Annotated in this window: 43 protein-coding genes (1 of these 43 running past the window's edge); 15 read left to right on the top strand and 28 right to left on the bottom strand. The window is 69.4% G+C overall.

All coding sequences use genetic code 11. The features are described from left to right. The 3 genes in view from ACZ6SD_RS19650 to ACZ6SD_RS19640 are tightly spaced (at most 22 nt apart) and all read right to left on the bottom strand, a layout consistent with a single transcriptional unit that may run on beyond the window. On the bottom strand, positions 1-317 hold the 5' end (the start) of the coding sequence (locus tag ACZ6SD_RS19650) for a pPIWI_RE_Z domain-containing protein (RefSeq protein ID WP_465318382.1). 2,863 nt of this gene lie to the left of the window's left edge; the window shows 317 of its 3,180 coding nt (coding positions 1-317); its start codon is at positions 315-317; its stop codon lies beyond the left edge, outside the window. 22 nt (positions 318-339) lie between these two features. Beyond that, a complete protein-coding gene (locus tag ACZ6SD_RS19645; RefSeq protein ID WP_465318381.1) occupies positions 340-1,308 on the bottom strand; it encodes a pPIWI_RE_Y domain-containing protein in 969 nt (322 codons plus the stop codon). Then, positions 1,305-2,753, bottom strand: coding sequence for a PD-(D/E)XK nuclease family protein (locus tag ACZ6SD_RS19640; protein WP_465318380.1), 1,449 nt, complete (start codon positions 2,751-2,753; stop codon positions 1,305-1,307). The genes ACZ6SD_RS19645 and ACZ6SD_RS19640 overlap by 4 nt, the downstream gene beginning before the upstream one ends. A gap of 192 nt (positions 2,754-2,945) precedes the next feature. Between ACZ6SD_RS19640 and ACZ6SD_RS19635 the strand changes: the two genes are divergently transcribed. Continuing rightward, positions 2,946-3,830 carry a serine/threonine protein kinase gene (locus ACZ6SD_RS19635; RefSeq protein ID WP_465318379.1) on the top strand — a complete coding sequence of 295 codons (885 nt, stop codon included), beginning with the start codon at positions 2,946-2,948 and terminating at the stop codon, positions 3,828-3,830. Here the strand turns inward: ACZ6SD_RS19635 and ACZ6SD_RS19630 are convergent. Beyond that, the gene (locus ACZ6SD_RS19630; RefSeq protein ID WP_465318378.1) at positions 3,810-6,503 is read right to left on the bottom strand and encodes an NB-ARC domain-containing protein; all 2,694 of its coding nucleotides are present in this window, start codon (positions 6,501-6,503) and stop codon (positions 3,810-3,812) included. The genes ACZ6SD_RS19635 and ACZ6SD_RS19630 overlap by 21 nt on opposite strands. A 391-nt stretch (positions 6,504-6,894) precedes the next feature. Here ACZ6SD_RS19630 and ACZ6SD_RS19625 point away from each other — a divergent pair, with 391 nt between their 5' ends. Next, the gene (locus tag ACZ6SD_RS19625; protein WP_465318377.1) at positions 6,895-7,980 is read left to right on the top strand and encodes a radical SAM protein; all 1,086 of its coding nucleotides are present in this window, start codon (positions 6,895-6,897) and stop codon (positions 7,978-7,980) included. A 127-nt stretch (positions 7,981-8,107) separates the two neighbouring features. On the opposite strand, the gene ACZ6SD_RS19620 is transcribed toward ACZ6SD_RS19625, so the two are convergent. The 5 genes from ACZ6SD_RS19620 to ACZ6SD_RS19600 form a co-directional block, all read right to left on the bottom strand. Next, positions 8,108-8,761, bottom strand: a complete 654-nt coding sequence (locus ACZ6SD_RS19620) for an ABC transporter ATP-binding protein (RefSeq protein WP_465318376.1) — start codon at positions 8,759-8,761, stop codon at positions 8,108-8,110. Positions 8,762-8,763: 2 nt separating this feature from the next. Next, positions 8,764-10,092 carry a hypothetical protein gene (locus ACZ6SD_RS19615; RefSeq protein ID WP_465318375.1) on the bottom strand — a complete coding sequence of 443 codons (1,329 nt, stop codon included), beginning with the start codon at positions 10,090-10,092 and terminating at the stop codon, positions 8,764-8,766. Next, entirely contained in the window at positions 10,089-11,075 is a 987-nt protein-coding gene (locus ACZ6SD_RS19610; protein WP_465318374.1) for a hypothetical protein, read from the bottom strand. The genes ACZ6SD_RS19615 and ACZ6SD_RS19610 overlap by 4 nt, the downstream gene beginning before the upstream one ends. 105 nt (positions 11,076-11,180) lie before the next feature. Then, a complete protein-coding gene (locus ACZ6SD_RS19605) occupies positions 11,181-11,531 on the bottom strand; it encodes a lactococcin 972 family bacteriocin (RefSeq protein WP_465318373.1) in 351 nt (116 codons plus the stop codon). A gap of 345 nt (positions 11,532-11,876) precedes the next feature. Beyond that, on the bottom strand, positions 11,877-12,386 hold the full coding sequence (locus tag ACZ6SD_RS19600; protein WP_465318372.1) for a DinB family protein: 510 nt from the start codon (positions 12,384-12,386) through the stop codon (positions 11,877-11,879). Between the two features lie 197 nt (positions 12,387-12,583). Between ACZ6SD_RS19600 and ACZ6SD_RS19595 the strand changes: the two genes are divergently transcribed. From ACZ6SD_RS19595 to ACZ6SD_RS19585, 3 genes are read left to right on the top strand one after another with little or no spacing between them, the layout of a single operon-like run. After that, positions 12,584-13,525: a ParA family protein gene (locus ACZ6SD_RS19595; protein WP_465318371.1), complete on the top strand. Its 942-nt coding sequence runs from the start codon at positions 12,584-12,586 to the stop codon at positions 13,523-13,525. After that, positions 13,522-14,208: a hypothetical protein gene (locus ACZ6SD_RS19590; protein WP_465318370.1), complete on the top strand. Its 687-nt coding sequence runs from the start codon at positions 13,522-13,524 to the stop codon at positions 14,206-14,208. Before ACZ6SD_RS19595 ends, ACZ6SD_RS19590 begins: the two co-directional genes overlap by 4 nt. 6 nt (positions 14,209-14,214) lie before the next feature. Further along, positions 14,215-15,618 (top strand): restriction system modified-DNA reader domain-containing protein, encoded by a 1,404-nt coding sequence (locus ACZ6SD_RS19585; protein ID WP_465318369.1) that lies wholly within the window; start codon positions 14,215-14,217, stop codon positions 15,616-15,618. Between the two features lie 23 nt (positions 15,619-15,641). On the opposite strand, the gene ACZ6SD_RS19580 is transcribed toward ACZ6SD_RS19585, so the two are convergent. From ACZ6SD_RS19580 to ACZ6SD_RS19545, 8 genes are all read right to left on the bottom strand, one after another. Further along, positions 15,642-16,586, bottom strand: a complete 945-nt coding sequence (locus ACZ6SD_RS19580; RefSeq protein ID WP_465318368.1) for a Leg1-related protein — start codon at positions 16,584-16,586, stop codon at positions 15,642-15,644. Between the two features lie 147 nt (positions 16,587-16,733). Then, entirely contained in the window at positions 16,734-17,792 is a 1,059-nt protein-coding gene (locus tag ACZ6SD_RS19575; protein WP_465318367.1) for a TolB family protein, read from the bottom strand. After that, positions 17,789-19,090, bottom strand: a complete 1,302-nt coding sequence (locus ACZ6SD_RS19570) for an MFS transporter (protein ID WP_465318366.1) — start codon at positions 19,088-19,090, stop codon at positions 17,789-17,791. The genes ACZ6SD_RS19575 and ACZ6SD_RS19570 overlap by 4 nt, the downstream gene beginning before the upstream one ends. A 109-nt stretch (positions 19,091-19,199) precedes the next feature. Continuing rightward, complete coding sequence (locus ACZ6SD_RS19565; protein ID WP_465318365.1) at positions 19,200-20,096, bottom strand: metallophosphoesterase family protein; 897 nt, start codon at positions 20,094-20,096, stop codon at positions 19,200-19,202. A 147-nt stretch (positions 20,097-20,243) separates the two neighbouring features. Next, entirely contained in the window at positions 20,244-21,797 is a 1,554-nt protein-coding gene (locus ACZ6SD_RS19560) for a HupE/UreJ family protein (RefSeq protein WP_465318364.1), read from the bottom strand. A gap of 256 nt (positions 21,798-22,053) precedes the next feature. After that, positions 22,054-23,382: a cation:proton antiporter gene (locus ACZ6SD_RS19555; protein ID WP_465318363.1), complete on the bottom strand. Its 1,329-nt coding sequence runs from the start codon at positions 23,380-23,382 to the stop codon at positions 22,054-22,056. Between the two features lie 614 nt (positions 23,383-23,996). Then, on the bottom strand, positions 23,997-27,209 hold the full coding sequence (locus ACZ6SD_RS19550; RefSeq protein ID WP_465318362.1) for an MFS transporter: 3,213 nt from the start codon (positions 27,207-27,209) through the stop codon (positions 23,997-23,999). A 32-nt stretch (positions 27,210-27,241) separates the two neighbouring features. Continuing rightward, positions 27,242-29,347 (bottom strand): hypothetical protein, encoded by a 2,106-nt coding sequence (locus tag ACZ6SD_RS19545; protein WP_465318361.1) that lies wholly within the window; start codon positions 29,345-29,347, stop codon positions 27,242-27,244. 889 nt (positions 29,348-30,236) lie between these two features. Between ACZ6SD_RS19545 and ACZ6SD_RS19540 the strand changes: the two genes are divergently transcribed. Then, positions 30,237-31,508 carry a DegT/DnrJ/EryC1/StrS aminotransferase family protein gene (locus ACZ6SD_RS19540; protein ID WP_465318360.1) on the top strand — a complete coding sequence of 424 codons (1,272 nt, stop codon included), beginning with the start codon at positions 30,237-30,239 and terminating at the stop codon, positions 31,506-31,508. Further along, complete coding sequence (locus tag ACZ6SD_RS19535) at positions 31,495-32,745, top strand: glycosyltransferase family 4 protein (protein WP_465318359.1); 1,251 nt, start codon at positions 31,495-31,497, stop codon at positions 32,743-32,745. Before ACZ6SD_RS19540 ends, ACZ6SD_RS19535 begins: the two co-directional genes overlap by 14 nt. 34 nt (positions 32,746-32,779) lie before the next feature. On the opposite strand, the gene ACZ6SD_RS19530 is transcribed toward ACZ6SD_RS19535, so the two are convergent. Both ACZ6SD_RS19530 and ACZ6SD_RS19525 read right to left on the bottom strand, forming a co-directional pair. Continuing rightward, positions 32,780-34,309: a GMC oxidoreductase gene (locus ACZ6SD_RS19530; protein ID WP_465318358.1), complete on the bottom strand. Its 1,530-nt coding sequence runs from the start codon at positions 34,307-34,309 to the stop codon at positions 32,780-32,782. A gap of 21 nt (positions 34,310-34,330) precedes the next feature. Then, complete coding sequence (locus ACZ6SD_RS19525) at positions 34,331-36,205, bottom strand: B12-binding domain-containing radical SAM protein (protein WP_465318357.1); 1,875 nt, start codon at positions 36,203-36,205, stop codon at positions 34,331-34,333. A 138-nt stretch (positions 36,206-36,343) separates the two neighbouring features. Between ACZ6SD_RS19525 and ACZ6SD_RS19520 the strand changes: the two genes are divergently transcribed. Together ACZ6SD_RS19520 and ACZ6SD_RS19515 are read left to right on the top strand one after the other, a co-directional pair. Beyond that, positions 36,344-37,525 carry a radical SAM protein gene (locus ACZ6SD_RS19520; protein WP_465318356.1) on the top strand — a complete coding sequence of 394 codons (1,182 nt, stop codon included), beginning with the start codon at positions 36,344-36,346 and terminating at the stop codon, positions 37,523-37,525. Continuing rightward, a complete protein-coding gene (locus tag ACZ6SD_RS19515; protein ID WP_465318355.1) occupies positions 37,525-38,268 on the top strand; it encodes a TylF/MycF/NovP-related O-methyltransferase in 744 nt (247 codons plus the stop codon). The genes ACZ6SD_RS19520 and ACZ6SD_RS19515 overlap by 1 nt, the downstream gene beginning before the upstream one ends. Here the strand turns inward: ACZ6SD_RS19515 and ACZ6SD_RS19510 are convergent. Further along, entirely contained in the window at positions 38,232-39,074 is an 843-nt protein-coding gene (locus ACZ6SD_RS19510) for a PIG-L deacetylase family protein (protein WP_465318354.1), read from the bottom strand. The genes ACZ6SD_RS19515 and ACZ6SD_RS19510 overlap by 37 nt on opposite strands. A gap of 42 nt (positions 39,075-39,116) precedes the next feature. Between ACZ6SD_RS19510 and ACZ6SD_RS19505 the strand changes: the two genes are divergently transcribed. The 3 genes from ACZ6SD_RS19505 to ACZ6SD_RS19495 are packed head-to-tail and all read left to right on the top strand — an operon-like array spanning position 39,117 to position 42,308. After that, positions 39,117-40,151 carry a zinc-dependent alcohol dehydrogenase gene (locus ACZ6SD_RS19505; protein WP_465318353.1) on the top strand — a complete coding sequence of 345 codons (1,035 nt, stop codon included), beginning with the start codon at positions 39,117-39,119 and terminating at the stop codon, positions 40,149-40,151. 11 nt (positions 40,152-40,162) lie between these two features. Continuing rightward, positions 40,163-41,476, top strand: coding sequence for an aminotransferase class III-fold pyridoxal phosphate-dependent enzyme (locus tag ACZ6SD_RS19500; protein ID WP_465318352.1), 1,314 nt, complete (start codon positions 40,163-40,165; stop codon positions 41,474-41,476). Between the two features lie 10 nt (positions 41,477-41,486). Then, positions 41,487-42,308 (top strand): APH(3') family aminoglycoside O-phosphotransferase, encoded by an 822-nt coding sequence (locus ACZ6SD_RS19495; protein ID WP_465318351.1) that lies wholly within the window; start codon positions 41,487-41,489, stop codon positions 42,306-42,308. Here the strand turns inward: ACZ6SD_RS19495 and ACZ6SD_RS19490 are convergent. The 4 genes from ACZ6SD_RS19490 to ACZ6SD_RS19475 all read right to left on the bottom strand — a co-directional run bounded on the left by ACZ6SD_RS19490 (position 42,281) and on the right by ACZ6SD_RS19475 (position 45,566). Beyond that, positions 42,281-43,222, bottom strand: coding sequence for an inositol monophosphatase family protein (locus ACZ6SD_RS19490; RefSeq protein ID WP_465318349.1), 942 nt, complete (start codon positions 43,220-43,222; stop codon positions 42,281-42,283). The genes ACZ6SD_RS19495 and ACZ6SD_RS19490 overlap by 28 nt on opposite strands. 28 nt (positions 43,223-43,250) lie before the next feature. Then, positions 43,251-44,045, bottom strand: a complete 795-nt coding sequence (locus ACZ6SD_RS19485; protein WP_465318348.1) for a class I SAM-dependent methyltransferase — start codon at positions 44,043-44,045, stop codon at positions 43,251-43,253. Continuing rightward, entirely contained in the window at positions 44,042-45,073 is a 1,032-nt protein-coding gene (locus ACZ6SD_RS19480; protein ID WP_465318347.1) for a Gfo/Idh/MocA family protein, read from the bottom strand. Before ACZ6SD_RS19480 ends, ACZ6SD_RS19485 begins: the two co-directional genes overlap by 4 nt. Before the next feature lie 94 nt (positions 45,074-45,167). Continuing rightward, on the bottom strand, positions 45,168-45,566 hold the full coding sequence (locus tag ACZ6SD_RS19475; RefSeq protein WP_465318346.1) for a carboxymuconolactone decarboxylase family protein: 399 nt from the start codon (positions 45,564-45,566) through the stop codon (positions 45,168-45,170). Positions 45,567-45,958: 392 nt separating this feature from the next. Between ACZ6SD_RS19475 and ACZ6SD_RS19470 the strand changes: the two genes are divergently transcribed. After that, complete coding sequence (locus ACZ6SD_RS19470; RefSeq protein ID WP_465318345.1) at positions 45,959-47,113, top strand: epoxide hydrolase family protein; 1,155 nt, start codon at positions 45,959-45,961, stop codon at positions 47,111-47,113. 255 nt (positions 47,114-47,368) lie between these two features. On the opposite strand, the gene ACZ6SD_RS19465 is transcribed toward ACZ6SD_RS19470, so the two are convergent. Beyond that, complete coding sequence (locus ACZ6SD_RS19465; RefSeq protein ID WP_465318344.1) at positions 47,369-47,605, bottom strand: hypothetical protein; 237 nt, start codon at positions 47,603-47,605, stop codon at positions 47,369-47,371. 472 nt (positions 47,606-48,077) lie between these two features. On the opposite strand from ACZ6SD_RS19465, the gene ACZ6SD_RS19460 reads away from it, so the two are divergent. Next, complete coding sequence (locus ACZ6SD_RS19460; protein WP_465318343.1) at positions 48,078-51,233, top strand: S8 family serine peptidase; 3,156 nt, start codon at positions 48,078-48,080, stop codon at positions 51,231-51,233. A gap of 66 nt (positions 51,234-51,299) precedes the next feature. Here the strand turns inward: ACZ6SD_RS19460 and ACZ6SD_RS19455 are convergent, their stop codons facing one another. Next, the gene (locus ACZ6SD_RS19455) at positions 51,300-52,142 is read right to left on the bottom strand and encodes an alpha/beta fold hydrolase (RefSeq protein ID WP_465318342.1); all 843 of its coding nucleotides are present in this window, start codon (positions 52,140-52,142) and stop codon (positions 51,300-51,302) included. 110 nt (positions 52,143-52,252) lie between these two features. Between ACZ6SD_RS19455 and ACZ6SD_RS19450 the strand changes: the two genes are divergently transcribed. Then, complete coding sequence (locus tag ACZ6SD_RS19450; RefSeq protein WP_465318341.1) at positions 52,253-52,828, top strand: TetR/AcrR family transcriptional regulator; 576 nt, start codon at positions 52,253-52,255, stop codon at positions 52,826-52,828. A gap of 16 nt (positions 52,829-52,844) precedes the next feature. On the opposite strand, the gene ACZ6SD_RS19445 is transcribed toward ACZ6SD_RS19450, so the two are convergent. Both ACZ6SD_RS19445 and ACZ6SD_RS19440 read right to left on the bottom strand, forming a co-directional pair. After that, entirely contained in the window at positions 52,845-55,157 is a 2,313-nt protein-coding gene (locus tag ACZ6SD_RS19445) for an ATP-binding protein (RefSeq protein WP_465318340.1), read from the bottom strand. Between the two features lie 66 nt (positions 55,158-55,223). Further along, positions 55,224-57,290 carry an NB-ARC domain-containing protein gene (locus ACZ6SD_RS19440; protein WP_465318413.1) on the bottom strand — a complete coding sequence of 689 codons (2,067 nt, stop codon included), beginning with the start codon at positions 57,288-57,290 and terminating at the stop codon, positions 55,224-55,226. Positions 57,291-57,671: the final 381 nt, after the last annotated feature.

Here is a 57,671-nt window from a genome sequence, read left to right as displayed (position 1 = left end):
GGCTTGTCCATGTGGACCCGGTAGAAGCCACGCAGTTCCGCGGGAAGCCGGTTGTACTCGTCCACAACCGAGCGCCACGTGTCGGCGCCCCGGATGGACCACAACTCATAGCGGGCCACCCGACGGGCTTGCTCTTGGTCGTCGTTGAGCAGACCCCGACCCGCAGCGAACGCGTAGCCGCTGAACAGTGGCCACGCATCGCCCGCCGGATGTCCAGGCAGCGCAGTGCTGACGAGGTATAGACCAAGTTCGGTGACCATGGCCTTGCTCAGCGAATTCGCCGGGATGCCATATGCGGTGACCAGCGGGGCCGTCATGTCCGCGAACAAGGGACGGGAATCACGCATCGCACGCCCCGAGGAGCTCGTCTTCCCGCATCAGCGGCGGGATCGACCTGGAAACCTTGCTGTAAACCTCCCGGTAATCGGGGCGTTCATGCATGCGTCGCGCGGGTACGACCACGACATCAGGTTTGGGCTTGCGTGTGAGCACTGCGCGCGCCAGCAGGATCGGATTGGCGTAATCGCACACCAGCACACTCCGCGTACCACCGTTGGAGCAGGGAAGACGTAAGGCGCCCGCGTCCAAGCCGGGTTCCCTGCCCCGTGCCTGCCAGGCACTCGTCACGACGCGCTCGATCCGGCCCGCACCTGTCGCGAAAACACGGGCGGCAGGGGTGAGAACCAACGCTCCCCGAGCCTCGATTTCCACCGCGCCACCATCCTCGCAGCCATCCGCTTCGCACAGTCCCGCTCGTGAAAGTGGGGCACGGCAGGTCGCGCACCTGGCCACCTTGCCGCGATGGATCAGCGTGGTCGGGACGTTCTCGTAGAGGGGCTTGACCACCCGCCAGGAACGCCTATGGATGCGGTCACCCGCGATCGCGTCAATCTCCTCCGACGACAGCAGGAGATGGTCCACAAGGAACATCCGGTATCCAAGTCGCCTATCCGGTTCATCCAAGGGGAAGTTCCACGGGTGCTCTTCCGGATCGGTGCCGTCACATGCCCACTCCCGGCACAAGGTCGTCGGGTGCCCGTCACGCACGAGCCGGTCACTGGCATCCACCAGTGGGGCCGCGATATCGAGCGGCCAGGTTGCCAGTGGTCGATCCCGCGACCAGGCGACCAGATCTGGCACGCTCATCGGCGCGGCGGCACCACGAGACAGACAGGTTAGTGTCAGGTGGTCGAGCGCATCCTGAGCGGCGTCCGGGTACGGCATCGAGAACGCCGTCACCCGTTCGACCGCCGCCAGCGCGACGAGTCCGCGCGCGACCGCTCGGATCAATTCCTCGTCGTCGGTCACCGCCCGGCCTCCGCGAGACCCGCGGGACACCATCGGCGCACCTCGCACGTCCGGCAGGCGCTGCCGGGGTTCGCGAGGAACTCCCTGTCCCGGTGCCACGGCTCCACCAGCGCTCTCACGACCTCGCCTGCCTCGGCTCGCAAGGCCCGATCAGTGACGTCGAAAAGACGCAGGTCGTTGCCGTCCGGGTGCAGGATCTCCAGTTCGACACGGGGCGCGAGTCCGGTACCACGTAGGACCCGGTGAGCCAACACCGTGATCCCCACGGCCACTTGCGGAATCTCCGCGAGTGACCGGAACTTGCCTGCGGGCTCAGAGGTCGTGGTCTTCGTCTCCCGCCAGACCCAGGAACCGCTGTCGCGGTAAAGCAGGTCGGGCTCCACGACCGCGAGGACATCGGCGTAGGTGTCGTCGAAGACCAGACGTGGTTCGACCCGCACCTCCGACGGCCCGAGCGAGAAGGGACAGATCTCAGCATGATGGCGTAGCATCCGAGCGCCCACCTCGACCTCGCGTTCAGGGAGCGCGCGGCCTGCCCAGTCCGGGGGCACGTCGATGCCGCACCGCGTTCCTGCCTCGTGCCCGCGCCGGAGGTAGTCGTGCACTGCCCGACCCCGCTCGGCGGCGGGCCCGTGCTCGACCGCGGAGTCGCGGGGAAGATTGAGCTGGTTGAGCAATTCGCGCATAGGACAGGCCGCGTGTCTTCGTCCCGTGGTCGGCGACCAGTGGCGGCGGGGACGCCCCCGCTCGTTCACACCGAGCAGTCCCGGCGCCGCCGGGAGTGCGGGACAGCCTTGGCGGTACCGGCACGACACACACGATGTGCCCGGACGATACTCGGTGCCGTCCACGGCCCGCCTCAGCGCGTTGCGGCCGTCGGTCTCGTAATCTCTCGCCACCTCGACTGTCGGCTTGTCGTACAGCAGCGTCTCCGCGCCGGTCAGGCAGGCGAACTCCCTGATACGCACCCGTCCCGATGGGCCTTGAGTGCTTGCCACGACGTCAGCCGCCACGGCGATTCGTTCCGGACCGTACCCACCCCCCTTGTAAGTGATCACTCGAAGCTCGTGGACGGTCGAGTCGGCGCTGCGATAGCGCCGTCCCCAAGCGCTGATCACATACTCCCGCGCGCCGCGCGCGTCCGGCCGCCGCAACTTCTGCCTGCGCTCCCAGCGTTCTCGCACCGGCAAGAGCTGATCATCGGCGAACGTCCGCAGGTACTCTCGCACCGCGTGACGCGTCCACACGACCAGGCCTTCGTGCGCCGGTTTCCTCCGAGGTGGCCGTAGGGCCGCCTCGATCGCCGCGTCAGGTGGTAGGCCGTCGAATTCTACGAGATCAAGCGCGCGCATGAACGGTCCGAGTGGGAACAGCTCCACGTTCTCCGGGGTGGGAGCGGCCGAGGTGGCCACCAGCCCGGACCTGACTTTCAGTGCCTTCCCCATCGGACAAGCACGATCATCAGCACGTACGGACCCGACGGATACCGCTATTCGGTCTACCCGGCCGGTGATCCAAGCCGGTGCGCGCCATTCCGTCATGTCGTTCCCCTCCCCGGGGCGAAATCATGCCAGAACAGCATTGCTCCACTGGGGTGAATCTGGCGGCCGAGTCGCGCGTCGTGGCACGATGCGCCCATGCAGCCAGGCTCCTTGCTAGATGATCGTTTCTACGTCCTGGACAACCTGGGAGCGGGTGGGATGGGCAAGGTCCTGCGCGTGCGGGACCTGTCAACAGGGCAAACCCTGGCCGTCAAGCGCCTGCCCACCCGCTTCGGGGAGACAGACGAGGCGTACCTGAAGAAGCAGGAAAAACTTGTCTTCGAAGGGAATATAGGCAGACTTCTCAGTGGCATACCGGGTATACCGACCACCTATGGCCCTTTTGGCCACGGTGATCAAACATATGTTCTTATGGAGGTGGTACCGGGTGTCGATTTGTCCCGCTTCATGCTGGTCAATCGCCCATTGAAACGTCGCACCGCGATCGCTATCGCGTGCCAGATCGGGTTGATCCTGATGGCCGTCCACGCCCGAGAAATCGTCCACAAGGACATCAAGCCGTCAAACATCATCATCGACCGAAAAGGGCAGGCGCACCTCGTCGATTTCGGTATCAGCGCCAAGATCGGTAATGAGAACAAAGGAGGCGGAACGCCCCAGTACACGCCTCGGGAACAGCTGTACGACCTCAACGTGGCTCCGTACAGTGACATCTATGCTCTGGGCTGCGTGTTGTGCGAGCTGATCACCACCAAGCCCCCATGGGGGGAGGAGGTCGGCTACAACCACACCGGCCCCGAACTCCCGCTAACCCCGAGTGCCCTGCACCGCCTCGGCCCTGACCTGAGCCCCATCATGACCAAGATGCTCAGACGCGATCCGCGGGACCGATTCGACACGGCGGAGGAGGTGCTCAAGCACCTGGTGGTCCTCCTCCCGCACCGGGACTCACCTGCCGACCCGCAGGCACCTCAACCGGACCCAGAGGCGTGGCTCAGATCACGTGAGCTGCCCCTGTGACAACGCGGCCTCGATCCGTGTCCGGAGTTCCTTGTCCTGCGGGGACAAGTCTTGGCCATCTTCGGCTTTTAACAGTTCAGCCGCCCGGAGCAGCGCGTCCCGAGCCTTGGCCGCTTGCCCCGCCGCGGAGCGGATCTCCGCGAGCAGGTGTTGCACATGGGCCTCATTGACCTTGGACCCCGTCCGCACGTACTCCTCGACCGCGGCGAGCGCGTGACGCTCAGCGTCAACGCTGTTCCCGAGCGCGCGATGGCAGTGCGCCGCATTGCGGTGGATGGCGGCGGCCCCGTTGCCGTCGAGGTGACCTTCGCCCGCCTTCAGCGCGCGCAAGGCGGTTTTCAACGCTTCGTCGGGCTGGTCGTCCTGCAGTAGAGCGCCAACCATCCCGTTGACTGTGTACGCGATTCCCCGCTGGTCATCCTCGCGCGCATAGATCTCGTACGCGGAGTCGTAGTGACGCCGGGCCGTAACCCAGTCTTGCAGATCCGCGTGCAACACCATGAGCGTCTGATGACCGTGCGCCACTCCGAGCCAGTCGCCCTGATCCTCCGCGAGGACGACCGCGATCTTCCCGTTTCCGACGGCCTGGTTGAGCTTGCCTTGCTTGCGCTGAGAGGTGGCGAGTTGGCGATGCAAGTAGGGCTTGTATCGTGCGGGCGTCTTGTCCCGAACCGCCGCGAGGAACGCCTCCCAGTCGCGCCAGCGGCCACGCCGTCGCTGGTACAACGCCACCGTCAGGGCAAGCTGCCACCGATACGCCGCGTGCGGCCCCTCGGCCTCCGATCGGACCATCCACTCGATGACCGGATGCTCGGCGGCGAACCAACTGCTGGCCATGGCCTCCGACATCGGGGGCACCGCGAGGTCATCTGGACGTGGCGGGGACGGCTCGAACGTCTCACGCTTGTCGAGAACTTGGTCACACTCCCAACCGATCCACAGCAAGTAGTCCAATACGCGGCGAAGCAGGCGATCGCGTTGCTCTACCGACATCTCCTCAGCGGCCTGGTCAACGGCGAACAGCCGCAACTCGTCGTGCAGGGTGAACCGGTCATCGAGTTCCCCTACCAGGTGGCTCTCGACGAGTTCACGCACCGCGGCGATCCGACGAGACGGCGGGATCTCGACGACGTAGGCCAACATCCCCGACTCGATCGACGGACCTGGGTGCAATCCGATGGCCAGGAACACCAGTTTGGCATCGTCGGTGAGTTTGCCGTAGGACCAGGACAGCACATCGCGGAGTGAGTGCTCAGGGCTCTCCGGTACCGCGCCGTCCAGCAGCGGCCGGTGAGGCAGCTCCGACAAGACACTGCTCAGCGAACGTCCAGCCGCCCGAGCCGCGATGATCGTCACCACCAGCGGCAGCGTCCCGACGGCGCGGATCACTCTACGCGCGTCGTGGTCCTGCCTACCGGCGCCATCGCCCGCCTCGACCAGCAGCATCCGCACGGCGGCGTCCTCGCTCAGACGATCTACGACCATCTCCTTCACGTTCCTAATTCCGCGGATCCCAGGCAGCCTGGACCGACTGGTGGCGATCAGCACACAACGATCTCCCGACGGTACCAAGACCTTGAGCTGGCCGTAGTCGACCACGTTGTCCAACACCACCAGGATCACCCCATCGGCCGTCAGGCCACGCAGCGCCATCACCGGGTCGTCCGTCTCCCCGCCACCCAAGGCCCGCGTCATCGTCGCCGCGAGCCGCATCGGGTCACGGGGTAGATCCGTGGAAAAACCTTGCAGGTCAAGCCAAATGCTGTGGGCGAAACCATCTTTGTGCCAGTGTGCGAGGGTCAACGCCAACGCTGTCTTGCCAACCCCCGGTCCGCCCACGAGCGACACGACCTTCGGGCCACCGACGTCGTCGGTGAGAAACGTCTTCAGGGAAGCGAGGGAGTCGTCCCGCCCGTGCAAGTCGCGTGGAGGCGGGGGCAGAAACGTCTGCGGCCTCGCGTTACGGACGGCCCTTTGCTCGGCCAAGGCCAGAGCGTTGACGAGCCTGACTTGGAACGAGGGTCGGCGTGTCCGGGGGCGCAGCGCCTTCGCCATGTCCTCCACAGCATGGACATCTCCGCCCGCCGCATGCGCTTCACACAGCGCCAACAACACATCGATGTCATCCGGCCACAGCTCACGCGCTCGTTCCGCCTGGTGGATGGCATCGACGACCTGATCACGGTTGCGTAGAACAGTGATCAAGCGGAGATACATCCCGCGACGTAAGCGCACCAACTCATTGACCTCGTCATCGAAGTCCGCGAGTTCCGCGCCCGCGAACGGTGGAGTGCCGTCCTCCCACAGTTCCAATGCCTCAAGCAGACATGCCCCATGCCCCGGCGCACTCGTCGGGGCGATAGCAATCTTGCGGAACCGCCAATAATCGATCTGCTCCTTGGCGATTCCCAACCGTTTCGCTTCCTTGGGAAGGATTTCCGGCCCGACGACGGCACGCAAACGGGACAAGCGAGAGCGGAGGCTTGACGGCGTCAACCCGTCCTCTCGGCCCGTCAGGCGCCGGCTGAGCGCTTGCCCGTCCACAGCCAGCGAGCGGTGCACGGAGAAGGTGGCCAAAGCAGCCGCGTCCGCGGACTGCAAGACCACCTGCCTGCCATCGACGGTCACACGAATGTTGCCGAGCAGTCGGATCTGGATGCCTTCGCTGTTCATCGCGGTCAAGTGAAGCAGACACCGACCCGCGATCACAGCCTGTGCAGCGCTCACGCAGCGGCGGCCCCACATGCTTTCGTCGTCCCCGGAACCGGGGAGCGGGAAACAACCAGAAGGCCCGTCACCTGCTGTTACAGGGGATACGGCCCGTTCGATCGAATCTACGACGTCCTGAGGAAAGGGGGTGCGAAATGACCACGACCAACCCGACCACCCGTTCCGGTGGCTCTGGCGGCACTACCGACACTCGCTCCTGAGTCACCTTCCCACCCCCGTTCGCCCGGGTGGGGTGGCTCCATGCTCCGGAGCCGCCCACTGAGGGCACCGGGCGCGGCGGCACGTCACCGCCGCGCCCGGCCCTCCTGACTTAACCAAAGAAAGGAACAAGCCGATGGCAACTCCCTCAGTGCCGATCGAGGTCGTCAAAGACTCCGCCCTTCGGGTCAAAATTATCGATGCTTGTGGTTTGACCTGCACTTTCTGTCACAACGAGGGCACGCCGGTGGCGGTAGACAATCGCCGTAAGGTCGGGAAGTTCGTCGCTTCCGGCCCCAGCGGGCGAGTGTCGATCTACGCCGCGTCCAACGGCGCGGGGTTTCTGCCAGCGCCGATTCCTGCTGACGCGCGCTTCGCTAACGCGTTGGCGGCTCTGACCGCGGCCATCAACGTCACCGAGGTCCACCTGACCGGAGGTGAACCCACCTTGCATCCTGCTGTTGCCCGATTGACCCGGATCGCCGCCGACACCGGTCTCCAGGTCAGAATGACGTCCAACGGCGAGCTCGGCGAGCAGGTACTCCCGGCTTGCGCCGCAGCTGGTCTAGATCGGGTGAACTTCTCCATCTTCGGCACGACCGCGGACGAGTTGGCGGCCGTGCAACACGAGCGATTGCGCGACACCGTCAGGGCAGAGCGGAAACTGGCTGCTCTGAAGAGGTCTATCGAGGTATGTCAGGAACAGGGAATCGACGCGAGAGCCAACATCGTCGTACTGGATGACGACCACATCCCTCGCGTGCATAGGTTACTGGACGAGTACTCCCCGCACCTGGAAGTTCGACTGCTAACGTCCCTAGAACACGGAAACGCTTCGGTGGACGCGGTCGCGCGAGTCCTGGCGGAGCGTGGCGCTACTCGCGAGGCCGAGCACATCACCGCGGGGTCGTCAAGCGCGCGCACCTCCTATCAACTCCCGGAGGGACGGCGCGTCCATGCCAAACACATTCGTCCGGTCAGGCTTCCGGAGACCTGCGCAAGCTGTCCGTTCAACAATGACACCGATTGCCAGGAGGGATTCTACGGCGTGCGCCTCTACTACGACCGCACCGGCATATATCGGGTCGGTATCTGTGTGCAGCGCATGGACCTGTGTCTACCGCTTCCCGAGTTTCTGATCAGTCCCCTAAGGGCCGAGGTGCAAGCCCTCCGCGACGCGGAGTACAAATCACTGACCAATCCTGGTAAATCCGCTCCATGACTGTCAAGCACGAGGCCCAGGTCCTGGACATCGATTCGGTCACTGGGCAGTGCTGACCCGGCGGCTTCGTCGTACCCAACACCGCCAGAGACTGGATTCTTGGGTAAACAGAATACGGTACGCAGGATCACGCGTGCACTGGAGTGGACAGGTTCACCAGTCGGGAGCAGTGGCTGGCCACGATATCGTCGTGAGTCGCGACGATTATCGTTTTTCCTGATTCGTTGAGGTCGTGGAGGAGGTTGAGCACGATGGTGCGGTTTTTGGAGTCCAGGGAGCCGGTTGGCTCGTCTGCCAGGATGATGTCGCAGGGTTTCAGCAGGAGTCTTGCCACGGCTACTCGTTGTTGTTCGCCGCCGGACAGGGAGGAGATTTTGCGGTTTTCGGCGCCGGGCAGCCCGACTTGGGTGAGGGCCCGGGCGATGCGGCCGCGCTTCGGGGTTCCTCGGCCCGCGTAGGTGAGAGCGATGTCGAGGTTGTGGGCGACGGACTCGTTGTCGATGAGGGCGAAGTTTTGGAACAGGTATCCCAGGTGGGAACGGCGAAGGTGGTTCGCGGCGCGGGTGTGCGGGCCTGGGGCCTTGTTGCCGAGTAGTCGAACCTCGCCCGTGTCGGGGGAATCCAGCAAGCCGATCAGGTTGAGAACGGTGGACTTTCCCGTTCCGCTCGCGCCGGTGATGGCGATGAACTCGCCCGCCTTGATCTGGAGAGTGAACTCGTCCAAGACCGTGCGCTTGCCATAGCTTTTGGTGACGCCCAGTAGTTCGCAGCAGAACTTCACGACTAGAACTCCTTCAATCGCTTGACCATGTTCCGGCGTTCCACGATGCGTGCGGTCACGATCACGAGGAGAGCCTCGACCATCAGTGACGCGGCGGCCACGGCCAGAAGTTCGGGCAGATAGGCGTAGGGATTCACATTGTCGGCGGGCATCGACAACGTGCTCACCGCGGCCACGACCACGGCGCCCGCGATAAGAGTCTGCGCCAGCCACGTGCCCGCGAGAACGAGGAGCAATTCTCGGTAGGAACGGGTGAAACCGACACCGTGGAGTCTGCGCACGATAAGCCTTCTGCGTAGCCGGTCGGAGCCGATGACCACCATCGTCGCGTTCAACACCACCAGCACGAGCAACGCCCCGACCGCGAACGCCGCGACCTGCGCGATGGCGCTCCGGACCTCGCCGACCTGAGCGCCCATGGCGTCGTGAACGCTCACGAGATGGCGCAGATTGTCGTCAAGTTTGAGTTTTTTCAGCACCGGGGTCAGGTTGGCCAAGGCCGCGGCGGGGTCACCGGCGACTCGAACCTTCAACGCCGTGTCCAGGCTGCCGGTGATCGAGTTGAGCCGATCAACGGTCAAGCTGTTCGCGGGCGTCATGATCTCGATGACCGGATCGGTGATCATGTTTCCCTGGTGGGGGTTGACCTGGGGGTCGAAGCTGAAGACTCGCTGTCCCGAGGCCGTCCAGATGATGCGGATGTCCTGTTGGGTGAACCGCTCCGGCACGCGTTCCCCGCTTATTCGGTTCTCCGCCTGCACGGCGCCGGTGATCCCCTGCCCGCCTGCCCGCATGTCGTGCAACAGGGCGCGAATTTGCGCTTCGCGCGGCTTGAACCGGTCCGGCACGGCGACCACCCAGGCCCACTCGTCGTCCTTGACGTCGATCGCCTTCCCCGAACTGTCCATGATCGGGTACTGCTTGAGATAGTTGGTGTTCACCCGGATCGGCGGCGCGGGCCAAGGCGATGCGAGGTCCTTCGGCACGCCCGGGTGGTAGTTGACGGCGTCGACGTAGACCGCGCCCGCGGCGTCGAGGACGGGATACAGCTCCCGTGCCTCCGCGACCGTCGAGGCGTGGCCCCCGGTCTCCAGTTCGTGCCGGTCGTCCCCCACGAGCCGCGGATAGAAGATCGCGTAGTCGTGGACGTTTTCCCAGTTCGCCATCAGTTCCCGCCGTTCGCGCAGATCGGCGAACTGCCCCCACGTCACGACGACCAGCACGGCCAAAACCGCCCCGCACAGGGCTTTCAGGACAGCGGGCAGCGCGATCGCCATGCCGAAGGAGGAACGAGTGCGCGGGTGATCGGCCGACCACGTCTGATCGTTCACGACAGGCTTCCCTTGATGAGGTCCGAGACTTTCACACGGTTGATGACGACCAGCCCCACACTCATCGTCGCCGCGCAGCCCACCAGCGCCACCTGGACAAACGCGACCGCGAGGGTGCGCACGAACACGTCGTCCACACCGGGGACGACGAGGGCGACGAGCGCGCAGGCGCTCAGGCCGATGAGGAATGACACGGCCTGCAATTTCCCGACGAGGGCGAACCAGATGCGCAGCGCGGAATGGCCGACCAACCGCAGCACGCCGATTCGCTTCCCCTCGCGCAGGAAGACGAAGGCGATGACCAGCGTGGCCACGCCCGCGAGGACGTATGCCAGGATTTTCAGATTCGGCTGACTCGCGGCAGGGGCGCGGATGTGCTCCGCCGTCAGGTCCGCGGTGGTCACATCGATGACTCCCGCCTCGACCACTCGCTGGTGGACGATGGCGAGAAAGCGGTGGGTCGCGGCGCTGTCCGGGGACTCGACTATGTAGCGGCCGGGGCTGGGCAAGGAGTCGAAGGCGTGCCGCAGCGGTGCGAACGTGAGTTCGTACCGGTCGCCGAAGACCGCGGGCACCCCCACGTTGCCGCTGGCGCCCGCACGCGCCGACGAGACCGCCGCCGTGCCCTCGCGCGACTCGATCGGGCTCAGCCAGCGCCCCGCCACCAGGGTGAACTCATCGAACAGGGCGGTCCGGTCCCGCCCCATGAAGATGTAGTGCCTGATGCGCTTCCGTTCGGACCGGGGCGTGTTCACCTCGGTGCGCAGGACGTTGGAACCACTCGTCGTGGCCGCCTCGGCGAGGATGCGCAGCGCCACCTCGGGATCGGCCACGCGTGGATGCTCGGGCCAGACGAACTGGGCGCCGACCCGATTCGCGGCGCTCGCGCTCTGCGATTCCCGCTCGAACATGGCGTCCGCCAGCAGAACCACGGGGATAGCGAGGAGGACCCCCATGAAGAGGATGGCGAGGGGCAGTCTCACAAATATTCACTCTCATTATCAGGATCCGCGTCAGTGTCGGCCCCAGGAACACCGGGCCCGACACTGACGCGGCCCCATCGAACTCAGCGGCTTTCTTGAGCTTTCTCAGGCGCTGGGGTCGTAGTAGGTGTTGCAGGTGTAGGCCCAGCCCGCCGTGACACCGGCATAAGACCAGTACCCCGCGTTGGCGAACCGCTTGGAGACGCCGCCCGCCATGGACGCCGTCGAACTGTGGTAATTCGCCGGGTGCACATAGTTGGAGTAGCATCTCTTGAGCGTGCCGTCCGCCGCCGTGCCTTGACACCACGTGCCACCACTGACATTCGAGCAGCCCAAGACGCTCTCCGGAGCCGCCTGCGCGGCCGGGGCCGCCCCGATCGTCATGAACAGCGCCACCGAGGCGATCGATGCCGCCTTCGCGGTTCGGGTCTTCAGGGTTCGCAAACTTGTCGACAAGACTTCTCACCCTTTCCGGATTGATTTCCGCTGACCGGCCATTCCCCGATACGGTGGAAAAAAACGCGCCCCTAGCGTATGGGAATCGGACACGTTCCTCGACGGTCAGAACGGTTGTAGGCAGTCGTTTACCTCGACTTTTCGGCCCATTGGGGACCGGCCAGCCGAAGACTTCATCCAAAAATGGAACGAGGTGACGAGCGAGTCTCGCTCACCTAATCATGACGTCGATGGTCAACGAAAGCTCCCCACTTTTGCTTCCCCAGTGACGACCGACTTTACCAAGTAACCGCAACCGGCCGACACTCCAACCCTCATCTTCACTCAAAATGATGACACCCGGTCTCACCTGCTCCGAGCAGGCCCGGCGGCGGTCTTTTGATCGATCTGTTCACGAAGGATGTCGCCGTGTCCGGCGTGGCGGGCGAACTCTTCGATCATGGCGAGCAGCGTCCAGCGCATGCTGACCGTTCCCTCACGGGGGTTGTCCTTGGTGTCGTCCAGGTCGAAGCGGGCCGCGATCTCGCGTGACCGCTCGCTCGCGCGGGTGAACTCGGCTATCACATCGGCCAACGTCTCGTCGTCAGCGACGGCGAAAGTGCCCTCGTCCCGGTTCGAGTACCCATCGCATTCGGATTCCGCCAGACCCGCCCAGAATCGCTGAAACCAGATCCGTTCCGCGGCCGCGGCATGTTTGATCAGTGAGATCGGGGTTGTCAGCGAAGCGACGAGCCTGCGGCGGGCGTCGGCGTCGGAGAGGCCGCGCGCGGTCTCGATCAGGGCTTCGCGGTTGCGGTCGAGCATGTTCTCGATGATCGCCCGTTCGGAGCCGTCGGTAATTCGTTCGGTGCTCATGGGTCGCACTCCGTTCTCACTGGATCGGACGTATGGGTACGGCAAATGGCCTATCGCATAGCGCACGCTGCGTCGATGTGAATGTTCGACGGTTGCTTTGAACGCGCGGTGTCTGCGAAGGTCTCCGGGTTGGATCGGCGAGCGATCGACGGATGCTCGCTCGCGCCGTTGGGCACGAGGTTACCGGGGGAGAGCGTATGCGGGTCATGGCGGTCATGAACTACAAGGGCGGGGTGGGAAAGACGACGCTCACCGCGAATCTCGGGGCGGTCGCCGCGAGCCGCGGCTTGCGGGTGCTGCTCCTCGACCTTGATCCGCAGACCAATCTGACCTTCTCGTTCTTCTCCATCGACGATTGGCACAACCAACTCAAGGAAAACCGCACTATCAAGCGGTGGTACGAGGCGGAAAACCTCGGGCGGGACGTCTCGCTGGCCGACCTGGTCGTCACGCCGGAGCGGGTCAACAATGCCCTTGACGACACCGGGGGCAGGCTCGACCTGATCTCCTCCCACCTCGGTCTCATCGACATTGACCTCCAACTCGCCGCCCGGCTGGGCGGAACGACGACGCTCGACGGGTCGAAGCGGAAGTTTCTGGACCTGCACGGCTGTCTGCGGCGCGCGCTCGCCGACGACTACTTCGCGCAGTACGACCTGGTGCTCATCGACTGCGCCCCGAACTTCGGGCTCGTCACCAAGACGGCGATCGTCGCCAGCGAGCACATCCTCGTGCCCGCCAAGGCGGACTACCTGTCCACGTTGGGATTGGACTACCTGGTGGGCAATTGCGCCGCGCTCGTGCGGGAGTTCAACGACTACGTCGAGCACAAGGGCGGCGCCCGGGACCATGGACCGATCGACCCGAGCATCTTGGGCGTGGTCTTCACGATGGTGCAGATCTACTCGCAGCAGTTGACCGCCGTCCAGCACGCTTACGTCGAAGAAGTGCGGCTGAACTCGAAAGTCCCGGTGCTGGAGAGCAAAATCCGCAACAGCCCGCGCCACTTCGTCGCCGCCGGTGAGAGCGGTGTGCCCGCGATGCTGCGCGCCACCGGCAGGGACGACGCCCATGACGAGTTCGACCAACTGGTCGACGAGGTCCTGAACGCGCTCTCGATTGCGGGTGAGGACCGGTGAGCGACCTGAAGAGGTTCATCGCCCTACAGGCCCGGTGGTTCGAGTTCCTGGAACAACAGGACGAGGCCACATTGGACGCGATTGTCGACAGGACGGTGGCACTGGCCACTCTCGACGCCGGTGACACCCCGCGCGCGGCACGTCCCGCCCCGACGCCCTCCCACGATCCGCGACAGGCGTCGCGGGACCTGGAAATGCTGACGTCGGAACAAGAACGTCGACGGTACTTGCAAGCGGCCGGGCTGCTGGCGGGCGACCTGCGCCAGGTGGCCAAGCGGTGGGGCCTGCGCGGGTACAGCAAGCTCACCCGCGCCGCGCTCATGGACCTCCTTGCCAATCACGGCTTGGACCAAGCCGGGAAGGTCCGGGACGAGCCTGCTCCGGTCGTCCCGGTCAGCGGTGGCGCGGAGACCGAACCTCAAGCCGCCCCCCAGGAAACGGGAACCGCTCAGCCGAGTGCCGACGTGGCGGCCGTCGCCGCGCGCCTGCGCGAAGCCGACACCGAGGAGGAAGGCGCCGAGTACCTGCGCGCGCAGCGCCTCGACCGGGAGAGCCTGCTCGCCGTCGCCGCCGAGTTGCAGCTCACCCGGGTGACCCGCTTGAGCCGGGCCGAGCTGGAGAAAAGGGTGCTCAAGCAGGCGATCGGCGCCCGGCGCAAGTTCGCCGGGCTGCGGAAATGGTGAGCCCCGGTGGCGGCTGAGACGGTGGGAGACGACCAGGCGGGCGGGCGCTCGATGTACCTGATCGACGGTCGCCGCGTCACGGTTTCCGACCTGCTGGAGGCCGGTCTGATCCCCGCGGGCGCGAAGCTCAGGTTCAAGCGCAATCGCATCGGCGCCACCTACGACGCGACAGTGACCGACAGCGGCCGGATTCGGCTCGAACCCGCGGGCGAGGAGTTCCGCTCGCCCTCCCGGGCGGCCATGGTGGCGGCGAGAATGCGGGCGGTCGACGGTTGGCGGGCGTGGCAGGTGGTCGACCAGAATCGCTTGCTGGACGCGGTGCGCCAAGAACTGCTCGACCAGACGATCTCGTCGGCGACGGCCGCGGCCCACCGGCAAACCGAGGACAAGGCGCGTCAGCGCCTTCACGAGCGCCTCAGGCAAGCGCGCGACCGCGCCGACAGCAAGGACCCTGAACGCGTCTCCGTCCGCGAACTGCTGGGGCTCTGGGGAGCCACGGACCGCGGCGACCAGGTCAGCCAGATCGAGGCGGACCTGGCCAACCACGGTCTGGTCACCTCGCCCAGCTTCCGAGCGGTGACTCTCGACACCGTGGTGTCGCTGACCACGCCGCCGGACGACGCCCAGGAGACCGCGAAGGCTGAACCGTCCGATATGGACGAACTGCCGGTGGTCGAGGACGACGAGGACGGCGACCTGAACGTCCGCCTGACGGTGGGAAACCTGTCCCCGCTTCGCGGTGTGGAATCCGTCGGGCCCAACAGCACGCTCGAAGAAGCGATCACCAAGATGGTCCTCAACGACTATTCCCAACTGGCCGTCCTCAGTGGACTCCGGAACGTGCGTGGCGCCGTGACGTGGCGCTCGATCACCCAGGCGATGCAGGGGAAGCCCGGCGCGAGCGTCGCCGACGCGATCGAGACCCAGGTGGAGGTCGTCTCCTACGATCGCGATCTCTTCGAGGTTCTTCCCACACTGCAACAGCGCGAGTTCGTGTTCGTGCTGGACGAGAGCAAGGCGGTCAAGGGCATCGTCACGACGGCCGACGTGGCGCAGCGCTACGGCGAGATGGCCACGCCGTTCTTCCAAGTGGGCGAGTTGGACCAGACACTACGCTGGATCTTGAGCCGCACCCTGGACATCGAGACCGTCAAGCCGCTATGCGGCAGGAAGATCAGCAGCTTCGACGACCTCTCCTTCGGCGATTACCAACGTGTTCTGGAGAACAAGGACATCTGGGAGAAGCTGGGGTGGCCGCTGGACCGGTCCATCTTCATCAATCGGCTGGAGGAGATCCGCATCATCCGGAACAAGGTGATGCACTTCCATCCCGACCCGGTGTCCGAGGACGCGGTCGACAAGCTCCGGAGGTTCAACAACACGCTGCACCGGTACCGCGATCCGGTGTGACCGACCGGCCGGGCAGGCGGTGGTCAGGGGCGCAGCAGGTAGGCGATCAGCTTGCGGCGGTCGGCGGCGTTGTCCGGCCGGGACTCGAACACGGCGCCGAGGAGTGGCAGCACCTGGTCGCGGGCCTCGCGGGTGCGCATAATTCGCTTCCACAGCAGCAGGTTGAGGTGGTAGCGCCAGTTGGGGGTGACGGCCAGCTTGAGAACGTTGCCGACATTGCGGCGGACCTTGGGCGGCAGGGCGCGCACGTCCTCGGGTGTGGTGAGCAGTGACTCGGGCAGCACGTCGAGGCCGTGCGCGGTCATGAAATCAAAGTCGGTGGGCCAGGCCGCCACCCACAGGTAGTCGACCATGCGGCACCAGCCGCGCAGGAAGGTCATCTCCAGTTCGGGCCAGGGTGCCGCGTCGACGGTCGTGATCGCGTCGACCACGACGTCCAGGCAGGTTTTGTGCGCTTTCCACAGGGCCAGGCGCGCTGGTTCCGGGTCCGTCGTCGGGCCGGAACCGCTTACCAGGGCGAAGTAGGCGCGCCAGTCGGTTACCGCGCCCGCGAGTTCCTCCGGCACCGCGGCGCCGGTCACGTAGCGGAAACGGGACCGAGTGGGCGGGTCGGCGACGGGCAGGGCGGGCGCCACCCCGGCGGCGACGGCGGCCAACCATGGGATGACGCAGAGCGTGTAGTTGCCGTAGCCCCACGGCGAGTCCGGGTCGATTCGACCGTCCTGTCTGCTGCGCGCGCCCAGTCTGCCGGTGCGGTACTGCCACTGGTGCTGGAACATCAGGCTCCACAACGGGTTCCGCCGGTTGTCGGCGCCGAAGCGATCGCCCGCGTTGGTGTTGTCGATCATCAGCCGGTAGGCGGCCATCCGCTGCTCGAAGCGGAACGGGTCGAACGTCCCGGTCAGCTCCGCCGCCGTCGTCCAGACCGAATGCAGATCCAGCGCCGCCAGCTCTTTCGGGTGGCCCATGGGCGACACTCCTCCGCGACGGTGGCCGGTCGGCCGCTTGCCGAGTGGCGCACGGTCAAGACGTCAGTGTCACCGGCCCGCGGGTGAGTGGCAACAGGGAGACCGGGCCTGATCACCCGGTCGGCGGTCAGGCCCGGTCTCCCGGGGTCAGCCCAGTGCCGCCGGGGAGCTGGCGTCTTTGAGGCGCAGGGTCGGCTGGCCGGAGCCGTCGGCGGGCACGGTCCACAGGTCGGGGGTGCCGTCGCTGCGGCGCAACGCGTAGCCGAGGGTGTTGTTGTCCAGCCAGGCCGCCTGGTCGTCGACGCTGTTGGTCTCCGCGGTGTGGGTGACCTTCATGGTCGCCAGGTCGAGGACCGACAGGCGCCAGCCCTCGGTGTAGTCGCCGCGGACGGCCTCCTTGAACGCGACGCGGGTGCCGTCCGGGGACAGCGACGGGCACTCGACCACGTCCTTGAGCACCGTGACCCGCTTCGCGGCGAAGTCGCCCTCGACCAGGTAGCGGTGCTTGTCGGCGTGCATGGTGGCGTAGAACTTGTTGTCGTCCTTGGTGAACGTGACGCCCCAGAAATTCAGGTCCGCGGAGCGGAAGGGCACGCCGTCCTTGACGACCTCGAACGACTCCATGGTGTCCACCCGCTCGCCGGTTTGGGTGTCCCAGATGCCGGTGCGGGTGGAGAAGTCCAGATCGGCGTAGCCGTCGCCGTCCACGAACAAGGTCCAGCCCACCATCCGGCCGCTCGGCGAGACCCGGACCCGGTTGGGCAGGCCGGTCACCTGGTGGGTCTCCCTCGGCTTGAGGTCCTTGTCCAGCAACACCAGTTCGACGGTGGCGAGCACGCCGTCCAGCCGCAGGCAGGCGCCCGTCCCGGCCGCGGCGTAGATCCGGTCGCACTTGACGTCGGAGACCGCGCGCGGCTCCGCGCTGTCCACAGTGGACAGGCTGGTGACCTGGCCGGTGGCGGTCAGGCTCAGCAGGCGCGGCCCCGGCTCCAGGGACACCGGCTTCGCCACGGTGACCGGCGCGTCCGGCTGGTGCTCCTGGCCGCCGCGGAACGCGACGTAGCCGACCACGGCCGCCGCGAGGCCGATGGCGACCACCACGGCGACCACGATCCGCGCCCGGCCGCCCGGCCGAGGGCGGGCCCCGGCGGGGCCCTGATCCGGACTGGCGGTCTGCTGGGCTTCTGCGGTGGTCTGCTCGGTCATGCGGTCACCTCGGGCTTGTCGTCGGTCTTGCTGGAGGTCGTGCTGGCGGTCTTGCTGGGACGGGTCTTGAGAAGCAGGGCGGTCGCCACGACGGCCACCGCGACGGCGACGGCCGCGATCCGGCTGGCCGTCTCGGGCCCCCAGGTCTGCCAGGCCAGGCCGAACAGCACCGAGGACACCAGGTAGGACAGCGCCTGCCCGGTCTGGATCAGCGCGATGCCGGTGGCGCGCAGCCGCTCCGGCAGCACCGGGCCCGCCAGCGCCATCAGCACGCCGTCGGTCGCGGCGTAGAACAGGCCGTACAGGGTGAGCACCGCGACGATCAACGGCCAGCCGCCGAGCGGCCCGAACAACAGCAGGTACACCCCGATCAGCGCGGTGTAGCCAGCGAGCACCACCGGCACCCGCCCGACTCGGTCGGCCAGCACGCCTAGCGGGAAGGCCGCCAGCAGATACACCAGGCTGGTGCCGACCGCCATCAGCGGGAACCAGCCAACCGCGATCTGCTCGCGCTTCTGCAGCAGCAGGTAGACGAACCCGTCGCCGATCACGCTGAAGCCCAGCAGGCAGGCGGCCAGCAGCAGCGTGCGGACCGGCGCCATCCGCAGCAGGTTCAGCGCGGCCCGCGGCGACACGGCGCTCGCGGCCGGCCGGGTCTCGCGGTGGTCGCGGACGAACAGCACCAGCACCAGCACGGCCATGGCGCCGACGCAGAAACTGGTGAACAGCACGGCGTCGAAGGCCCCGCCCGCCGCGGCGAGCACGCCCAGCGCCACGATCGGGCCGAGGAACGCGCCGATGCCGTCCATGGTCCGGTGCACGCCGAACGCGCGGCCCAGCGCGTCGGGCGGGCTGGACAAGGTGATCAGCGCGTCGCGCGGCGCGGTGCGCAGGCCCTTGCCCGCCCGGTCCGCCGCGATGACGAAGCCGATCGCGGTCGCTGACCGGCCCGCGGCGAGCAGGCCGAGCTTGGCCGCGGCGGACAGCCCGTACCCGATGCCAGCGACCAGCTTGCGGCGCCGGACGCGGTCGGCGACATACCCGCCGACCAGCCGCAGCAGCGCGGTCGCGCCGGTGTACACCCCGTCCACCACGCCATAGGCCAGCGGACTCAGCGACAAGCCGACCACCAGGTAGATCGGCAGGATCGCGGTGACCATCTCGCTGGAGATGTCGGTGATCAGGCTGACCGTGCCCAGCGCGAAGACGTTGGAGCCGACCAGCGTCAGCCCGCGCCGCCTCGACCCGCCGGAATCCGGGTCACGGGTCGCGGGTTTGTCGATGGAGGACAGGTACATCGGCGGCAACCTCCGTCGAGGATGGGCATTATGGGTGGCGGGTGCCCTGGAGAGCGGCCAGGGCACCCGCCGGTCTTTCACTCACTGATCACTGGTGACTGGTAGCTGATCAGTGGCAGGCGGTGGTGCCGCTGTCGGAGTAGGACTGACCCGCGACCGGCACGAACTGCCAGGTGTAGCTGCTGGAGTGCAGGGTCAGCTTGAGCACGCCCCAGGCGCTGCTGTTGCGGGCCTGGCTGCCGGTCTGGATGGTGCTGAACCCGTTCAGGCCAGTGCCGCCCATGCCCGCCACGAACTGCCGCACGCCACTGGTGGTGACGGCGCCGTTCGCGTCCATCTGGGCGAACCGCTCGTAGTTGTGGTTGTGCCCGGTGAGGATGACGTCGGCGCGGTGGTCGTAGAGCGCCTGGTAGAGCGGCTTGACCGCGGTGTTCGGGCCGTGGCTGGAGCCCGAGGTGTAGCGCGGGTGGTGCCACACGGCCGCGACGCACGGCATCGTGTTGGACGACAGGGTGGACCGCAGCCACTGCTCCTGGGTGGAGCCGGTGGAGCAGGACACCTGGGAGCAGTTGGAGTTCAGCACGATGACGCGCCAGCTGCCCAGGGTGTAGGAGTAGTACCCCTTGCCCGCGGTGCCCGCCGACGAGCCGAAGTAGTTGAAGTAACCCGACGCGCCCGAGGTGTGGTACTCGTGGTTGCCGGTGGAGGGCCTGGTGCGCGACTTGTGGCGGCCCCAGGTCGGGCCGTAGCAGTTGGTGTAGTCGGAGCTGCGGCCGTCCGGGTAGGCGGTGTCACCGGCGGCGAACACGGTGCCGCCGATGCTGTCCAGCAGGTTCGCCGTGGCCGCGTCACCCGAGGTGCCGCAGTTGGCGATGTCGCCCGCGCCCACCAGCACGGGGTCGGCCGCCTGAGCCAGCGGAGCGCTCACGCCGCCGGTGAACAGCGTGGCGGCGAGCGTGACGCCGATGGTGACGGCGGACGCGACCTTGCGTTTCCGTAACGCCATGGTTGGTTCCTTCCTGACCTGACCGATGTGTCCTGTGACACATCCGGGGCACCGTAGATCCGCGACACTGCTTGGTTCGCTCGGTTTGGCGAGCGGTGGGTGAACAGTGCGCGGCTTGTTTGATGATCAAGGGTGGGCGGCGGCCCGCTACCCCGTGGTGATGACGAGTTGCGGCGCGGTGGCCCCGGTTTCCCGGGAGTCGTAGTCGGCGCCGTCGTTGCCCGACGAGGTGAGGCCGATGGCGACCGTGCCGTTGCCGGTGACCAGCGGGGTGACATCTATTTCGTACCAGGTGTTTTGCGCGACCGAGGTCAGAGCGCCCAGCGGCACGCCGTCGATGGCGGGCTGGTTGTTGTACGTGACACCGGTTTCCGACCAGTCGGTGCTGGACATCGCCTGGACGGCGCCGCCGTTGTGGCTGTCCGCGCCCGGGGTGTCCCGCACGTGCACGCGGAGCTTGGCGCTGCTGACCGGGCCGGGCAGGTTGGCCACGGAGAACTTGAGAAATGTTCGCCTGATGGGGGAATTGTCCACCCCAACCTGGGTTTCCGTGCCGAAGTTCGCGTCCGGGCTGCCGCCGTCGACGTAGGTGTCGGCGACCGGGGTGAACACCCCGGTCACGACGGCGGCCACCGCCGGGGTCGGCTCGTCGTCGGTGGGCAGCAGGCGCTCGACAAACCACCACAGTCCGATGACGCCGACCAGCCCGGCGACGCCGATCTGGGCCGCTTTGGACCAGGACTGCTTGCGCGCCAACAAAAGCAGCGGGAACACCACGAGAACAACGGCGACCTGGCCGAGTTCGATGCCGAGGTTGAAGCTGAGCAGCGAGCCGATGAACCGGCCGCCGGACTGGTCGTCGAAGCTCATCGCGCTCGCGAAACCCAGGCCGTGCAACAAACCGAAGGCGAATACCACCAGCACCCGGTACCGCGTCTCGCCGCGCACGATGTTCTCGACCGCGACGTACACAATGGACGCCGCGATCAGCGGTTCCACGATCTCGGCGGGAATCTCGATCCAGCCCACCGCGGCCAGCGCGAGCGTGACGCTGTGCGCCACGGTGAAACTGGTGACCAGCCGGATGACGCCGCCCCAGTTCCGCGCGCCCAACAGCAGCAACACCAGGAAAAGCAGGTGGTCGATGCCGCCCAGGATGTGCTCCACCCCCAGGACGACGAACCGCGCCAGCGAGGTCAGCGTGCTCGGCTGCTCGACGTCCGCCGACTGCCCGCTCACCGCGGCGCCGCCGACCCGCAGTTCGTGGTGGCCCGCGTCGAAGACGTCCCGCCCGCTGCCCCCGCCAAGCTCGTAGTCGACAATGCTCGTGTGGTCGGCGCCGACGGCGTCTGTCTCGGAGAAAACGTTGTAGCGCACGGTGAACCGGCCGGTGGCGGCCGGGCAGCGGTAGACCAGGAGCGCCTGGGCGTAGTGGACCGCCTCACGCAGCGCGACCCCCGTGCTCTCCAACTCCCCCGCGCAGCGCGCGCCGTCCAACTCGATCCGCACCCGGTCGGTGAGATACGCCGCCAGCCGGTCCCGGTGCGTCACCAGGAAAGCCTTGCGCTCCGCCTCCTGCTCCTCGGGCGGCACCGGCCCGAGCAGGGCGGCGTCGGTCATCCGCTGATAGGCCATTTGCAGCCCGTAGCGCACCACCGGCCCGTCCTGCCGGATCGAGGACGTCCCCTGCGTCGGCCCCACGTGCGCTGAGGCTGCCGTCCCCGTCAACGACAGGAGAACACCGGCGAGAAGCACGGCGCCGAGCGCGACGCGAAGCAGCCGTCCGAGAGAGGGACGCCGAGAGGCTAAGGCGGGGAGGGTCGTCATGCCGGGGAGCGAAGCCTCCCGAAGCGGGCACCGCGCATCTTGATCATTTCCGGCCTGCGGCAGTCAGATGAACTTTTGATGTGTCGCCGATCACGCTCACTTTTATGTTCGGGCCGCGAGTCGCGAGCGGTCAGGCGGATTCCTTGGCGTAGGCGCCGAAGGATTTCTCGCGGGTGTGCTCCTCGTCCGTCTGGGGGATCTTGCGCAGCGCGTAGCGCAGGATGGGCGGGGTCATCAGGGAAGTGACGATGGCGACGAGCACGACGATGGTGAACGCGTCCGTGCTCAGCACACCCAGCCGCAGGCCGGTCATGGCGACGATCAGGCCGATCACGCCGCGGGCGTTGAGGCCCGCGCCGATCGCCAGCGACTCCCAGCGGGACAGGCCGCTGAACCGCGCGCCGAGGAAGGCGCCCGCGAACTTGCCGACGACCGCGGCCAGGACGACGCCGACGGCCGCCAGGAGCACCGGCGGCTTGGCCAGCGCGGTGAGGTCCATGCGCAATCCGGCGGTGGCGAAGAAGACCGGCGCCAGCACCGCCATCGCGAAGGTCCGCAGCGGGGCCAGCTTCTGGTGGTCGATCAGGCCGGACGAGCCGATGAGGATGCCGCACACGAACGCGCCGAGGATCGCCTCCAGCTTCATCGCGTGCGTGGCCGCCGCGGAGAGCAGGAGCAGGATCGACACGACCGCGACGGTGGGACCGGAGTCCGCGGCGCGGTTCGCGGCCCGCAGGGTGGCCCGGACGAGGGGGCGGCCAAGCAGGTAGGCCACCACCACGACCAGCAGCACGCTGCCGACCGCGACCAGGACCTGTCCGGCGCGGACCCCGGTGGTGGCCATCGCGGACACCACCGAGAGCAGCAGCCAGCCCACCACGTCGTCCACGGCCGCGGCGCTCACCGTGAGCTGGCCGATGTCGCGGTGCAGCAGCCGCATCTCCAGCAGGATCTTCGCGATGACCGGGATGGCGCTCACACACAGCGCCACCCCGAGGAACAGCGCGAACACCGTGCGGTTCGCCGAGTCCGCGAGCAGCGACGCGGGCAGCAGGTAGCCGACCGCGACGCCGAGACCGAGCGGGACGAGCAGGCCGCCCGCGCTGGTCCGCACCGCGGTCGCCCCCTGCCCGCGGACCACGCCGAGGTTGAGGTGGATGCCGGTGATGCCGACCAGCAGCAGCACCCCGACCTGGCCGACGGCGTCGAGCAGGTGCAACTGCCCCTGCTCGGCGGGAAACAGCCACGCGGACAGTCCCGGCGCGGCCCAGCCCAGCAGCGACGGCCCGAGCAGCACCCCGACGAGCAGTTCGCCGACGACCGCGGGCAGCCGCAGCCGGACGGCGAGCCTGCCCAGGACGGTGGCCAGGCCGAGCACCAGACCGACCTGCAGGAGGAAGACGAGTAGTTGGTGATGGGCGATGGGCGGGACCGGCGCCGCGGCCAGGGTCATGGTCATGGACTCCTTCGAGCGCGCGACCGGCGGCCGGTCGTCCACTGTGGACGATCAGCCGCCGGTCGCGGTCAGATCACACGGTCAGATGTTCCTGGCATGAGCCAGTTTCGTGGCAGGCTTGGTGCGCATGGCCGATGGTCGCCTGCCCACATCGGCCATGAGCGAACCGGTCCGCACAGCCCACGTGGCAGTGGACATTCCGTCCGCGCCACGGTGGACCAGCCCCGCCCTCGGTCACGATCAGGCCGCGAGCCAGTTCGCCCACGGCGCCTGCCACGAGCGAACCGGCACGCGACCGCATGGCCGCCTGCGATTCCGCCCGCACCACCGCGAAGCACCCGCCACCACTCCCGAGCAGACCGCACCACGGCCAACCTTCCCAGCACGCGCCGGTTCGCTCGTGGCATCGGGCGAACCGGCACGCGTTGCCGAATGACCGTAGACGGTTCCCTACTGTGGAGGATCCATCGCCGGGTCGCGGTCGGGCCACGCGGGCGGATGGCCTGGCACAAGCCAGTTCATCCGCCACCCGCAGCCCGCCGCGCTCACCCGAGTGACCGTGGACGATTCCGGTAGCTCCACTGTGGACGATTTACCGCCGGTCGGGTCGGGTTGGGTCAGGTGTTTCTGGCGGGGGCCAGTTCCTCTGTGGTGTCGGAGGCGAGTGGGCCGGTGCGCAGGGCTGGGTGGGTGGCAGACAGTTCCGGCAGCACGAACGCGTGCAGCCTGCCCGCCACGATCACCACCCTGGTCCACTCGTCGGAGTGGTCGCGCAGAAGCAGGTCCGTGCGGTGCTTTCTGGTGGCCTCGATGGTCGCGGCCACCTCGGCTCCGCCGCCGGTCGGCAGGGGGCTGAACTCCCGTTCGCTGACCTTGAGCCAGGCTTCGGTGTCCTCCTTGACGCCGTCGGCGAGAGCGCGCACCGCCTCCTCGTGCGTGACACCCGCGTCGCGGGCCTGCCAGTAGCGCAGCACGCGGGAGCCGTGCCCGATCATGCCGGTCATCGCGCCGCCGCTGGCGCCGAAGTGGCCGTTGCCGAACGAGTCGCCCGCGACCACGCCATTGGGCGTGAGCAAGGCGTCCTCGCCGATCTTCTCCACCAGGCGGAACAGCTTCGGCCCGTAGGTGAGCTGCACCTTGGCCAGCTCGGCCTTGGGAACCTCCACCAACAGCGAGGTCTGCTCCAGGAAGAAGTCCCGCAGCAGGTGCTGGTGCGCGGCGAAGTACTCGGCCGAGTCGACCGGGGTGCCCACCGGCACTAGGCCCGCCAGCACCGGGTCGAAGGTCTTGAACTCGGGCACCTCCACCAGCGTCCAGCCGATCTCGGCGTCGTCCTCGTGGCCGATGACGACCTGGCGGACCGTGTAGGGCAGGCCCTCCTTGTCGAACTCGGTGGCGATCCGCGCCCGGATGCGGCTGTCGATCAGCACCTCGATCAGGCCGGAGAGGTAGTCCGCCTGCGCGACGACCGGGCCGCGGCCATCGCCGTGGTCGATCATCACCTCCCGCTGGGTGAAGCCCAGCCGCTCGGCGTCCTGGCTGTGCTGGCCCTGGGCGACGACGAACACCTCCGGGACGCCGAGGTCGATAATCTCGGTGCCCGGGACGATCACCCGCTTGAACCGGCCCTTGTAGTCCAGGTTGCGGATGGCCTCGATGCGCACGCGCACCCGCCCGTCCGGCAACCGCTCGAACCCGGGCTGGTCCGGGCCGCGCCGGTTGGCCCGGCCCAGGCCCTGCGTCGGGTCGACCACCTGGTGGCTGAGGAACAGCCGCACGCGCGGCGACTCGACGCCCGCGGCCAAGTCCATGGCCTCGATGCCCTCAAGGTAGCGGCGCAGCAGCACCAGCAGCTCCTCCGCGCCGGAGAGGAACACCGAGCGCGACTCCAGCACCTCGGCCATGTCGCGGCCGATGACACTCGGGTCGGGCTCCGCGGGCGGGGTCGCCGCGCCCTGGGCGAGGACGACCCGGTTGGGCAGGCCGTCGACCCAGCGGTCATCGATGTGCTCGCTGTGCCGCAGCACGCCGCCGACGTGCGAGTCCAGGTCGAAGCCGCTGACCACCTCGTCGGCGGCGACGTCGCCGGACTGGGTTTTGGTGCTGTAGAAGCATTCCGAGAGCAGGAACAGGCTGCCGTCGCCGCGCTTGGGGATGCCGTCCGCGCCGTAGCGGGCGAGCATCATCCGGTCGATCTCGGCGAGGTGGTGGTAGAGCTCCTCGCGCACCTGCCAGTGCATGACGCCGAAGTTGGGGTCGCCGCGCATCTCGACGCCGACCGACCGCCTGCCCATGGCCACCGACCACAGCATCGCCATCATGTTGGTCCCGCCCAGGCCCAGGGCCAGGAACTCCGGGTCGCGGACGCCGGTGAGGTTCTCCGCCCGGTCGCCGACCGTGGTGTGGTCGAGCGCTTCCGGCGCGGTCTTGGGCGCCGCGGGCTTGAGCACGGTCACCGTCAGCGCGATCGCGACGAGCACGAACCCCGCGCCGATCAGGAACGCGAGCTGGTAGCCGCTGGTCAGCGCCTCGGCCATCGGCTCGCCAGCGGCGACGGCGTCGCGGGTGCGGGCGGTCGACAGGGCCGCCAGCACCGCGAGGCCGAGCGCAGGGCCGATCTGCTGGGTGGTGCTGACCAGCCCGGAGCGCACGCCCGCGTCCTCGCTGGTGGCCTGGGACATGGCCGCGGTGAGCAGCGCCGGGAAGCAGATGCCCGCGCCGACGCCGAGCAGCACCATGACCGGGAAGACGTCGGCCCAGTAGGTCCCCTCGACCGGCACCCGGGCGAAGAACGCCAGGCCGCCCGCGACGAGCAGCAGGCCGGGCACCAGCACGGTGCGGGCGTCGACCTTCTCGATCAGCTTCGGCGCGGCCTTGAGCGAGAGCACCGCGATGGCGACCGTCAGCGGCAGGTACGCGAAGCCGATCTCGGCGACGCTGTAGCGCAGGACGTTCTGCAGGTACAGCGCGCCGAGGAAGAACATGCCCGCGAAGCCAGCCACCATCAGCGTCTGGATGAGGTTCGCCCAGCCCACGTTGCGCGCGCGGAAGATGCCCAGCGGCACCAGCGGGTTCTTCGCCCGCGCCTGGCGGTAGACGAACCCGAGCACCAGCACCAGCGCGCCCGCGGCCAGCAGCAGCGTGCGCGCCGAGGCCCAGCCGTGGTCGACGGCCTGGACGATGGTGTAGGTCAGCAGCGACAGACCCGCGGTGATCAGCACGCCGCCGAGCACGTCGGCGCCCTTGCCGGGGTCGCTGTCGCGGTTCTCATCGAGCAGCCTGGTGGCGAACAGCATCGCCACGACGCCGATCGGCAGGTTGACGAAGAAGATCCAGTGCCAGTTGACCGCCTCAGTGAGCGCCGCGCCCGCGAGCAGGCCGACCGACGCGCCGGACGCGGCGACGAACGCGTAGATGCTGATCGCGCGCGCCTGTTCCCGCCGTCCCGGGAAGATCGTGACGATCATGCCGAGCACCACGGCCGAGGCCATCGCGCCGCCGATGCCCTGCACGAACCGGGCGGCGATCAGCATCTCCTTGGTCTGCGCGAGGCCGCACGCCGCCGACGCTGCGGTGAACAGCCCGAGACCGCCGAGGAACAGGCGTTTGCGGCCGAACAGGTCGCCGAGCCTGCCCGCCAGCAGCAGCAGGCCGCCGAACGGGATCAGGTAGGCGTTGACCACCCAGGCCAGGTCGGACTGGGAGAAGCCCAGCTCGGTCTGGATAGAGGGCAGCGCGACGTTCACCACGGAACTGTCGAGGATGATCATCAGGGTGCCCACGCTGAGCACCACCAGCGCCAACTGGCGCTCCCGTAAACTCCGCAGCACCGGGACGGGCCGCGGTTCAGGCGTGGTCCGCATCAGGCGCCACCCGCCGTGGCCAGCTCGGCGTCGGCCATGACCGGCTCGGCGGGCTCAGGAGCCTGGCCGCGCAGCGCGGGGTGCACCTGGCTCAGCGGCGGCAGCGGCTCGGCGTAGGTGCGGCCGCTGCGGATGACCAGCCTGCGCCAGTCGGAGTAGTCCAGCGGCGCGAGGGAGTGCCGGTGCCGCCGGGTCGCGTCGATCGTGGTCGCCCGCTCCGTGGTGGACTTGCCGCTGGCCGCGGAGATCTTCTCGATGCGCTCGGCGCCGAAGTTGATCGGCACGGCCTGGCTGAACTCCTGGGCGCTGACGTGCAGCCACCCGTCGGTGTCCTCCTTGATGCCGTCCGCCAGCGTGCGGACGGCATCCTCGTGCGGCACGCCCGCCGCGCGGGCCTCCCAGTAGCGCAGCACCCGGGCGCCGTGGCCGACCATGCCGGTGATGGCTCCGCCGCTGGTCAGGAAGTGGCCGTTGCCGAAGGAGTCGCCCGCGACCACGCCGTTGGCCGCGACGAGCGCGTCGTCGCCGACCTGCTCGACCAGGCTGAACAGCTTGGGGCCGTAGGGCATCTGGATTTTCTCCAGGTCCTCCTTGGGGATCTCGACAATGTGCGAGACCTGTTCGAGGTAGTAGTCGCGGAGGAGGAACTGGTAGGCCGCGAAGTACTCCGGGGTGTCCTTGTCCGTGCCCACCGGCACCAGACCGGCCAGGATCGGGTCGAAGGTCTTGAAGTCGGGCACCTGCACCAGAATCCAGCCGACCTCGGGGTCGTCCTGGTGGCCCACCGCGATCTGGCGCACCCAGTACTCGTTGCCCTCCTTGTCGAACTCGGAGGCGATGCGCCTGCGGAGACGGCCGTCGACCAGCACCTCAAGCAGACCGGCGAGGTAGTCGGCCTGGGCCACCACCGGGCCGCGGCCGTCCTGGTGGTCGACCTTGACCGGCTGCTGGCGGAAGCCGAGCCGGGTGGCGTCGCTGCTGTCGAAGCCCTGGGCGATCATGAACAGCTCCGGCACGCCGAGGTCGATGACCTTGGTGCCGGGCACCCGGACCCGCTTGAACTTGCCCTTGTAGTCCAGTTCGCGGATCTTCTCGATCCGAATCCCCTTGCGACCGTCCGACCGGGGCACGAACCCCTCGTCGCGGCGGAACCAGGCGAGCACGCCGCCGTCCTCGCTGGGGGTCACCACGCGGTGGCTGGTGAACAGCCGCACGCGCGGCCGCTCCAGCCCGCGCTCGCGGTCCATCTCCTCGATGGCCTCAAGGTAACGGCGTTGCAGGATCAGGACTTCCGAGGCGCCCGCCTGGAAAGTGGACGGGCCGTCGAGCACGTCGACCATGCTGCGGCCGATCTTCGACGGGTCGTGCTCGGTCGGCGGCAGCGCGGACTGGACCACGGTCACGATGCGCTGCGGCTGGCCGTTGTGCCAGCGGTCGTCGATGAACTCGGTGTGGTGGATGATCCCGGAGATGTGCGACTCCTCGCCCAGGTGCGAGTCGAGGAAGCCGGTGACGACCTCGTCCGCGGCGACCGCGCCCGCCGCGGTGTCCGGGTGGTAGAAGCACTCGGCGAGCAGGAACGGCTTGCCGTCCTGTCGCTTCGGGACGCCGTCGGGGCCGTAGCGGTCGAGCATCATCTGGTCGATCAGGCCGAAGTGGTGGTACAGGTCCTCGCGGATGTTCCAGTGCACGCCCAGCGACGGGTCGCCGCGCATCTCGACGCCGACCACGCGCTTGCCCATGGCCACCGACCACAGCATCGCCATCATGTTGGTCCCGCCGAGGCCGAGGGCCAGGAAGTCCGGGTCGCGGACGCCGGTCAGGTCCTCGTCGTGGGGCTGCTCGGCGTCGCCGAGGGTGGTGCCGTCGAGGTGGCCGGGGACCGGGGCGGTCACGGTCATGGCGAACACGGCGAAGGTCACGACGGCGGCGACAAGGGCGATCCCCGCCGAGATCAACAACGGTGGGCGGGCGCCGCCCCCCAGCACAAGACCCGCGGCCCCGAGCACGACAGTCGTGGCCACCGGGACCATGAGCGCGGTCTGGCGCGCGCGGCCCGACCACGCCCGCTTCCAGAGTCGTGTGGGACTAACGGTCTTGCCCATCGTGCGATTCCTTTACTTGAGTCGCGTTTGGTGAGACAGACAGAAAAAGGGGCGAAGCACCAGAGTGCCGTGGCTTGGGACCAGAACCCCGCAGTGGTCCGGACCAACCTTCAGATGAACCACAGGCCGCCGCGTCACCCCCTCAGGTCGTCACTATAGCGGCGAAGCTGACATGTGTGAGCGGAATGCCTTAAAGAGTGCTTCCGGCCGCTGACAGATACCGCCAGGTGTCGGCATTGGCCCAGGATCACCCGAACGCTCTAAATCGAATACGCCCGGAGCGGCCGATCGGATGCTCCGGTGCTGGCGAATGGCGGATTTCCGGTGGAACACGGGCGGCATCCGCGCCGGTCAGCGGCACAATACCGGGCCGCAGGCTGTGGCTTGACACCTTCGTATGATGCTTTTTGAGCATCCCAAACTCGGCGATCCCGCCCGGTTCGGACCCCCTGACCCTGGTCTGGAACGCCGGGCGCGACGAGAGCGGAGTGCTCGGCGGAGCGGCGGGGCCGCGCCGGAAGAAATCGATCCCAGGACCACCGAAAGCGCGCCGCCGGTCGGCCGAATGGCCTATCGGCGGGCTTTCATGAATAGTCGAAACGGCGCCCGGCCCACACCACCGATGACGACCGAAAGTCGCCTCGCCGAAAACTGGGGAAACAATGCCGATGCTCGATAACGGGCGCCGAGGAGCCGCGCGGCGAGTGCGAACGGCGGGCCGGACACCGACCCGCCGGGGGCGGCGCCGAAACGGGGCTCCGGAAAAGGGCACGCGAAACCCGGATTGGGTCGCTCTTTACCGCGTCAGCATACCTGGCCGGGACCGCGCCTGTCCCGGTCACGACTCACCTGTCAAGACCGCCCTGCACCGCTACCACAAGGAGCGTTCATGAGCCGACTCGCCGTTCTCGGTGGAACTCCGGTCCGGCCGGACCGGGCCTGGCCGCGGTGGCCGCAGTACGACGCCGCGACCGAGCAGGAGGTGGTCGCCGCCATCCGGTCCGGGCGGTGGGCGATCAGCTGGCCGAGCGACGGCACCAAGGCCCGGGAGCGGCGCTTCGCCGAGGAGTGGGCCCGCTACAACGACGTCCCCTACTGCGTGAGCGTCGACCACGGGTCCAGCGCGCTGCTGGTCGCCCTGGAGGCGCTCGACGTCGGCCCCGGCGACGAGGTGGTCGTGCCCGCGATGACCTGGGTCGCCCCGGTCACCGCGGTGCTGCGCTGCGGCGCGCTGCCGGTGCTGGTCGACGCGGACCCGCGGACCGGTTGCGTCACACCGGAAAGCGTCCAGGCCGGACTGTCCGAGCGGACCAAAGCGGTCATCGTGGTCCATCTGGGCGCGACGGTGGCCGATCTGGACGGCATCCTCGCGGTCACCGAGCGGGCGGGCGTCCCGCTGGTCGAGGACTGCGCGCAGGCGCACGGCGCGCGGTGGCGCGGCCAGGCGGTGGGCACCCTCGGCGCGATCGGGGTGTTCAGCTTCCAGAACGGCAAGGTGCTCGCGGGCGGCGAGGGCGGCGCGGTGATCACCAAGGACGCCCAGCTCTACCGGCGGGCGCAGCAGTTGCGCGCGGACTCGCGCCGCTACCCCGACGAGGAAGTGCCCGCGGGCGTGATGGAGCTGATCGAGGCGGGCGAGGTGATGGGCGCCAACTACTGCATGTCCGAGCTGACCGCGGCCGTGCTGCTCGACCAGCTTCCCCGGCTCGACGCCCAGCACCGGCACCGGGAGAAGGTCGCGGCCGAACTGGAGCGCGGGCTGGCCGAGCTGGGCGGTTTCGAGCCGATCCCGGTGCCCCCGGAAGCGGACAGCCGGTCCATCTACGAGTACGGAATTCTGTTCGAGGAAGGCACTTTCGGCGCCGTGCCCGCCACCAGGGTAGCCGAAGCGGTCAGCGCGGAGCTGGGCCTGACGGTCTACCCGCCGGACGCCCCGCTGAACCGGAGCCTGATGCTCCGGCCGCACACCAAGCGCAGGTTCGCCGAAATCTGGACCGAGGAAGGCCGCGCGCGGGCGGTCGGGCGGGACTTCTCCGGGGCCGAGAAGTTCGCCGAGTCGGCGCTGCTGTTCCACCACGGCGCGCTGCTGGGCGACCCGGCCGACGCCGCGGACATCGTCGCCGCACTGGCCAAGGTCCGCGATCAGCATGCCCAGCTCTGACCCGGGACCGCACGTCCTGCGGCTGACTCCGTACTACTACCTGGCCGGGCGCGAGCTGACCCACCGGGAGTTGCAGTACGAACCGATCGGCGGGATGCAGGTCCAGATCATGCAGACCACCGAGCAGATGTCCGCGCTCGGCGCCCGACAGACCGTGGTGTTCCCGCGCCGCCCGGGGATGGGCAAGACCATGGACGTCGACGAGCGCACCCGCTTCGAGCTGCTGGCGCTGCCGATCGCCCCGATCCCCACCCGGGCCAAGGGCTACATCGGACTGCTGGTGTCCTGGGGGCTGGCGCTGACAGCGTGGTGCGTGCGGCAGCGGCTGCGCGGCGGGCGCCGCCGGTTCTCGCTGATCCACGTGCATTGCAGCGAGCTGCCCTGGACGTTCCTGTTCGCGGTCGTGGCCAAGGCGGTGCTCGGCGTGCCGCTGGTAATCACCACGCATTGCAGCGCGATCGCCACCTTCCACCCGGAGAGCCTGCTCGGCAAGGTGCTCATCGGGCCAGCGCGGCTGTTCGAGCGGTGGGCGGTGCGGCGCGCGGACGCGGCGGTCGTGCTCACCGAGCGGATTCGCAAGGTGTACGTGGACAGCGGGCTCACCACCGAGGACCGGGTGCACATCGTGCCGGACGGCGTGCGGCTGGACGACTTCCGGCCGTCCGCAACGGATCCGGGGCCGGACCCCGACCAGCCGGTGGTGCTCTACTGTGGACGGTTCGCCCCGGAGAAGGGCTGGGCCGACTACGTTGCCGCGGCGGCCATGCTGGTGCGGGAAGGCACGGCGGCGCGGTTCGTGATGTGCGGGGACGGCAACGAGTTGAAGCACTGCCGGGCCGAGCTGGCCCGGCTGGGCATCACCGGGCAGGTCGAGCTGCGCGGGCACCTGGAGCGGGCCGAGATCGCCGCCGCGGTCAAGTCGGCGGCGGTCGTGGTCATCCCGTCCCGGCACGAGGAGCTGGGCGGGACGGTGCTTGAGGCGCTGACCGCGGGCCGGGCGGTGGTGGTCACCGACGTGGGCGGGCTGCCCGAGGTCGTCGGGCACGGCGCCGCGGGCCTGATCGTGCCGCCGTGGGACCCGCCCGCGCTGGCCGCCGCGGTCCGCAAGCTCTTGGAATCGCCGGAGCTGCGCCGCGAGCAGGGGGCGGCCGGGATGGCGCGGGCGGCGGGCTTCGACCTGGCCGCGGTGACCCGGCGGCTCGCCGAGGTCTACGCCTCGGTCGTCACCCGGCGGTAGGCACCCAGCCGTGAGGGTCGCCGGGCGGCGGCCCTCACGGCTTTCCGTCCACTACCAGGGAAGTGGCGAGGCGATGGGCGAGAGCCTGGATCGTGAGGGTGGGGTTGACCCCGCCCGGGTAGGGCATCAGGGCGCCGTCGGCGACCCGGACGTTGTCGACGCCGTGCACGCGGCCGTCCGGGTCGCACACGCTGGTGCGCGGGTCGGCGCCCATCCGGCAGGTGCCGTGCAGGTGCGCGCTGCCGAGCGGGAAGTCCATCGGCTCGGTCGCCACCGCGACCGCGCCCGCCGCGGTCATCAGCTCGGCCGCCCGCTTGCGCAGGTACGCCAGGCGTTCGAGGTCCAGCGGGTGCGGCCGGTAGTCGATGACCAGCCTGGGCAGCCCGTTCGCGTCCAGCGTCGACCAGTCGAGCGCGACCCGGTTCGACGCCATCGGCTGGTCGCCCACCAGGCACTCGACCCGCAGGACGCGCGGGTTGCCCCGGTCCCCGTCCAGCGGGCCGGTCTCCAGGATCAGCCCGCCCAGCCCGCTCGGGCAGTCCGGGTCGAGGTAGTGGTCGGTGAGCGCCACCGTGGCGTAGCGCCCGCCCGCGGCGACCAGCGGCTCGGGCAGATCCTGAGCGAGGGTCGCCCGCACGTGCTGGCCCGCCTTCATGCACAGGCCGCGGCCGACCATCCCGTGGCCGTTGCCCAGGCCGTCCGGGGCGAACTCCGAGCGCGAGCGCAGCAGCAGCGCGGCGCTCTGGATGGCGTTGGCCGCCACCACGAACATCCCGGCGCGCACGGTTTCCCTTGCGCCGGTGGCCAAGTCAAGGCAGTCCAGCCCGCCGACGTGCCCGGCCCGGTCCTCCACCAGCCGCACGGCTTTGAGCCCGGTGCGCAGGGTCAGGTTGGGCGCGCCCGCCAGCGGGCTGAGCAGCCGCTGGTGCACGTCGCCCTTGGCGCCGGACGGGCAGGCGTAGTCGGTGCAGGCGGTGAGATCCGCGCAAGCCGGGGCGTCGCCGAAGGCGGCCGAGGCCACCGCCAGCGGCACCGGGAACGGCCGCATCCCCAGGGAGCGGCCCGCGGCGACCAGCGCGGCCCCGCGCGCGCTCGGCCGGTGCGCGGGCAGCAAATCCAGCGGCGGCGACGGCCGCTGCGGGTCCAGCCCGCCGTCGGAGGTGATGCCCAGCGCGCGCTCGGCCCAGTCGTAGTGCGCGCGCAGCTCGTCGTAGCCGAAGGGCCAGGCTGGCGGCAGCGTGTCCGGGGCGACGTGCCCGGCCGCGTCGAAGTCGACCCGCCGCATCCGCAGCGAGACCCCGGCGTAGAACCGGGTGCCGCCGCCGACGCAGCAGGCCGTCCACGGGTAGCCCTCCTCGGTCCACTCCCCCGTCATCGTCCTGGCCCTGGCCGTCTCGTAGCCGGGGATCAGGTCGACCAGGTAGGCCCCGCCCGGGACGTGCTCGCCCTGCTCGACGACAAACACGTCCCAGCCCGCGCCGACCAGCTCGCTGGCCACGACGCCGCCCGCGGCGCCGCTGCCGATCACGCAGACGTCGTACCGACGCTCCATCCCCAGCCCCATCGCCAGCTCCATCGCAGGGGCCTACTCGGCCATCGCGGCGTCGGGCTCCCCGGCCAGCTCGTCCAGCGACTCGCGCAGCACGGCGACCGCGGTCCGGCAGGTCCCCTCGAAGGCGGGGTCCACGTCGTCCACGCTGAGCGCGAACACGCAGCGGCCGTCGGTCTTGCCCGGGAGCTGCCGGGCCCCGTAGGCGACACCGGTGTAGAGGCTGACCGCGGCGGCCAGCGCGTCGCCGGTGAAGGTGCACAGGCCGTCCGGGCGCGGCTTGTCCGCGATGTGCTGCATCGAGTCGTAGCAGCCGTCCGGGTGCACGTGGACCCGGTCGCCGTCCACGATGACCGGCACCGCGGGCACCTCCAGCCCGCCGTCCGGGCCGAACAGGTCGGTGCTGTGCGCCAGCAGGCGCTCCAGCCCCTCGGCCAGCGACACCGGCCCCCGCTCGCGCCGGGCCGCGCCCTCCAGCACGTAGGCGGGCCACTGGGCCATGGCCTGGGTGCTCACCCACGCCCAGTACAGCTCGGCGGGCGAGAGCCGGTCGGAGCCGATCGCGAAGTTGAACTGGTCATACAGCGCGAGCTCGGTGTCGTGGGTGATCAGGCCCTGGCCCAGGCACTGCTGGAAGTCCGGCGACCCGGGGATCGGGTAGAACGGGTTGGTCCAGAACCGGACCCCGGCCAGCATCAGGTTGACCGAGTCCTTGATCAGCTCGGCGGTGCTCTGCCCGAGCAGGCCCACGATCAGCGACGCGCCGACGTCGACGCCCTTCTCGGTGAACAGCGCGGCGCCGTCGCGGACCTTGGCCAGCGAGGTGAACCCCTTGCGAATCTTGCGCAGCCGGGCCATGTCCGTGGTCTCCAGCCCGAGGAACAGGCTGCGGAAGCCCGCCCCGGCCATGTCGCTGACCAGCTCCTCGCTGAGCTTGACCACGGTCATGCCGTTGGGCAGGTGCAACTCGACGTCCAAGCCCCGGTCCCGGATGGCCCGGCAAATCTCATGCACGCGCGCGATGTCGAAGGTGAAATTGTCGTCCTCGATGAAGAACCGGCGGATGCCGTGCGCCTCGACGTAGTGCTCGACTTCATCGACGACATTTTTCGAAGACCGGGTCCTGAATTGTTTCCCGACCGTGGCGTGCACTGTGCAAAATGAACACGAAAATGGGCAGCCGCGACTGGTGATCAAGGTGGCCGTCGCGTCGTAGGACGCCATGTCCAACAGGCCGACCTCGGGCCGGGGAAGACTGTCGAGGTCTTGCAGGAAATTCGCCCTAGGCTGAAGGTGGACGCGGTCCGCCGGTTCGGCGCAATCGCACATCCCGCGATCGCAGCGGAACGCGACGCCCGCCTGCCCGAGCAGGCTCTCGCCCTCGTGCAACGCCCGGAAGACCGGCGCCACGTTGGCCTCGGCCTCGCCGAGGACGAGGGCGTCGAACGCGGTCTCGGTCATCGCGTGGTGGTGGGCGACCGTGGGGTGCTGGCCGCCGAGAACGATCTTCGCGTCCGGCAGGATCTCCTTGACCAGCCTGGCCAGCTGGTATGCGGGCTCGTAGTACGGGGTGAACATGCAGGACACGCCGACCACGTCGTAGGCGCCCGCGCGCAGCTTGTCGGTGATCCGCTCCCAGGTGGCGCCCCAGTGCACCAGGTTGCGCCAGCGCGGGTGCGCGGCGATCTTGGCCCGGTCGGCGTCGGTGTAGTCCTCCGGCGCGACGACGTGGTTGTCATCGGTCCAGGCCAGTGAATCGAATATCTCGACGGCCATGCCGTCCTGCCGGAGCTGGGCCGCCAAATAGGCGAGCCCGATCGGCATATGCCTGCCGATCTCCACCATGCAGGATCTGATCGGGGGTTTGATGAGTAGTACTTGAATGGGGGTGGTTGTTCCGGCGTCCGTCACATCGGACCCCTTTCTGCGGGGTCCTTGATCTGACGACGTCCCGCGTGGTTTATTAGACGCATCTACGAAAGCCATGTCAAGGGTTAGCGGGGGCCCTCAGGGCTGCTCGAGTGCGTTACGGCCATTCGGAGGAATGTCATGATCCATCTGCCTATACAACCCGCACGACAGCCCGCATTACCGCAAGTCCCGCGTTATGTCACCGTTTTCGTCAACTGGGCGTGCAACCTCAGTTGTCGCGAGTGCTGGCTCTACGGCGATTCCTCAAGCGAGAACACCTGGCTGGAGGAGGTCAAGCGCGAGCACATCACCCTGGACATGTGGAACGGGCTGGTGGACGAGCTGGTCGCGCACAACCCGAACCCCAGCATCTCCATGATGGGCGGCGAGCCGCTGATGCACCCGGACGTGCTGGAACTGGTGCGGCAAGCCAAAACCCGCGCGCCCGGGTGCCAGCTCGACATGAGCACCAACGGCACCCTGCTCCCCCGGGTCGCCGACGGCCTGGTCGACGGCGGCATCGACATCGTCTACGTCTCGCTCGACGGCCCCACCGCGGAGATCAACAACCCGATCCGCGGCCGCAAGTCCTTCGAGCGCGTCGTCGAGGGCGTCAAGGCGCTGCAAGAGGCGACCCGCAAGGCGGGCCGCGGGCCGCGCATCGCGCTCAACTTCACCCTCACCGGGATGAACTACACCTCGCTGCCCGGCATGGTGCGGCTGGCCGAGGAGCTCGGCGTCAACCAGGTGACCGTCGACCTGGCCATGTACTTCACCAAGGAGGAGGGCAAGGCCAGCCGCCCGGCGTTCGAGGGCGTCACCGGCAGGCCCTTCCTGTCCTGGACCGGCTACTGCAACGAGCACCAGCACGCCGACGTCGACCGCGCCGTGCTGCTGAGCGTGCTGGAGGAGGCCAAGACCTGCTCGGACACGGTGGAGGTGCTGGTCGCCCCGGTCCGCTACACCTCCGAGCAGCAGAGCGCCTTCTTCACCGACGACTGGAAGTCCACGGTCGAGGAGACCACCTGCCCGAAGCTGTGGGCGCAGACCACCGTGCTGCCCAACGGCGACGTGCTCAGCTGCACCCCGTTCGCCGACACGGTCATGGGCTCGGTGAAGGACACCACGCTCGGCGAGGTGTGGAACAACGACATGTACGGCCGGATGCGCGAGCTGATCAAGCAGGAGCTGGAGCCGATCTGCTACCGGTGCTGCGAGCTGAGTTTGGACATCGAGGTCGACCCGGCGCTGTTCGCCAAGGACGCCCCCAGCGCTGACTCCCCTAGCGACGAACCCCTCACTGCGGCAGAAGGACGATGATGACCCGTACGTTCGACCAGGTCGAGAACGCGACCTACGGCGACCTCGACCGGGCCACGAGGATCTACGGCGAGGCTTTCCGGCTCACCTTCGAGTACGTCTACGGCAGCCACATTCCCGGCGCGGTCGCCGAGTTCGGCTGCTTCGAGGGCTTCAGCTCGCTGCTGCTGGCCGACCTGATCGCGGAGTTCCGCGCGGAGACGGAGTTCTACGCCCAGACCTTCCCCCGGCACTTCTACGTCTACGACTCGTTCCAGGGCTTCCCCAAGAGCACCAACTCGGTCGACTCGATCTCCTACGAGGTGGCCGACAGCGGCTACTGGCGCGAGCACGAGGACGCCTCGCCCCCGGGGACCGAGGAGATGCTGCGGCACGAGTTCGGCCGCAGGCTCGGCCCCGGCGCGTGGACCATCGTGCCCGGCATGTTCTCCGACAGCCTGCTCTCCACCCCGCTGACCGAGCAGGTGGCCATCGCCAACCTCGACTGCGACCTGTACTCCTCCAGCGTCGAGGTGCTCGACCACCTGCTCGGCCGCCGCCTGCTGCCCGACGGCGCGGTGCTGCTGATGGACGACTACAACTGCAACCGGGCCAACCCTCGGTTCGGGATGCGCCGGGCGATGCGCGAGTGCTTCGCCCGCACGGACGGCTTCTACGAGTACAGCGAGTTCATCCGCTACGGCTGGCACGGCCGCGCGTTCTTCGTTCACCGGTTGGGCGACAGCCCCAACCCGGACGCGTGAGCGTCGGCTCCCTCCGGCGCGGCGGACCACACCAGTTCCGCCGCGCCGTGCGTCGCCAGCCGCGCGTGCGCGTGGCCGGTGAACGCCGCGCGCCAGCCCGGACCGTCCGGGAACAACATGTCCAATTGGGACGAATAGCGCTCGATGGCCGCCAACTTGGCTTCGTGGTGCGATTCCGCGGCCTGAGTCGGCAGCAGGGGCCCGGTCGGCGCCGCGGGCGGCTGCCCGATGGCGTAGGGCAGGTCCTCCCACAGGGCCAGGGCGACGCCCTCGGCGGCGCAGGCCGCGGTCGCGGTGGCCAGGGTGGTCCGGTGGTCGACGTGGCCGCCGATCGCCGAGCACGTCCACACCGCAGCGGGCCGCAGGTCGCGCAGCAGCGCGCTCAGCGCCGCGGTGACCTCGGCCGCCAGGTCGGGCTCGGCGGGCAGGTCCGGGTCGAAGTGCGCGCCCAGCCACCCGCACAGCCAGTCCGCGCCGAGCCGCCGGTAGAGCGCGTCGAGGAACGGCAGGTGCAGCGGGTCGGCGCCGAGCGCGGCGACGGCGGCGCTGTCCTCGGCCCGGCGCACGTCCACCGCGTCCGCGCCGAGACCGCAGTCGCGATGAAACTCGTTGGCAGGGGCGGAAAGCGGCGGTGTCGGACTGCCCGCGAAGACGGTGCAGACCACCACCGGCCGACCCGTCTCGGCGACCGCGGCGAGCGCGGCGCCCGCCGACATCACCGCGTCGTCGAGGTGGGGGGACAACGCGAGCAGGGGTCCGTCGCCAGTGAAACCAGTCAAGTCGGTCGAGCCGGTTAAGCCGTGCACAGTCCGCTCCTTGGTCCGAGTCAGCAGATCCAGGCAAAGGTGATGATGTATACCGAAAATCCCGTCGCCGAGGCGAGCACCATGCTCGCGGTCGTCGTGACCGGCCCCGGCGAGCACAGTCTCGAACGCATCCCCCGGCCCGACCCGGCACCCAACGAGGCGCTGGTCGCGGTCAGCCATGTCGCCCTGTGCGGCACGGATCTGCGGCTGCTGCGCGGAACCCTGCACGACGCGGAGTACCCGGTGATCCCCGGGCACGAGTGGGCTGGAGTCGTGCTGGCCGCGCCGAGCAGGCCCGACCTCGTCGGCCAGGCCGTGGTCGGCCACAACTTCAAGTCGTGCGGCGCCTGCGGGTGGTGCGAGCGCGGCGCGGCGAACCTGTGCCCGACCTTGGACGAGGTGGGCTTCACGCTGCCCGGCGCGTTCGCCGAGGCGTTCTGCCTGCCGGTGGAGAACCTGCGGCCGCTGCCCGCCGGGCTGTCCGGCGCGGAGGGCTGCCTGCTGGAACCGCTGTGCGTGGCCATCCACGCCGCCGAGCGCGCCGGTGACCTGACCGGGCGCACGGTGGGGGTGATCGGCGCGGGCACGGTCGGCCTGCTGGTGGCGCAGTTGGCCGTGGCGGGCGGCGCGAAGTCGGTCACGGTGGCCGATCCCGCCGCGCACCGGCGCGGAATCGCCGCGGAACTCGGGCTCGGCGCGGTCGCCGATCTCGCTGTGTGGCACGACGATCCTCGGGAGGTCGTGGTCGACGCGACCGGTGTCGCCGGGGTGTTCCCGGCCGGGCTCGTCGCCACCGCGCAGGGCGGCCGGTACGTCCTGGTGGGCTACTCCGGCGAGGACTCGACGCTGTTCGAGCCGAGCCTGGTCATGCTGCGCGAGCTGACCGTGGTCGGGTCGCTGTCCGGGGTGGGCAGGCTCGACCAGGCGCTGGAAGTAGTCGCCGACGGCTCCGTCCGGCTCGGACCGCTGCTCAGCGAAGCGCTGCCGCTGGCGGAATACCGGGCGGTGCTGGACATCCCGGCGGACTCCGCGCCGCTGCGCAACATCTTCTCCGTGAACCAGGAACCGAGCCAGTGAAAGGGAAACCGATGAGCGCAGGCGCCCAGGGCAACGAGGAACTGATCGAGCGGGCGCGGCGGGTGACCGCAGCCGAGGTCTACGACATCGGCACCCGGTTTCCGGCCGTCTACACCCAAGCGGACGGCTCCTGGATGACCGATGTGGAGGGAAACCGCTGTCTCGACGTCACCGCGGCCAGCGGCGCGCTGCTGCTGGGCAACCGGAATCCGCACGTGGTCAACGCCATCAACAATTACATCGCCGAGCACGGCGTGGTGTTCGCCAGCACGCTGTCGCTGCCGCGCATCGAACTGGCCGAGCGGCTGTGCGAGTGGTTCCCGGCGGGTGAGAAGGCGGTGTTCACCAAGACCGGCTCGGAGGCGACCACCACCGCGATCCGGCTGGCCCGCGCCGCCAGCGGCAAGGACCTGATCGTCACCTCGGGCTACCACGGCTGGCACGACTGGCACACCGGCTTTCTGACCATGGGCTACGACCCCGGGACGCGCACGGTCACCTTCGGCTACAACGAGACCGCGCTGCGGCGGCTGCTCACCGAGTTCGCCGATCGGATCGCGGGCGTCATCGTGACACCGGAGCCCGCGTGGTTCGGCGCGGACTACTACAAGCGGCTTTCCGCGCTGTGCGCCGAGCACGGCGTGCTGTTCATCATCGACGAGGTGATCACCTCCTTCCGCTACGGGCAGCACGGTCTCAACGGGACCGGCGGCGTGCCCGCCGACATCATCACGATGAGCAAGGGCCTGGCCAACGGGCACTCGATCGCCGCCATCCTGGGCAAGGCGGAGGTCATGGACTGCTACGACGCGGCCGGGATCGCGGGCACCTACACCCGCGAGGTGCCGCCGATGGCCGCCGCGCTGGCCGTGCTGGACGTCCTGGCCGACGGCAGCGCGCTGGCGAACGCGCAGAAGCAGGGCACCACGCTGATGAACGGGATGCGCGACATCCTCGACGCGGTGGGCATTCCCGCCTTCGTCGGCGGGCCGCCGATGATGTTCGACGTGGTCGTCCCGTCCGAGGCGCTGTCCTGGGACCTCTACCGCGCCGCCTTCGACTACGGCGCGTACTTCGAGGACAGCGGCACCCACATGGTCACCACCTCGTTCACCGATTCCGACACCGACCACGCGCTGACCGCGTTCGAGAAGGGCGCCCGGAAGGTCGCGGCCACCACGAGCTTCGAGCCGGGCGGGCTCAGCGTCGACCGCAAGGCGGAGTTCGCCGCGGAGGCGTTCGGCGGCAACCCGGACGACAGCCCGGAGGTGCTGGCGAAGATCGACACGATGGCGCGGCTGATCGCCGCTGGCACGCAGGCGTGAGCGCGTGCGGATGAGCACTCGGCGGACCGGTCCGGCGGGGTCGGCGGCGACGCCTGCCCCGCTGGCCACCGGCCACATCCTCGACGGCGACTGGCAGCGCGTCGCCACCCGGTCCTACGGCGCGGCCATCCACCGGGTGGAGTGCCGGGGGACTTACTACGTGAAGACGATGTCCACTGTGGACCGTGAGGACCTCCGGTTCCACCCGGAGAACGAGGCCGACCGGTTGTGCTGGCTGGCCGCCTACGGATTTCCGGTGCCGGAGGTGGTGGAGGTCGGGGCGGCGGACGGCCTCTCGTGGCTGGTCACCACCGCCGTCCCCGGGGTGCCCGCGGGCGGCCCCTGGCGGCCGGACGAGCGGGTCCGGGTGCTGGACGCGGTGGCCGACCTCGCCTCGGCGCTGCACTCGATTCCCGCGGCCGAGTGCCCGTTCGACCGCACGCTCGCGGTGACGCTGCCCCGATGCCGGGTCGCGGTGGACCTGGGGACCGTCGACCTGGACGACCTCGATGAGCGCCACGCGGGCTGGTCGGGCGCGGATCTGTTGGCGGAGCTGGATTCCCTGCCCGCTCCGCCGGAGGACGTGGTCGTGTGCCACGGGGACCTGGGGCTGGACAACATCCTGGTCGACCCCCGATCCCTTGCGGTGACCGGTGTTCTGGACGCCGGGCGGTTGGGGCGCGCCGACCGGTGGCTGGACCTGGCGATCGCCGTCCGGGATATCACCGAGGAACTGCGGGTTCCAGCGGACGGGTTCCTCAAGCGGTACGGCGTGTCCACTGTGGACGAGCAGCGGTACTTCTACTACCGGTTGATGGACGAGTTCATCTGAGCGGACACCAGGGCCACCGCGTCATCGATAGTCGGGGGGACATCGACCGCCGCGGGCGCGCAGGCGCTGGTGACCAGGCCGGGGAGGTCCGCGGTGCGGGTGTGGGCCAGCAGCGTCGGGTGGATCCTCGGGGCGGCCGCCAGGACGTGGCCGGTGGTCAGCCAGCGGTGCTGGTCGCCGTGCCAGTCGGTGACCACCCCGCCCGCCTCGCGGACCAACAGGGCGCCCGCGGCCACGTCCCAGGGGCCCAGCGCCAACTCGAAGAAGGCGTCGAAAACGCCGCAGGCCACCCATGCCAGGTCGAGGCTCGCGCCCGCCGGGCGGCGGATGTCCTCCACCGCGCGCACGATCCGAGTCAGGACGTCGAGATACAGCGGAAAGGAATCCGGCATCTTGAACGGGAAGCCGGTCGCGCAGACCGCCTGGGACGCCGGTCTGCTCGCCACCCGGATGGGGACGCCGTTGCGGGCGGCCCCGCGTCCCCGCAGCGCGGTGAAGGTCTCCCCCCACATGGGCGCGTGCACGGCGGCCACCACCGGCTCCCCGTCGGCGACCAAGGCGATGGAGACGCCGACGGAGGGAAAGCCGCGCACGAAGTTCGTGGTGCCATCCAGGGGATCCACGACCCAGCAGAGCCCGTCCCGGACCCCGGCCGCGCCGCCGCACTCCTCGCCGATGAACGCGGCGTCCGTCCCCACCTCGCGGCGAAGCCGGTCGCGGATGACCTTCTCGGCGGCCAAGTCGATCTCGGTGACGTAGTCGCCGGGGGACTTGGACCGCACGGCGACCGCGTCGTCGGTGAAGGCGGCGCGGATCAGGTGGCCCGCCTCGTGCGCGGCGCGGACGGCCGCGCTCAGGTAGCGGTCGAGGTCGCCGTCCGCGAGATCCTTGGCCAGAAGGTCGTTGCCTGCCACTGGACTTCCTCCACTCGGTCTGGTCCGCTCAGTCGGGCTGCCGCAACACCATCAGGACGTCGCGGTAACCGACCTGGGTGGGTCTTCCCCGCCGCGCCGACCACAGCGCCGCGAGTTCGGCCTCATCGACGTCGCGGACCGATCCGGGGGTGAACGCGGGCAGGTCGATCGAATAGTCCACATGCGTGGACGCGGCGACCTCGACCCAGCGCAGGCCGCTGTCGAGGGCGGCCGAGACATAGTCCTCGAAAAACATCCGGTTGACCGTGTCGCTGTCATGCACGTGCCAGATCAGCAGGTCCACCAGATCCGGCGGCAATGCCGTCGCCAAGACGCGCGTCAACTCGTCGCGAGTATAGGCCAGGTGCGCCCACGGCGGAAGCAATGTGTCGCGCCAGAACACCAGATCGCGGCCGTCGTGCTCGACGTATTCCAACTGGTGCCCGTCCACCCCGCTCCAAATGGGGCCAAAATGCGCGTAAAGCAGACCGCCGGGCCGGAGAATACGCCGAACCTGGGCCAGTGTGGCTTTCACATCGATAAACTGGAACGCGTTGCTGGAAAACACCGCGTCGACGGCGGCGTCGGCCAGCGGCATCTCCTCCGCCCGCGCGCGCAGCACCTCGTAGTCGCCCGCCTCGGTGCGGAACGGGTCGCGGTTGGGGTCGACGGCGTGCCACCGGGCGACGCCGTGCCGGGCGGCGAACTCGACCGGCACCGACCCGCCGATCTCGGCGACCACCGCCCCGGCGAGCTTCACCCGGGCGGCGAAGTCGGCGAAGACCGCGTCCTCGGAAAGCGCGAGCCCCTGCGGATTCGTCACACCAGCCCCATTTCGACCGGCCGCGCGCCGCAGCTGACCTCGTCCACCAGCACCGGCCGCCGTTCCCGGCGCGAGGCGGCCACCGCGTCGGCGACCAGCAGCGCCCGCATGGCGTCCTCGACCGTGCACGGGCTCGGCGCCCCCGTGGCGACCATGGTCAGGAACGCCGACATCTCGGCCCGGTAGGCCACGGTGAACCGCTCCAGGAACCCTGACCAGGCCGTTTCGGCCAGGACCGGGGAGTCCGGCTCGACCGAGCGCAGCGGCACCCGGGTGTCCAGGCCGACGGAGATGGTGGCCTCGCTGCCCGCCACCTCCATCCGCACGTCGTAGCCCGCGCCGTTGTACCGCGACGCCTGCATGGTGACTATCGAGCCGTCGTCCAGGGTGAGCAGCGCCGCGGACTCGTCCACATCGCCCGCCGCCCCGAAGTAGTCCGCGCCGCGGTTCGCGCCGGTGGCGAACGCCTCGACCACCTCGCGGCCGCTGACCCAGCGCAGCGCGTCGAAGTCGTGGATCTGGCAGTCCCGGTGGATGCCCCCGGAGACCGCGACGTACGCCGCTGGCGGCGGCGCCGGGTCGGCGGTGACCAGGTGCAGCCTGCGGACCTGGCCGAGCGCGCCGGAGCGCACCGCGTCGTGGGCGCCGCGGTAGCCCGGGTCGAACCGGCGCTGGAAGCCCACGTGCACCGCCACCCCGGAGGCCGCGACGTGGTCGACCACGCGCTGGGCGGTCTCCGCGTCGGTGAAGCAGGGCTTCTCGCAGAACAGCGGAATCCCCAGGTCGCAGCATTGGGTGATGAGGTCGGCGTGGGTGTCGGTCGGGGTCGCGACCACCACCGCGTCCGGGGCCGAGGCCAGCAGCGCGGCCACCGACGCCGCGGGCCGGGCGCCGACCATGGCCGCGGCCCGGCCCGCGCTGCCGGGGTCGAGGTCGGCGATCACCAGGTCGCTCACCCTGGGGTCCGCCGCCAGGGTCGCCGCGTGCACCAGGCCGATCCGGCCCGCGCCTATGAGTCCAATCCGCATCCGCACGTCCTGCCCGTTCGCCCGGTCATACCTGGTCCATGTCTTTCGGCGCCGGTCCGCGCCGTGCGGCGCCTGCTCAGCCGCCGGTCGCGCGCTACGAGATCAGCCAGGGACGGGCGCCGCCCGCGATCTGGTTCCACACCGTGATGACCGAGACGGTCCAGGTCAGCTCGGCCAACTCGACCTTGCTGAAGTGCTCGGCCGCCGCGCGCCACTGCTCGTCGGTGACCGGCGCGTTGTTCATGTTGGTCAGCGCCTCGGCCAGGTCCAGGGCCGCGCGCTCGCGCTCGGAGAAGAACGGCGCCGCCCGCCACACCGGCAGCGCGGCGATGTGCCGCTCGGGGATCTCGGCTTCGCGGGCGTCGGTGTTGTGCGAATCGACGCAGTAGGCGCATCCGTTGATCTGCGAGACGCGCAGGCGCACCAGTTCCAACAGCGGCAGCGGCAGGCTCACCTTCTCCGACAACTCGTCAAGCCGCTCGAATGCCTCCATCAGGTGAGGCGTGAGCTTGTCGACCGCCAAACGGAACTTTCTGGTCCCGGGGCCAGCCTCTGCCATGGGGTGGTTCTCCTATCCGTGGTGCGCGGTGGCGAGTGCGTGCCGCCTGCCCGTGTTCGGCGGGGCACGGGAACGCATTCTAAGCTGACCGAACGCGCGCCGAGAACCACTTTCGCGTACTTTTTCCTTCGGTGTTCCCATACCAGAAAAGCCAACCGGATTCCGGAAAACAGGGGCACCGGGAACCGTTTTCGACCGAACGGTGCCGCAATGCCATCCACCGGGGTAGCGGGGAATGGACCGGGCGGGTCATGGCGCTTTGTCGGACCCGCCCGTTAATGGTTCGAGGCTGGACCCGCGCGGGCGCGCGTGGGAGCCTCTGGCGCGTGATCGTGGAACCCTATGCCGTCGCGGTGGACGACGCGGTGCTGGCCGACCTTCAGGCCCGCGTGCGCGACACCCGGTGGCCGTCGGCTGCCCCCGGCGCGCCGTGGTCGCAGGGCACGGATCTGGCGTACCTGCGCGGGATCGCGGACTACTGGGCCGACGGATTCCCCTGGCGGGCGCGGGAGGCCGAACTCAACCGGCACCCGCACTTCCTGACCCGCGTCGAGGACGTGGACATCCACTTCGTGCACGCCCGCGCCGCGCGCGGCGACGGGGTGCCGCTGGTGCTCACGCACGGCTGGCCGAGCACGTTCGCCGAACTGCTGCCGCTGGTGCCGCTGCTGACCGACCCGGCGGCGCACGGCATCGACGGCCCGGCGTTCGACGTGGTGATCCCGTCGCTGCCCGGCTACGCGTTCTCCACCCGGCCCGCGCGCCCGATCACCATGCGCGACACCGCCGGGCTCTGGCACCGGCTGATGCGCGGGCTCGGCTACCCGCGCTACGGCGCGCACGGCGGCGACTTCGGCTCCGGCGTGTCCACCTTCCTCGCCCTCGACCAGCCGGACGCGCTCATCGGGCTGCACCTGAGCAACTTCGAGCTGGACCCCTACCTCGGCCCCGGCGCACCGCCGCTGACCGACGCCGAACGCGCCTTCATCGAGCACGAGGCGGAGTTCGCCGAGCGCGAGGGCGGCTACAACCTGGTGCAGTCGACCAAGCCGCAGACCCTGGGCTACGCCCTCAACGACTCCCCCGTCGGCCTGGCGGCCTGGGTGCTGGAGAAGTGGCGCGCCTGGTCGGACTGCGGCGGCGAGTTGGAGAGCCGGTTCTCCCGGGATTTCCTGCTGACCACGGTGACACTGTTCTGGGTCAGCGGCTCGGTCACCGAAACCCTCCGCGACTACCACGACAACGCGGACCTATACGACACCCTCACCGCCACCGACCGGGTGCGGGTCCCCACCGCCATCGGCCTGTTCGACAACGAGTTCGCCCACGGCGGCGCCATCCCCCGCTCCTGGGCCGAACGCCTCTACGACCTCCACCGCTGGACCGTCTCCCCCACCGGCGGCCACTTCGCCGCGGCAGAGGAACCCACCCTGCTGGCCAACGACATCGCCGCTTTCTTCCGCGACCTCATGGCCTCCTGACCCCGCCGCGGATTCACCACCCGGCAGGAGCACCACGCCCACGAGCATGCACGGCAACCGCGAGAAGAACCGCCGCGCACAGAAGCGCGTGATAGGCAATCGACAGCCAGTGGCTTGACCCGACAAGCCTTCCTGTCCCTCGGCTCCTCGCCAGGCGACTCGCTGGTGAACAGAAGCCCCACATACGCCTGCCCACCAGGTGGAATACGCCCCATTTGCCGTGACTAAAACAGGCCACTCACGCACGCCCACTTTTCAGACGAACAGTGTCTTCTCCGTGATTCTGATCTCGGGGAGGAGTTGAATGGTCAGATCGCCGCGCAGGCCGTCCACCTCGAAGACCACCGCGACGTGCGCCTCGCCCCGGCCGGGGCTAGCCCCTTCCCGGAAGATGTCCACCAGCACCGTCTGGTCGCGTTGCCACTGGCAGCTCCACCCCAGGGCATCGATCCATTCATCGGCACGGGGGACGAGAAACCGCCGGAACCGCATCGCTTCCTCTGGGGCACGGTGGTCGGACGTGTCGCCTGGGCAGTCTAGGGCGGCACTAGGGGCGGTCCCGAAATACTCACCGACGCACACTGAAGCGCGGGCGAAATTGGAATATTGTGCGCGTGTTCGTTCGACGCGTGGATAAGTGCCAAGCGCTCAGGGCTGCCGGTGTGCGTGGGGCATTCGTCCGGGGAAATGCGCCTGTTGGCGGAGTAACGCCGGGGCTGTCTCGCCGATATCTGAACGGCCGTCGATAGTTCGGGGTTTTCCATCATGGGATTACTCCGAAGGACGCTAGTCGCCGGGTTCGGTGTCACCCACACTCCATTGGCGTCCGTCGGTCGTCTGTTTCATCCGGGCGCGCCCAGTCCCCGCTGTGGAAGAAGGACGTGCGATGAACGGACCGCATTGGCAGAGGAATCGGCACAGACGTGGCCGCGGGGCGCTCTGCGTCGTTGTGGTGGGCGCGGTGATGGTGGTGGGTTCGCCGGCGGCCGGGCAGGCCCCGGCGGCGGTGGAGCCGGTGGTGGGTGCGGCGAAAATCGGCGGGCACGATCAGGATCTGCTCGCCGAGGCCAAGCGGGAGGGGCGGGAGACGGTCAACGTTCTCATCGCCACGGCGCCGGGGGGCGGCGCCCGCAAGGTGGACGAGTTGGCCAGGGCGGGTGTCGCCGTGCGGTACCGGGCCGACGAGATCGGCTATGTGCGCGCGGAGGTTCCCGTCGACAAGGTGGGCGAGGTCGCCGCGCTGCCCGGGGTGGCGGCGGTGGACGTGGACGAGGACGTCCCGCTGCCCGACCCGAGGCCCGCGGGCATGGTCGATCCCGCGCCGCAGCCCGCGCCCGGGGCGGCGACGCCGAGGGTCAACCCGTATCTGCCGACCGGCGACACCAACGCGGCGCAGTTCGTCGCCGAGCACCCCGCGTGGGACGGGCGCGGAACCACAGTGGCCATTGTAGACACCGGCATCGACCTAGGGCACCCGTCGCTGAGCACCACCAGCACCGGGGAGCGCAAGATCGTGGACTGGGTCACCTACACCGACCCGTCGTTCACCGGGACCCAGAACCGGGACAACGACCCCACCTGGATTCAGATGCTCACCAGGGTCACCGGAGCCTCGGTCGGCCTGCCCGCCGAAGGCGAGCTGCGCAAGGGCGTGTTCGACGAGCGCGACCACCGGCTGGGCGGGGAACTGGGCAACGACGTCAACCGCGACGGCAACGGGCCCGGCGCCAGCGGCGAGTTCGGCGTGGTGTGGAACCCGGCCACCGACACCGTGTGGGTCGACGCGAACCAGACCGGCACCTTCGCCGACGACAAGCCGATGACCAACTACCGGGTCCGGCAGGACATCGGGACCTTCGGCACCGACAACCCGAGCACGCCGGTCCGGGAGGCCCTGCCGTTCGTCGTGCAGACCGCTCCGGGCCAGGACGCGGTCAACATCGGCATCGTCGCCGCGGCGCACGGCTCGCACGTCGCGGGCATCGTCGCGGGCAACCGGCTGTTCGGCGGCGGCATGAGCGGGGCGGCCCCCGGCGCGAAACTCGTCTCCATCCGGGCCTGCCTGTTCGGCGGCGGCTGCACCGAGCACGCCCTGCTCGAAGGGATGATCTACGCCGCCCGCGACGCCGACGTCGACGTCATCAACATGTCGATCGGCGGGCTGCCGTCGGTCAACGACGCCAACAACGCCCGCGCCGAACTCTACGACCGGCTGATCGACACCTACGACGTGCAGATGGTCCTGTCCGCGGGCAACAACGGCGCGGGCATGAACACCGTCGGCGACCCGTCGGTGACGACGAAGGTGCTCGCGGTCGGTTCCTACATCACCCGCGAGACCTGGCGGCGCAACTACGGCTCCGACCTCGGCGTCCCCGAGAGCCTGCACGGCTTCTCCTCCCGGGGGCCGCGCGAGGACGGCGGGTTCAAGCCCAACGTCGTCGCGCCCGGCTCGGCGATCTCCACGACCCCGACCTGGCAGGCCGGGCAGCCGCTGGCCGGGACCTTCACCTTGCCGCCGGGCTACGCGCACTTCAACGGCACCTCGATGGCCGCCCCGCAGACGGCGGGCGCGGCGGCGCTGCTGGTGAGCGCGGCGAAGGCGCGCGGCATCCCGCACAAGCCCGCGCAGTTGCGCACCGCGTTGCAGTCCACCGCGCGGTTCATCCCATCCCTGGGCGCCCACGAGCAGGGCAACGGGCTCATCGACACCAAGAAGGCGTGGAATCTGCTGCGGGCCAATCCCGCCACCACCGACATCACCGTCTCGGTGCCGGTCAACACGGTCTTGTCGAAGCACCTCAAGACCCCCGGCATCGGGGTCGGCATCTACGACCGCGAGGGGGTCAAGGCAGGCGACCGGTATGCGCGGGAGTACACCTTCACCCGCACCTCCGGCCCGGACCAGCCGGTCTTCTACCTGGCGCGGTGGGTCGGCAACGACGGCACGTTCGGGTCGCCGTGGGCGGTGAGCCTGCCCAAGAACAGCCCGGTCAAGTTCCCCGTCACCGTCCGCCCCGGCTCCACCGGGGCGCACTCGGCGATCCTGCACCTGGACAACCCGTTCGCCCCGGGCGTGGAGGCGCAGACCCTCAACACGGTAATCGCCGCCGACGACTTCGCCCCGGAGGCGGGCAAGACCGTCACCAAGACGGGCAGCGTGGGGCGCAACGAGGTCGCCCGGTTCTTCTTCCGGGTGCCCGAGGGGACCCCGGCGCTGAAGGTCGACCTGGCGGGCGGCGGCGACGTGGCGGGCGCGGGGCAGGTGCGGTTCCTGCGGTTCCACCCGGACGGCATTCCCATGGACCTCGGCGCGTCGACCAACTGCTATCTGCCGCCCGTGCCCGGCGGCACGTGCGGCAGCGGCAACCCGGCGAGCCGGACCCTGTCCGCCCCCGACCCCGGTGTGTGGGAGGTCGTGGTGGAGGCGCGGCGCACCTCCGACACCGCGCGGGCCCCGTTCACCCTGACCGTGGCGCTGCTGTCGGCGTCGGTTACGGCGGACCCGGCCGTGATCGACACCGTGGCGATCGGGACGCCGGTGGCCACGACGGTCACCGCGGTCAATACCGGCGGCCAGTTCACCGGCCGGACGGCAGGCGGCCCGCTGAGCAGCGCCCGGGTCGGCAGGCACACCATCGCCCATGGGGCCAAGCAGCGCTTCGGCATGACCCTCACCGAGGGAACGCGGCTGGTGCGGGCGACCATCGGCGGCCTGTCCGACCCCGAAGCGGACCTCGACGTGGCGCTGCTGTACTGCGTGGACGGGTTGTGCCTCACCATCGTGGAGGGCTTCGAGCACGGCGGGGTGGACGAGGCGTCGATGCTGGTGCCTTTCCTCTACGGCGAGTGGGTGGTCGAGGTCACGGCCACGAAGGTCCCGTCTGGCACCACTGAGTACGACTACTTGGACAGCTACAGCCACCAGAGGTTCGGCACGATCGCGGCGACCGACAGCGACGCCCCCCGCGCTCGCGGAGCGCGATGGACCGCGCCCGCGACGGTGACGGTCACCACGGCCCCGGAGCCGGGCCGGGTTCTGCGGGGCGCCGTGGAGGTCCGCACGGACGCCAACGTCCTCATCGGATCGAGTCAGGTGGTGGTGCGCGCGGCCACCTGACCCCGGCGGTGAGCCACGCCGTTTCGCCCGCCCGGTCGGACCGGGCGGGCGAAACGGCGTGGGACTTTACTTGGCCAGGAAGGAAAGCAGCGCCTCGTTCACCTCGTCGCCGTGTGTCCACAGCAGACCGTGCGGGGCGTTGTCGATCTCGACGTAGTCCGCTCGCGGGAGCAGCTTGCGGAACTCGCGGGCGGTGGCGTCGATCGGCAGGATGTTGTCCGCCGTGCCGTGCAGGATCAGGGCGGGCACGCCGAGTTCGGCGATCTTGGCGATGTCGGCGCGGAAGTCGGTGAGCCAGCTGGGCACGACCGCGCTGGAGGCGAACCAGGACGCGCCCGCCGCGACGTTCCACGCGTTGCGCAGCGCTTCTTCGGACAGGCGGGTGCCCAGGGTGTCGTCGGTGTTGAAGAAGCCCTTGTAGAACTCGGTGAAGTAGGCGTAGCGGTCGGCCTTCACCGCGGCCAGGATGCCGTCGAACACCTCCCCGGGAACGCCTGCGGGGTTGTCGTCGGTCTTGAGCAGGAACGGTTCCAGCGAAGCCAGGAACGCCGCCTTGGCCACCCGCTCCGAGCCGTAGGAGCCGAGGTAGCGGCCGACCTCCCCGGTGCCCATGGAGAACCCGACGAGCACGGCGTCGCGCAGGTCGAGGGTGTCGAGGACGACCTTCAGGTCGGCGGCGAAGGTGTCGTAGTCGTAGCCGGTGGTGGGCTGGCTGGACCGGCCGAAGCCGCGGCGGTCGTAGGTGACCACGCGGTAGCCCGCTGCCAGCAGGGCCGCGCTCTGCTTCTCCCACGAGTGCCCGTCGAGCGGGTAGCCGTGGATGAGGACGACCGGCTGACCCTCGCCGTGGTCCTCGTAGTAGAGGTCGACGGTTGTGCTGTTCTCGGTGCCGACGGTGATGAATGGCATCGTCTCGCGCCTCTCCTAGGTGGGAGAACGTTCGTTCTCCGATATTCTGGAGAACCGGCGTTCTCAGCGCGGCATTCCCGGACGCGCCGTGACGGGCGCCACAAGGAGGAATGGTGGACGAGGACAGCGCACGGGAGCGCGTGCTCGACGCGGCGGTCCGCCTCTACTACCAGCGCGGCATCCAGAACGTCGGCATGGACGACCTGCGCGCGGAGTCCGGGGTCTCCCTCAAGCGGCTGTACCGACTCTTCCCGTCGAAGGAAGCCGTGGTGGAGCAGGCGCTGCTGCGCCAGCACGAGACCTGGGACGCCTGGCTCGCCGAGGCCATCGACGCGGCGGGCACGCCCCGCGAGCGCCTGCTCGCGGTCTACGACATGCTGGCCCGCTGGTTCCGCACCGACGACTTCCGCGGCTGCATGTTCATCAACTCCTTCGGCGAACTCGGCTCCGCCATGCCCCGCGTCGCCGAGATCGCCCGCGCCCACAAAGCCGACTTCCAGACGCGGGTCGCCGAGCTGGCCCGCGCGGCCGGCGCGCCCGAGGGCCTGGCCCCGCAGCTGGCGATCCTCGCCGAGGGCGCGCAGACCACCGCCGCCATCGCGGGCACCACCGAGCCCGCCCGCCAGGCCCGCCAGGCCGCCGAAGTGCTCATCGACCACGTCCTGCCGAGACCGGCCTCGGCCTAGGAACGGCCGCCCCGGGTCACTTCCCGCCCGCGCGCTTGCGTCTGTTCGCTATCCACACCGCGACCTGGGCCCGGTTGTGGAAGCCGAGCTTGGTGAGAATGTGGTCGACGTGGGTCTCCACCGTTCGCCGGGTGATGACCAGGCGGGCGGCGATCTCGCGGTTGGTGAGCCCGGCGGCGAGCAGGTCGGCGATCTCGCTCTCCCGCCGTGACAGCGGGTTGTCCGGCTCCGGGGGCTCGGCCTCGGTGGGCTCGCCGAGCACGCAGCGCACCGCCTGGTCCCGGGACATCTCGGCGCCCAGGTGGTAGTGCTTCTTGTACCGCTGCTCGCCGAGCCCTTCGTAGGACCGCGCGCCGAACTCGGCGGACCTCTCGGTGAACACGCCGAACCGCCACGGCGCCGCGCCGACGCTGCGCCACAGCTGGGCGGCGATGCCGTACAACGTCGCCGACCGCTCCAAGTTCCCCAACCGCACCTCGATGTCGGCGAGCAGGTGGACCGCGAACGGCTCGGCCGCCCGGTTGCCCATCTCCTGGTGCAGCCCGAACGCCGCCAGACCCGCTTCCCGCCCCGCCTCGGGGTCGCCGTGGTGCAGCTCGATCATCCCCAGTGCCCACAGCCCCCACGACCGCCAGAAGATCTCACCGGCGGCCTCCCCCGCCGCGACGCGCTCGCGGACCAGCCGCCTGCCTTCGTCCACGTCGCCGTCGACCGCGGCGGCCAAGCCGTGCAGGAACCCCGCGTACCCCTCGCCGTGCGGCACCCCGTTGGCGTGGAACACCGCGAACGCGCGGGCGAACTGCTCCCTGGCCAGCGCTTCACGGTGGGTGAACAGATTCGCCAGCCCCCACCCGACGTCGACGTAGGCGGTGGAGACGGGGTCGGAAATCTGCTCGGCCAGCTCGCGGCCCACCTCCAGCGCGGCGACGCCGGACTCGATGTCGCCCTGCAGCAGCGCGCACCACGCGATCAGCCGCTGGGCGAAGACCCGCTCGGGCGACCCGGACGGCGCGAGCGCCCCCAACCTGCCCAGCCAGATCCTGGCCTCGCTGAGGAACCCCCGAACGGTCCAGTAGACGTCGAGCTGGTTCGCCATGCGCAGCCCGGCCACGGCCTCGCCCGGCTCGATGGCGCAGAACCCGAGCGCCACCCGGAGGTTGGGGTGGTCGCGCTGGATCCGCTCCACCCACGCGACCTGGTCGCCGCCCATCCAGCCGCTCTCGTAGCGGGCGGTGAGGTCGGCGAACCAGTCGCGGTGCGCCCGTCGCACCCGCTCCACGTCGCCCGCGAGGACGAGTTGGTCGTGGCCGTACTCGCGCACGGTCTCCAGCATCCGGTACTCGATCGACTCGGCGTGCTCCTCGGTGAGCAGCAGGGACTTGTCCACCAGCGCGTGCACGATGTCGAGCACGTCGACCGGGTCCACCCCGGCGCCGCCGCAGACCTCGGTGGCCGCCTCCAGGCTGAACGCGCCGGAAAACACCGACGCGCGCGCCAGCACGGCCCGCTCCTGCGCGGAGCACAGCTCATAGCTCCAGTCGATCATCGCGCGCAGCGTCTGCTGCCGCTGAGGGGCGAGCCGGTTGCCGCCGGTCAGCATGTCCAGCCGGTGGGTGAGGCGCTCGACGATCTGCCGCAACCCCAGCGCCCGCAGGCGGACCGCGGTCAGCTCGATGGCCAGCGGCAGGCCCTCCAGCCGGGCGCACAGCCGCGCGACGTCCTGGCTGTTGTCCTCGCTGAGCTGAAACGACGGCGCCACCGCGCGGGCCCGGTCCACGAACAGCCGGACCGACTCGTACCGCAGCAGGTCGGCGACCGACATGTGCTCGTCCTCCGGCGGCATGGATAGCGGCGGCACCGCCAGCAGCTGCTCGCCCGGCACGCCCAGCGACTGCCTGCTCGTGGCGAGGACCGTCAGGTGCGGACACGCGGGGACGAGGGTGTCGACCAACCGCGCGCACGCGTCGACCAGGTGCTCGCAGTTGTCCAGCACCAGCAGGCACCGGCGCGCGCGCAGGTGGTCCAGGAGCACGTCGATCGCGGGCCGCTCGGACTGGTCGGACAGGCCGAGCTGGTGGGCCACGGTGATCGCCAGCAGCTCCGGGTCGCGCAGCTCGGCCAGTTCGACCAGAGCGACGCCGTCGGGGAAATCATCCCGCAGCGCGTCCGCTATGCGCAGCGCCAACCGGGTCTTGCCGACGCCGCCGACGCCGGTGAGCGTGACAAGCCGGTTCGCGGCCAGCAGGCGCTTGGCCTCGGCGAGCTCGTCCTCTCGGCCGACGTAACTGGTCACCTCGGTCAAGGGCTCCAGCATGCTGTTGCGGGCCACCAGACAGGCTACCTCGCGCGTCTCCTACCCGCTCGGCCTCCGGAAAACACCTGGTCACGGCCGCTCTCACTCGCCCAGGGCGCCGTCGACCAGCAGGCGGGCCGCGCGTGGGCTGCCCATGCGCTCGAACGCGGCGATGGCCTCGGCCCGGTGCCGCGCCGCCGCGACGGTGTCACCGACGCGGTGGGCCGCTCGGGCGCGCAGCACCGCGACCTCGGCGAGCAGCGCGGTGTTGTCCAGCGCGGTGGCAAGCTTCGCGGCGTCGGCGAGGGCGGCCTCGGCGGCGGCCGGGTCACCCACGCGGGTGCGCAGGTCGGCCAGGGCGATCAGAGCCTTGGCGCGCACCACCGGCTCGTCGGCCGCCTCGGCCAGCCGCAGCGCGGTGCGCAGCGTGTCGTCCGCCTCGTCGTGGCGGGTGAGCCGGGTGAGGGCGCGGCCGACGAACAGTGTCTGCAGCGCGGTGCCGCGGGCGAGGCCGAGAGCGCGGTTGATCTCCAGGGCGCGGGTGAACCAGCCCAGGGCGTCGGAGAACTGGCCGGTGCGCAGGGCCAGGTTGCCGCTGAAGTCGTAGGTGGAGGCGCGCAGGCGGTCGTCGCGGGCCAGTTCCCGCGCGCGGGCGAGATGGCGGGCCGCGTCGTCGTGGCGTTCGGTCTCCTGCAAACCCTTGGCCAGCAGGCACCGGCACCGCACTTCGGCCGCGGTGTGCTCATCGAGGACAGCGGACTCCACCGCGAGCGTGCCCGCCTCGATCCAGGCGGCCAGCGGCTTGCGGGCCTCGTAGTAGGCGAAGGTCGACTCGAACAGCCGCCAAACCAGGTCGTGCCAGCCCTGTTCGGCGCAGGCACGCAGGGCGGCCTCGATGTTGGCGTGCTCGCGGTCGAACCACGCCAGGGCGGTCCGCGCGTCCATCGCCGGGTCCTTGCCGTCGAGGAAGACGTCGGGATCGCCCACGCGCAGCCGCTTGCGCCCGGTCGCGGCCACATCGGCGGCCGCGGCGCCCAGGCACCACCACCGCACCGCGCGCCGCAACATGGCGACGCGGTCGGCCCGGGAGCTTTCCGCAGCGCCGCGACGCAGCGCGTGCCCGCGGACCAGGCGGTGCATCGAGTAGTGCCCGTCTGGGCGCTCCTCCAGCAGGTTCGCGGCGCAGAGCTGGTCGACGTTGGCGCGGACGAGGGTCACCGGCGCGTCCAGCGCCGCGGCGAGTACTTCCACGGAGAAGTCCCGGGTGACCAGCACGCCCAACGCCCGATAGACCTGCCGGACGGGTTCGGCGAGATCGTCGTAGACCGCGTCGAACATCGCGGAGACGCGGGCGAGGACGTCGCCCTGGTCGGTGTCCCGCAGCTCCTCGACCGCGGTGGCGAGCGAGCGGTTCCGGCGGAGGTTCAGGCGCGCGCCGACGACCCGGATGGCCAACGGAAGGTAGCCGCAGAGCCCGACCAGCGCCAAGGCCGCGTCCGGTTCGGCGTCGATCCTGGCCGCCCCGCAGAGGCGCTTGAGCAGGTCGAGGGCGTCGTGGGGTTCGAGCGGGTCCAGGGAGATCGGGACGGCGCCGTCGGCGTGCAGGTCTTCCAGCGCCGTGTTGCCCGCCACGACGACCATGGCGGCCGCCGAGTTGGGCAGCAGCACCTCGACCTGGGCCGCGTCGGTGACGTCGTCAAGGACCACGAGCACGCGCGAGCGGGCGGTGAGCGAGCGGTAGAGGTCCCGCCGCCCCGCCAGGCTCGACGGCGCCTGCCCCTCGGGCACACCCAGCGCGACCAGGAACCGGTGCAGCGCCGCGCTGGGCGTCTCGCCGTCCGGCCCGAACGCCGCGTAGAGGACGCCGTCGTCGAACCGGCCCGCCAGCCTGGCCGCGACGTGCAGCAGCAGGCCGGACTTGCCGACCCCCGGCATCCCTCTGACCACGGCCACCACCGGCCGCCCCAGGTCCGCGGACACCGGCACCAGGTCGTCGACGTCCCGGATCTGCTCGCCGCGGTTGACGAACGGGTTCGGCGCCGCAGGCGCCTGGAACGGGACGACCGAGGGCGCCCTCGGCGCGGCGAAGGTCACTACGCCGATCGAGTGCGCCTGCACGACCTGGGCGGCCGAGCCGCTGAGTTCGTTGTGGCTGTCCCCTGCGCCCATCCCCACGCCAGCCCTCCGTCGCCGTCAGTGACGATCACGGTACTGGATACCAGGGCCGTTGCGTGGGCGATGGGAAACCTCGTTGCTACCGTGGCAGGCGACCGACGACAGCCGAGGGAACCGCATGTCCGAACCCATTCTCACGCTCAGCGCCACGAAGGCGGCCAGAGGTCCGGCGGCCAGGGGGTGTCATCGGCGCCTTTCCACTCGGCGACCGAGCGTGCGGCCTCGCCAGCCGCACGTGTGATTGCCGAACCGAAGCTAGCCGTGGTAGCCGAGAATGCTGCGGAAGCCGGAAGCCGGAAGCCGGAAGCCGGAAGCCGGAAGCCGGAAGCCGGAAGCCGGAAGCCGGAAGCCGGAAGCCGGAAGCCGGAAGCCGGA

Source organism: Actinokineospora sp. NPDC051303 (assembly GCF_055586285.1).
The sequence above is the reverse complement of the archived record's forward strand: the minus strand, read 5'-3'. Positions and strand labels throughout refer to the sequence as shown.

Excerpts from the sequence above, each read along its gene's own strand:
- ACZ6SD_RS19450 (WP_465318341.1), top strand. The coding sequence starts at position 52,253 with ATGGTGGACGAGGACAGCGCACGGGAGCGCGTGCTCGACGCGGCGGTC.
- ACZ6SD_RS19565 (WP_465318365.1), bottom strand. The coding sequence starts at position 20,096 with ATGGCGTTACGGAAACGCAAGGTCGCGTCCGCCGTCACCATCGGCGTC.
- ACZ6SD_RS19595 (WP_465318371.1), top strand. The coding sequence starts at position 12,584 with ATGCGGGTCATGGCGGTCATGAACTACAAGGGCGGGGTGGGAAAGACG.
- ACZ6SD_RS19455 (WP_465318342.1), bottom strand. The coding sequence starts at position 52,142 with ATGCCATTCATCACCGTCGGCACCGAGAACAGCACAACCGTCGACCTC.
- ACZ6SD_RS19460 (WP_465318343.1), top strand. The coding sequence starts at position 48,078 with ATGGTGGTGGGTTCGCCGGCGGCCGGGCAGGCCCCGGCGGCGGTGGAG.
- ACZ6SD_RS19505 (WP_465318353.1), top strand. The coding sequence starts at position 39,117 with ATGATGTATACCGAAAATCCCGTCGCCGAGGCGAGCACCATGCTCGCG.
- ACZ6SD_RS19545 (WP_465318361.1), bottom strand. The coding sequence starts at position 29,347 with ATGGGCAAGACCGTTAGTCCCACACGACTCTGGAAGCGGGCGTGGTCG.
- ACZ6SD_RS19500 (WP_465318352.1), top strand. The coding sequence starts at position 40,163 with ATGAGCGCAGGCGCCCAGGGCAACGAGGAACTGATCGAGCGGGCGCGG.
- ACZ6SD_RS19535 (WP_465318359.1), top strand. The coding sequence starts at position 31,495 with ATGCCCAGCTCTGACCCGGGACCGCACGTCCTGCGGCTGACTCCGTAC.
- ACZ6SD_RS19575 (WP_465318367.1), bottom strand. The coding sequence starts at position 17,792 with ATGACCGAGCAGACCACCGCAGAAGCCCAGCAGACCGCCAGTCCGGAT.
- ACZ6SD_RS19635 (WP_465318379.1), top strand. The coding sequence starts at position 2,946 with ATGCAGCCAGGCTCCTTGCTAGATGATCGTTTCTACGTCCTGGACAAC.
- ACZ6SD_RS19480 (WP_465318347.1), bottom strand. The coding sequence starts at position 45,073 with ATGCGGATTGGACTCATAGGCGCGGGCCGGATCGGCCTGGTGCACGCG.
- ACZ6SD_RS19440 (WP_465318413.1), bottom strand. The coding sequence starts at position 57,290 with ATGGGCGCAGGGGACAGCCACAACGAACTCAGCGGCTCGGCCGCCCAG.
- ACZ6SD_RS19630 (WP_465318378.1), bottom strand. The coding sequence starts at position 6,503 with ATGAACAGCGAAGGCATCCAGATCCGACTGCTCGGCAACATTCGTGTG.
- ACZ6SD_RS19625 (WP_465318377.1), top strand. The coding sequence starts at position 6,895 with ATGGCAACTCCCTCAGTGCCGATCGAGGTCGTCAAAGACTCCGCCCTT.
- ACZ6SD_RS19640 (WP_465318380.1), bottom strand. The coding sequence starts at position 2,753 with ATGGGGAAGGCACTGAAAGTCAGGTCCGGGCTGGTGGCCACCTCGGCC.
- ACZ6SD_RS19540 (WP_465318360.1), top strand. The coding sequence starts at position 30,237 with ATGAGCCGACTCGCCGTTCTCGGTGGAACTCCGGTCCGGCCGGACCGG.
- ACZ6SD_RS19570 (WP_465318366.1), bottom strand. The coding sequence starts at position 19,090 with ATGTACCTGTCCTCCATCGACAAACCCGCGACCCGTGACCCGGATTCC.
- ACZ6SD_RS19465 (WP_465318344.1), bottom strand. The coding sequence starts at position 47,605 with ATGCGGTTCCGGCGGTTTCTCGTCCCCCGTGCCGATGAATGGATCGAT.
- ACZ6SD_RS19515 (WP_465318355.1), top strand. The coding sequence starts at position 37,525 with ATGACCCGTACGTTCGACCAGGTCGAGAACGCGACCTACGGCGACCTC.
- ACZ6SD_RS19530 (WP_465318358.1), bottom strand. The coding sequence starts at position 34,309 with ATGGGGCTGGGGATGGAGCGTCGGTACGACGTCTGCGTGATCGGCAGC.
- ACZ6SD_RS19580 (WP_465318368.1), bottom strand. The coding sequence starts at position 16,586 with ATGGGCCACCCGAAAGAGCTGGCGGCGCTGGATCTGCATTCGGTCTGG.
- ACZ6SD_RS19520 (WP_465318356.1), top strand. The coding sequence starts at position 36,344 with ATGATCCATCTGCCTATACAACCCGCACGACAGCCCGCATTACCGCAA.
- ACZ6SD_RS19555 (WP_465318363.1), bottom strand. The coding sequence starts at position 23,382 with ATGACCATGACCCTGGCCGCGGCGCCGGTCCCGCCCATCGCCCATCAC.
- ACZ6SD_RS19495 (WP_465318351.1), top strand. The coding sequence starts at position 41,487 with ATGAGCACTCGGCGGACCGGTCCGGCGGGGTCGGCGGCGACGCCTGCC.
- ACZ6SD_RS19475 (WP_465318346.1), bottom strand. The coding sequence starts at position 45,566 with ATGGAGGCATTCGAGCGGCTTGACGAGTTGTCGGAGAAGGTGAGCCTG.
- ACZ6SD_RS19600 (WP_465318372.1), bottom strand. The coding sequence starts at position 12,386 with ATGAGCACCGAACGAATTACCGACGGCTCCGAACGGGCGATCATCGAG.